Origin of the sequence: Commensalibacter intestini A911 (genome assembly GCF_000231445.1) — a bacterium.
Classification (GTDB): Bacteria; Pseudomonadota; Alphaproteobacteria; order Acetobacterales; family Acetobacteraceae; genus Commensalibacter; species Commensalibacter intestini.
This window is the reverse complement of sequence record NZ_AGFR01000009.1, coordinates 57,672-115,342: the sequence shown is the minus strand read 5'-3', so window position 1 is coordinate 115,342 and position 57,671 is coordinate 57,672. Positions and strand designations below refer to the sequence as shown.

Annotated in this window: 51 protein-coding genes and 1 pseudogene (2 of these 52 cut by a window edge); 30 read left to right on the top strand and 22 right to left on the bottom strand. The window is 36.9% G+C overall.

The window, feature by feature from the left end; translation table 11 throughout:
• The 3 genes from CIN_RS07705 to CIN_RS07695 form a co-directional block, all read left to right on the top strand.
• Nucleotides 1-1,556: the final stretch of an efflux RND transporter permease subunit gene (locus tag CIN_RS07705; RefSeq protein ID WP_040364199.1), read on the top strand. The gene continues 1,624 nt to the left of window position 1, outside the view; 1,556 of the gene's 3,180 nt are visible here — the last part of the coding sequence; its start codon lies beyond the left edge, outside the window; it ends in the stop codon at nt 1,554-1,556.
• Between the two features lie 4 nt (nt 1,557-1,560).
• A complete protein-coding gene (locus CIN_RS07700; protein WP_008854515.1) occupies nt 1,561-3,093 on the top strand; it encodes an efflux transporter outer membrane subunit in 1,533 nt (510 codons plus the stop codon).
• A gap of 314 nt (nt 3,094-3,407) precedes the next feature.
• On the top strand, nt 3,408-4,886 hold the full coding sequence (locus CIN_RS07695; RefSeq protein WP_008854514.1) for a SulP family inorganic anion transporter: 1,479 nt from the start codon (nt 3,408-3,410) through the stop codon (nt 4,884-4,886).
• Between the two features lie 57 nt (nt 4,887-4,943).
• Here the strand turns inward: CIN_RS07695 and CIN_RS07690 are convergent, their stop codons facing one another.
• Nucleotides 4,944-5,525, bottom strand: coding sequence for a hypothetical protein (locus CIN_RS07690; RefSeq protein WP_008854513.1), 582 nt, complete (start codon nt 5,523-5,525; stop codon nt 4,944-4,946).
• Between the two features lie 233 nt (nt 5,526-5,758).
• Between CIN_RS07690 and metX the strand changes: the two genes are divergently transcribed.
• From metX to CIN_RS07670, 4 genes are all read left to right on the top strand, one after another.
• The gene (metX, locus tag CIN_RS07685; protein ID WP_008854512.1) at nt 5,759-6,946 is read left to right on the top strand and encodes a homoserine O-acetyltransferase MetX; all 1,188 of its coding nucleotides are present in this window, start codon (nt 5,759-5,761) and stop codon (nt 6,944-6,946) included.
• Complete coding sequence (gene metW, locus CIN_RS07680) at nt 6,936-7,532, top strand: methionine biosynthesis protein MetW (RefSeq protein ID WP_008854511.1); 597 nt, start codon at nt 6,936-6,938, stop codon at nt 7,530-7,532. Before metX ends, metW begins: the two co-directional genes overlap by 11 nt.
• Nucleotides 7,532-7,735, top strand: a complete 204-nt coding sequence (locus tag CIN_RS07675) for a hypothetical protein (RefSeq protein WP_008854510.1) — start codon at nt 7,532-7,534, stop codon at nt 7,733-7,735. The genes metW and CIN_RS07675 overlap by 1 nt, the downstream gene beginning before the upstream one ends.
• Before the next feature lie 258 nt (nt 7,736-7,993).
• Nucleotides 7,994-8,542 carry an immunity 42 family protein gene (locus CIN_RS07670; protein ID WP_008854509.1) on the top strand — a complete coding sequence of 183 codons (549 nt, stop codon included), beginning with the start codon at nt 7,994-7,996 and terminating at the stop codon, nt 8,540-8,542.
• On the opposite strand, the gene CIN_RS11820 is transcribed toward CIN_RS07670, so the two are convergent.
• Complete coding sequence (locus CIN_RS11820; protein WP_139016984.1) at nt 8,433-8,864, bottom strand: hypothetical protein; 432 nt, start codon at nt 8,862-8,864, stop codon at nt 8,433-8,435. The genes CIN_RS07670 and CIN_RS11820 overlap by 110 nt on opposite strands.
• A gap of 82 nt (nt 8,865-8,946) precedes the next feature.
• Nucleotides 8,947-10,077 carry a type III PLP-dependent enzyme gene (locus CIN_RS07665; RefSeq protein WP_008854508.1) on the bottom strand — a complete coding sequence of 377 codons (1,131 nt, stop codon included), beginning with the start codon at nt 10,075-10,077 and terminating at the stop codon, nt 8,947-8,949.
• Nucleotides 10,078-10,441: 364 nt separating this feature from the next.
• On the opposite strand from CIN_RS07665, the gene CIN_RS07660 reads away from it, so the two are divergent.
• The gene (locus CIN_RS07660) at nt 10,442-11,395 is read left to right on the top strand and encodes a YihY/virulence factor BrkB family protein (RefSeq protein WP_008854507.1); all 954 of its coding nucleotides are present in this window, start codon (nt 10,442-10,444) and stop codon (nt 11,393-11,395) included.
• A 55-nt stretch (nt 11,396-11,450) separates the two neighbouring features.
• Here the strand turns inward: CIN_RS07660 and CIN_RS11515 are convergent, their stop codons facing one another.
• Nucleotides 11,451-12,014, bottom strand: a complete 564-nt coding sequence (locus tag CIN_RS11515; protein ID WP_050798391.1) for a septal ring lytic transglycosylase RlpA family protein — start codon at nt 12,012-12,014, stop codon at nt 11,451-11,453.
• A 375-nt stretch (nt 12,015-12,389) separates the two neighbouring features.
• Between CIN_RS11515 and aroQ the strand changes: the two genes are divergently transcribed.
• From aroQ to accC, 3 genes are read left to right on the top strand one after another with little or no spacing between them, the layout of a single operon-like run.
• The gene (gene aroQ, locus CIN_RS07650; RefSeq protein WP_040364198.1) at nt 12,390-12,842 is read left to right on the top strand and encodes a type II 3-dehydroquinate dehydratase; all 453 of its coding nucleotides are present in this window, start codon (nt 12,390-12,392) and stop codon (nt 12,840-12,842) included.
• Nucleotides 12,842-13,297: an acetyl-CoA carboxylase biotin carboxyl carrier protein gene (locus CIN_RS07645; RefSeq protein WP_008854504.1), complete on the top strand. Its 456-nt coding sequence runs from the start codon at nt 12,842-12,844 to the stop codon at nt 13,295-13,297. Before aroQ ends, CIN_RS07645 begins: the two co-directional genes overlap by 1 nt.
• 4 nt (nt 13,298-13,301) lie before the next feature.
• Nucleotides 13,302-14,651 (top strand): acetyl-CoA carboxylase biotin carboxylase subunit, encoded by a 1,350-nt coding sequence (gene accC / locus CIN_RS07640; RefSeq protein ID WP_008854503.1) that lies wholly within the window; start codon nt 13,302-13,304, stop codon nt 14,649-14,651.
• Between the two features lie 22 nt (nt 14,652-14,673).
• Here the strand turns inward: accC and CIN_RS07635 are convergent, their stop codons facing one another.
• Nucleotides 14,674-15,225 (bottom strand): adenine phosphoribosyltransferase, encoded by a 552-nt coding sequence (locus CIN_RS07635; protein ID WP_008854502.1) that lies wholly within the window; start codon nt 15,223-15,225, stop codon nt 14,674-14,676.
• 84 nt (nt 15,226-15,309) lie between these two features.
• Nucleotides 15,310-16,155 (bottom strand): SDR family NAD(P)-dependent oxidoreductase, encoded by an 846-nt coding sequence (locus CIN_RS07630; protein ID WP_008854501.1) that lies wholly within the window; start codon nt 16,153-16,155, stop codon nt 15,310-15,312.
• A 213-nt stretch (nt 16,156-16,368) separates the two neighbouring features.
• Here CIN_RS07630 and CIN_RS11815 point away from each other — a divergent pair, with 213 nt between their 5' ends.
• Nucleotides 16,369-17,082, top strand: a complete 714-nt coding sequence (locus tag CIN_RS11815) for an NAD-dependent deacylase (protein WP_008854500.1) — start codon at nt 16,369-16,371, stop codon at nt 17,080-17,082.
• 9 nt (nt 17,083-17,091) lie between these two features.
• Entirely contained in the window at nt 17,092-17,673 is a 582-nt protein-coding gene (locus CIN_RS11810; RefSeq protein ID WP_008854499.1) for a uracil-DNA glycosylase family protein, read from the top strand.
• 74 nt (nt 17,674-17,747) lie between these two features.
• Here the strand turns inward: CIN_RS11810 and CIN_RS07615 are convergent, their stop codons facing one another.
• The 4 genes from CIN_RS07615 to CIN_RS07600 form a co-directional block, all read right to left on the bottom strand.
• Nucleotides 17,748-18,470 carry a MarC family protein gene (locus CIN_RS07615; protein ID WP_008854498.1) on the bottom strand — a complete coding sequence of 241 codons (723 nt, stop codon included), beginning with the start codon at nt 18,468-18,470 and terminating at the stop codon, nt 17,748-17,750.
• A gap of 88 nt (nt 18,471-18,558) precedes the next feature.
• Entirely contained in the window at nt 18,559-21,039 is a 2,481-nt protein-coding gene (locus CIN_RS07610) for a mechanosensitive ion channel domain-containing protein (RefSeq protein ID WP_008854497.1), read from the bottom strand.
• A gap of 158 nt (nt 21,040-21,197) precedes the next feature.
• Entirely contained in the window at nt 21,198-22,439 is a 1,242-nt protein-coding gene (locus CIN_RS07605) for an MFS transporter (RefSeq protein WP_040364197.1), read from the bottom strand.
• A gap of 178 nt (nt 22,440-22,617) precedes the next feature.
• Complete coding sequence (locus CIN_RS07600) at nt 22,618-23,478, bottom strand: 3-hydroxyacyl-CoA dehydrogenase NAD-binding domain-containing protein (protein ID WP_008854495.1); 861 nt, start codon at nt 23,476-23,478, stop codon at nt 22,618-22,620.
• Nucleotides 23,479-23,709: 231 nt separating this feature from the next.
• On the opposite strand from CIN_RS07600, the gene CIN_RS07595 reads away from it, so the two are divergent.
• Both CIN_RS07595 and CIN_RS07590 read left to right on the top strand, forming a co-directional pair.
• Nucleotides 23,710-24,321, top strand: a complete 612-nt coding sequence (locus tag CIN_RS07595; RefSeq protein ID WP_008854494.1) for an IMPACT family protein — start codon at nt 23,710-23,712, stop codon at nt 24,319-24,321.
• An 86-nt stretch (nt 24,322-24,407) separates the two neighbouring features.
• Nucleotides 24,408-24,896 carry a dual specificity protein phosphatase family protein gene (locus CIN_RS07590; protein WP_008854493.1) on the top strand — a complete coding sequence of 163 codons (489 nt, stop codon included), beginning with the start codon at nt 24,408-24,410 and terminating at the stop codon, nt 24,894-24,896.
• 159 nt (nt 24,897-25,055) lie between these two features.
• Here CIN_RS07590 and tldD read toward each other — a convergent pair whose 3' ends face one another.
• Nucleotides 25,056-26,507, bottom strand: coding sequence for a metalloprotease TldD (gene tldD / locus CIN_RS07585; protein ID WP_008854492.1), 1,452 nt, complete (start codon nt 26,505-26,507; stop codon nt 25,056-25,058).
• A 39-nt stretch (nt 26,508-26,546) separates the two neighbouring features.
• Complete coding sequence (locus tag CIN_RS07580; RefSeq protein WP_040364196.1) at nt 26,547-27,590, bottom strand: COX15/CtaA family protein; 1,044 nt, start codon at nt 27,588-27,590, stop codon at nt 26,547-26,549.
• Between the two features lie 143 nt (nt 27,591-27,733).
• On the opposite strand from CIN_RS07580, the gene CIN_RS07575 reads away from it, so the two are divergent.
• From CIN_RS07575 to CIN_RS07565, 3 genes are read left to right on the top strand one after another with little or no spacing between them, the layout of a single operon-like run.
• The gene (locus tag CIN_RS07575; protein WP_050798390.1) at nt 27,734-28,414 is read left to right on the top strand and encodes a TVP38/TMEM64 family protein; all 681 of its coding nucleotides are present in this window, start codon (nt 27,734-27,736) and stop codon (nt 28,412-28,414) included.
• 48 nt (nt 28,415-28,462) lie between these two features.
• Complete coding sequence (locus CIN_RS07570; RefSeq protein WP_040364195.1) at nt 28,463-29,074, top strand: glutathione S-transferase family protein; 612 nt, start codon at nt 28,463-28,465, stop codon at nt 29,072-29,074.
• Between the two features lie 21 nt (nt 29,075-29,095).
• Complete coding sequence (locus tag CIN_RS07565; RefSeq protein ID WP_008854488.1) at nt 29,096-30,214, top strand: glycosyltransferase family 61 protein; 1,119 nt, start codon at nt 29,096-29,098, stop codon at nt 30,212-30,214.
• Nucleotides 30,215-30,221: 7 nt separating this feature from the next.
• Here CIN_RS07565 and CIN_RS07560 read toward each other — a convergent pair whose 3' ends face one another.
• Both CIN_RS07560 and CIN_RS07555 read right to left on the bottom strand, forming a co-directional pair.
• Nucleotides 30,222-31,250 (bottom strand): hypothetical protein, encoded by a 1,029-nt coding sequence (locus CIN_RS07560; protein ID WP_008854487.1) that lies wholly within the window; start codon nt 31,248-31,250, stop codon nt 30,222-30,224.
• Nucleotides 31,225-32,604, bottom strand: coding sequence for an MBOAT family O-acyltransferase (locus tag CIN_RS07555; RefSeq protein ID WP_008854486.1), 1,380 nt, complete (start codon nt 32,602-32,604; stop codon nt 31,225-31,227). Before CIN_RS07555 ends, CIN_RS07560 begins: the two co-directional genes overlap by 26 nt.
• Before the next feature lie 449 nt (nt 32,605-33,053).
• Here CIN_RS07555 and CIN_RS07550 point away from each other — a divergent pair, with 449 nt between their 5' ends.
• Entirely contained in the window at nt 33,054-33,800 is a 747-nt protein-coding gene (locus tag CIN_RS07550; protein ID WP_008854485.1) for an SDR family NAD(P)-dependent oxidoreductase, read from the top strand.
• A 116-nt stretch (nt 33,801-33,916) separates the two neighbouring features.
• The gene (locus CIN_RS07545) at nt 33,917-34,867 is read left to right on the top strand and encodes a COG2958 family protein (RefSeq protein WP_040364266.1); all 951 of its coding nucleotides are present in this window, start codon (nt 33,917-33,919) and stop codon (nt 34,865-34,867) included.
• Nucleotides 34,868-34,869: 2 nt separating this feature from the next.
• Here CIN_RS07545 and CIN_RS07540 read toward each other — a convergent pair whose 3' ends face one another.
• The 3 genes from CIN_RS07540 to CIN_RS07530 form a co-directional block, all read right to left on the bottom strand.
• On the bottom strand, nt 34,870-35,667 hold the full coding sequence (locus CIN_RS07540; protein WP_008854483.1) for a universal stress protein: 798 nt from the start codon (nt 35,665-35,667) through the stop codon (nt 34,870-34,872).
• Between the two features lie 160 nt (nt 35,668-35,827).
• Nucleotides 35,828-37,114, bottom strand: a complete 1,287-nt coding sequence (locus CIN_RS07535) for an MFS transporter (RefSeq protein WP_040364194.1) — start codon at nt 37,112-37,114, stop codon at nt 35,828-35,830.
• 97 nt (nt 37,115-37,211) lie between these two features.
• A complete protein-coding gene (locus CIN_RS07530) occupies nt 37,212-38,255 on the bottom strand; it encodes an NAD(P)-dependent alcohol dehydrogenase (RefSeq protein WP_008854481.1) in 1,044 nt (347 codons plus the stop codon).
• Between the two features lie 425 nt (nt 38,256-38,680).
• Between CIN_RS07530 and CIN_RS07525 the strand changes: the two genes are divergently transcribed.
• Nucleotides 38,681-38,986, top strand: a complete 306-nt coding sequence (locus CIN_RS07525; protein WP_008854480.1) for a DUF1971 domain-containing protein — start codon at nt 38,681-38,683, stop codon at nt 38,984-38,986.
• Nucleotides 38,987-39,050: 64 nt separating this feature from the next.
• Here the strand turns inward: CIN_RS07525 and rpiB are convergent, their stop codons facing one another.
• The gene (rpiB, locus tag CIN_RS07520; protein WP_008854479.1) at nt 39,051-39,509 is read right to left on the bottom strand and encodes a ribose 5-phosphate isomerase B; all 459 of its coding nucleotides are present in this window, start codon (nt 39,507-39,509) and stop codon (nt 39,051-39,053) included.
• A 259-nt stretch (nt 39,510-39,768) separates the two neighbouring features.
• Between rpiB and CIN_RS07515 the strand changes: the two genes are divergently transcribed.
• The 5 genes from CIN_RS07515 to dhaL all read left to right on the top strand — a co-directional run bounded on the left by CIN_RS07515 (nt 39,769) and on the right by dhaL (nt 44,707).
• The gene (locus CIN_RS07515) at nt 39,769-40,884 is read left to right on the top strand and encodes an erythritol/L-threitol dehydrogenase (RefSeq protein WP_008854478.1); all 1,116 of its coding nucleotides are present in this window, start codon (nt 39,769-39,771) and stop codon (nt 40,882-40,884) included.
• A gap of 62 nt (nt 40,885-40,946) precedes the next feature.
• Nucleotides 40,947-42,221: an MFS transporter gene (locus tag CIN_RS07510; protein WP_040364193.1), complete on the top strand. Its 1,275-nt coding sequence runs from the start codon at nt 40,947-40,949 to the stop codon at nt 42,219-42,221.
• 36 nt (nt 42,222-42,257) lie between these two features.
• Nucleotides 42,258-43,013 carry an SDR family oxidoreductase gene (locus CIN_RS07505; RefSeq protein ID WP_040364192.1) on the top strand — a complete coding sequence of 252 codons (756 nt, stop codon included), beginning with the start codon at nt 42,258-42,260 and terminating at the stop codon, nt 43,011-43,013.
• Nucleotides 43,014-43,053: 40 nt separating this feature from the next.
• Nucleotides 43,054-44,058, top strand: coding sequence for a dihydroxyacetone kinase subunit DhaK (locus CIN_RS07500; RefSeq protein ID WP_008854475.1), 1,005 nt, complete (start codon nt 43,054-43,056; stop codon nt 44,056-44,058).
• 4 nt (nt 44,059-44,062) lie between these two features.
• The gene (gene dhaL / locus CIN_RS07495; RefSeq protein ID WP_008854474.1) at nt 44,063-44,707 is read left to right on the top strand and encodes a dihydroxyacetone kinase subunit DhaL; all 645 of its coding nucleotides are present in this window, start codon (nt 44,063-44,065) and stop codon (nt 44,705-44,707) included.
• Nucleotides 44,708-45,152: 445 nt separating this feature from the next.
• Here the strand turns inward: dhaL and CIN_RS07490 are convergent, their stop codons facing one another.
• From CIN_RS07490 to CIN_RS07475, 4 genes are all read right to left on the bottom strand, one after another.
• Complete coding sequence (locus tag CIN_RS07490; protein ID WP_050798389.1) at nt 45,153-46,703, bottom strand: carbohydrate porin; 1,551 nt, start codon at nt 46,701-46,703, stop codon at nt 45,153-45,155.
• A 187-nt stretch (nt 46,704-46,890) separates the two neighbouring features.
• On the bottom strand, nt 46,891-48,444 hold the full coding sequence (locus CIN_RS07485) for a carbohydrate porin (RefSeq protein WP_050798388.1): 1,554 nt from the start codon (nt 48,442-48,444) through the stop codon (nt 46,891-46,893).
• A gap of 154 nt (nt 48,445-48,598) precedes the next feature.
• Nucleotides 48,599-49,672 carry a histidinol-phosphate transaminase gene (gene hisC, locus CIN_RS07480; protein ID WP_008854471.1) on the bottom strand — a complete coding sequence of 358 codons (1,074 nt, stop codon included), beginning with the start codon at nt 49,670-49,672 and terminating at the stop codon, nt 48,599-48,601.
• 34 nt (nt 49,673-49,706) lie between these two features.
• A complete protein-coding gene (locus CIN_RS07475) occupies nt 49,707-50,225 on the bottom strand; it encodes an ankyrin repeat domain-containing protein (RefSeq protein ID WP_008854470.1) in 519 nt (172 codons plus the stop codon).
• A 452-nt stretch (nt 50,226-50,677) separates the two neighbouring features.
• On the opposite strand from CIN_RS07475, the gene tkt reads away from it, so the two are divergent.
• The 4 genes and pseudogenes from tkt to CIN_RS07455 all read left to right on the top strand — a co-directional run.
• Nucleotides 50,678-52,741, top strand: coding sequence for a transketolase (gene tkt, locus CIN_RS07470; RefSeq protein WP_008854469.1), 2,064 nt, complete (start codon nt 50,678-50,680; stop codon nt 52,739-52,741).
• A gap of 93 nt (nt 52,742-52,834) precedes the next feature.
• Nucleotides 52,835-55,694, top strand: a pseudogene (locus tag CIN_RS07465) (bifunctional transaldolase/phosoglucose isomerase).
• A 76-nt stretch (nt 55,695-55,770) separates the two neighbouring features.
• On the top strand, nt 55,771-56,754 hold the full coding sequence (gene gnd / locus CIN_RS07460) for a phosphogluconate dehydrogenase (NAD(+)-dependent, decarboxylating) (protein ID WP_040364191.1): 984 nt from the start codon (nt 55,771-55,773) through the stop codon (nt 56,752-56,754).
• Between the two features lie 400 nt (nt 56,755-57,154).
• Nucleotides 57,155-57,671, top strand: partial view of an NAD(P)-binding protein gene (locus tag CIN_RS07455; protein WP_040364190.1) — the 5' end (the start) only. Its footprint extends 1,115 nt past the window's final position; the window shows 517 of its 1,632 coding nt (coding positions 1-517); it begins with the start codon at nt 57,155-57,157; its stop codon lies off the right edge, out of view.

Here is a 57,671-nt window from a genome sequence, read left to right as displayed (position 1 = left end):
TTGTATATGTTGGTTTTACGGTTGGCGCAGTTGCAATGTTTCTTGCATTGCCAGAAGGGTTCTTACCGGATGAAGATCAAGGGGTTGTTTATACACAAGCCTCTCTAAGTCCAGGTTCTTCTGCTGCGATGACAGCGGGTGTGAATAAGCAAATTACTGATTATTTCTTAAAACATGAAAAGAAATATATTCAATTTGTTTTTACAGCAATTGGATTTAACTTTGGTGGTCAAGCACAAAGTGCATCTTTTGGTGTTGTGCGTTTAAAAGATTTTGATCAACGAAGTGGTGACTATCAAGCTTCAGCTCAAGCGATTGCTGCTCGTGCGATGAAAGCGTTATCTTCTATTCCTGGTGCAAATGTGTTTGCGGTTATTCCTCCACCTGTTATGGATTTAGGAAGTGCAACAGGATTTGACTTTGAATTACAAAACCGTGGACATTTAGACGAAGCAACTTTTGCTAAAGCTAGAGATATGATATTAGCCAAAGCAAGGGCTGATAAACGATTGGTTGCTGTGCGTTTAAATGGTTTACCAGATGCACCTCAATATTATTTTAATATTGATCGTGACAAAGCACATACTCAAGGGGTCAGTATTGATTCCATTAACCAAACATTATCGATTGCGCTTGGATCTTCTGATGCTGGCTTGTTTAACTTGCGCGGTCGTGTAAAGCACGTTTTTGTTCAAGGGAATATTAAATCTCGTATGGCACCGGATGATTTACGTCGCTGGTTTGTTCGCAATAGTAATGGTCAAATGGTTCCATTGACTTCTTTTATTAATGGTAGTTGGAAAACAACATCACAGAAAGTAGAAACTTATAACACTTACCGTTCCTTTGAAATTATGGGACAAGGTGCTCGTGGTGTCAGTAATGGTACTGCGATGAAGTTGATGGAGCAATATACCAATGAAGTTGCTAAAGAGATTCCAGGAATTGGATTTGAATGGACTGGGATGTCTTATGAACAAGTTAAATCTTCTGGGCAAGCAGGTAAGTTGTATGCTCTGTCTATTTTAGCAGTGTTCTTATCTTTGGCAGCTCTATATGAAAGTTGGGCTATTCCTTTTGCGGTATTGTTGGTTGTTCCTTTAGGGGTTATTGGTGCGGCTTTAGCAACTTATTTCCGTGGCTTGGATAATGATATTTATTTCCAAGTTGGATTATTAACGACAGTTGGTCTTGCAGCAAAGAATGCGATTTTGATCGTTGAATTTGCAAAGGAGCATTTTGACGAGGGAAAATCACTCGTTGAATCTGCGCTTCTTGCTGCTCATGAACGTATTCGACCTATTTTGATGACTTCATTAGCGTTTGTGCTTGGGGTTGTACCTTTGGCGATTGCCACGGGTGCTGGTGCAGCAAGTCACGTAGCTATCGGAACAGCTGTGGTTGGTGGTGTGATGACAGCGACGGTATTGGCACTATACTTTGTGCCTGTTTTCTTTATCGTTGTGTTGGGACTCTTTAAAGTGAAACCGCTTATTGCTTTAAAAAAAGAAGCTGTAGCTAATGAAGCTATAACAACTGATAAAACACAGGAATAGAACAATGATCGTAAAAAATAAAAAAGCTTGGAAACGATCTTTGCAGGGGGCAGCCGTTTCATTAATGTTGGTTTCTGTTACGGCATGTAACTTGGTTCCAGATTATAAACGCCCTTCTTCTTCTGTTGCGCAGCAATGGCCGATTGGTCCAGCTTATGGTGCACCATTAACAGATGGTGCAAAGTTGCCACCTGCTTATAATGTTGGTTGGAAAGTCTTTTTTAGAGATCCTGTGTTAAGTCAGTTGATTTCTATGGCTTTGGCGAATAACCGTGATTTGCGTGAAGCGATTGAAAATATCACCGCAACGCATGCAAGTTATATTCGTCAAAGAGGCGATCTATTTCCCACGATTAATGCGAATGCAGGTGCTTCTTATCAGACTAGCCCAGGGAAAACATTTGGAACGGGAGGTTCTTCATATATTCATTCTAATTCTCTTTCTACAGGATTTGGGATTTCAAACTATGAGATCGATTTATTCGATCACGTTCGTAGTTTAACACAGGCTGCTAGAGAAGATTATTTAGCTCAACAAGACAATACCATTGCGACTCAAATTTCTTTGATTAGTGAAGTTGCGAATACGTATATGGCTTGGCTTGCAGATATGAATAGTTTGCAAACTGTTCAAGAAAGTATTCGTAACCGTCAGAAAAATTTAACGTTGATTCAAGGTATGAATCGTTATGGGCAACAAAATGCGCAAGCAGTTGCTCAGGCAGTTGAGTTGTTGCAAGAGGCGAAAAGTGAAGAGCAAACCTATTTAAAAACTGCTGCGAATGATATGAATAGCTTAACGCAGTTAGTTGGTCAGCCTATTCCACAGACTGTGTTGCAACAAGTTGGGCCTAATCCATCTTTGGATCATTTTATAGCAATGCCTGATGTTGGTGCTGGAATGCCATCTGACTTGTTAGAACGTCGTCCTGATATTCGTCAAGCAGAGCATTTATTGAAAGAGGCAAATGCAAATGTTGGCTATGCACGAGCTGCATTTTTCCCTTCTATTCAGTTAACAACACAAGGCGGAACCGCAGGATCAACGTTTGCACAAATGTTTGGTCCGTACTCTGCTGCATGGCAGTTTATGCCTAAGATTACTGTGCCGTTAATGGATGAAGGACAAAATCTTGCACAATTAAGAACGGCAAAAGCGAAAGCACGTGCTGCAGCGGCACATTATCAATCTGTTGTTCAAGTGGCATTCCAAGAAGTCTCTGATTCATTGGCAGCTAGAACCACATTAAAAGAAAAATGGCAGGTTGAATTAGAAAGTGTTAAGGCTAGTCAAAAAGATTATGATTTGTCTTTTGCACGATTTAAAAATGGTATTGATAGTTATTTATCAACCTTGGTTGCACAAAGAACTTTGCTGACAGCCCAAGTAACAGCCATTCAATCTCGCTTGCAATATATGCAAAGTCTTTCAACATTGTATAAAACGTTAGGGGGGGGCTGGAGTGCTGAAAATGCATTTGAGACACCTATTCAAACGACTCAAAATACAACACAATCCCCAGTTGTTCAGAAATAAAAACGTATCACGGGATTAAAGATAAAAAAGGCACCTTGTTACAAAGGTGCTTTTTTTATTAGTGAAGCTATTGATTTGTTCTTGATCTTTATGAATGAGGCATTTATTAATCGATTAATTGTTTTCACTTTAATGAAATAACTTATATTTACATGCGTATTACACCCCCCTGAATATCTATGATGGATGTGAATTTGGATTTCCCAAATAAATAAACCCTTTTGAGGAATCATAAGGGACGCTTGTGTTTTGTTTTAATCTCCCAAAATCAAATGGTCTGTAAAAGGCTATTCAAACTATTATAGGATTGTCATATGCTATTGTCCTCAACGCGCCAGGACTGGCTTGGTAACATTCGTGCGGATGTTCTGGCTGGGATTGTTGTTGCTCTTGCCCTTATTCCAGAATCAATTGCCTTCTCTATTTTTGCTGGGGTTGACCCAAGCGTTGGATTATATTCAGCATTTTGTATTCCTTGTGTTTTGGCACTGTTTGGCGGGAGGCCAGCAATGATTTCGTCCTCCACAGGATCAATGTCCTTACTGATGGGGGGATTAGTGCATGATCATGGATTAAATTATTTATTAGTTGCGGGGATGTTGGCTGGTGTTTTCCAAATTATTGCTGGGTATTTAAAGCTTGGGAATTTAATGCGGTTTGTCTCGCACTCTGTAGTGACAGGATTTGTGAATGCATTGGCTATCCTAATCTTTATGGCGCAGATGAGAGAAGTCATTGGTGGAGGATGGCATGTTTATGCATTAACAGTTGGTGGATTAGCAATTGTTTACTTATTTCCTTATATCACTAAAGCAATCCCTTCGCCTTTGATTTGTATTTTAATGATTACAGCCGTGGCTATGTATTTAGGGTGGCATGTGCCAACAGTCGGCAGTAAAGGTCATTTGCCCGATGGGTTGCCAGCTTTATTACTTCCGAATGTTCCTGTAAATTTAGAAACTTTATGGATTATTTTACCTTATTCGTTTGGATTGGCTGCGGTTGGGTTGTTAGAAACGATGATGACAGCAACCATTGTTGATGAATTTACTGAAACAGGCAGTGATAAAAATAGAGAATGCAAAGGCCAAGGTATTGCCAATATTGTGACCAGCTTTTTCGGTGGAATGGCTGGGTGTGCAATGATTGGACAATCTGTGATTAATATTAAATCAGGCGGCCGTGGTCGGTTATCGACGATGGTTGCAGGGGTGTTTTTATTAATTCTAGTCGTGTTTTTAAAGGACTGGGTTGCTAGTATCCCGATGGCTGCATTGGTTGCAGTCATGGTGATGGTATCAATCAGTACATTTTCTTGGAAGTCTATTTCTGATTTGCGCACGCATCCATTATCGACAAGTTTTATTATGATTTTAACCGTGGTGATTGTCGTTGCAACAGGTAATTTAGCGTATGGTGTGTTTGCTGGTGTGTTGGTTGCTTCATTAACATTTGCGAATAAGGTTTCTCATTTCATGATGGTTAAATCAGAAAAAGTAGGAGACATACGGACATATTATGTGAATGGTCAAGTTTTCTTTGCTTGTTCAAAACGCTTTATTGATAGTTTTGATTATAAAGAAACGGTAGAGAAAGTTGTGATTGATGTAACGCATGCTCATTTGTGGGATATTAGTTCCGTTGATGCGCTGGATAAAGTCGTCATTCAATTTAGAAAGGTTGGAGTTCCTGTGGATATTAAAGGAATGAATGAAGCAAGCGCAACAATTGTTGATCGCTTTGGCATTCATGATAAGCCAGAGGAGATTGAAAAGGTTATTGGAAAAGTTTAGAAGATAGAAGAGTAATTTTGGTAAAATCTTGATTGAGTTTACCAAAATTAGATGCCGTTATTTATTGTTTTCTTGATGTCTTTCAATAGACTGCTTTAGGCCTTTTAGGCTCGGCCCACCTTGTGTTTCTACATAGGTTTTTCCATTCCATACCCAGACATCAGACGCACTGACAGAAAGATCATGCATACCCTTATGAACTGTTTTTTCGACTTGTATATCTCCGGTAACAGAATCTAGAACTTTAACCCATTGGTTGTTTCTTTTAATATATCCTGTTGTGGAGCATCCTCCAGATCCACATAAGCTAGCAGATTGGATTTGTGTAAATAAAACAGTTTTTGGCTTGTTTGTGCTGGATAAATTCAGGCTACCGATGAGTAATAGGGGTTGTTCATTGCGTTGAATTGCGAAATTCATATCGCTTTGATTAAGTAACCTTGCCGTATTTTCTAGCGCGGTGCCAGGTTGGGAAGTTAGAGTGATTCTTCCAAGAGGTGCTTTTTGTAAGCGATGTTGTGTTTTTTTATGGTGATGCGTCACAGCTTGTGCATCAGGGGCGCAAAGCAATCCTGTGATTAACAATAGTGAGAGACATTGGTATAATTTAGAGGAAGGCGCATATCGATGGGATTTCATGGTATGTTGCTTTCTACAAATATCGACACTTCTTTAATAGATGAACTCACAGTAAGCTTTTATAAATATTGCAGAATATCGAAAGATTAAGGTTCAAATCTGATTTATTTTTGCTAAAGTATCTCAACCTATATATTCTATCAAGAAATAAAGATATATAGTGTCTGGTTTGAATATGCTTTATAAAAGTCATGTATCTTGACTGTTACAGGGGGGGATAATCGTTAGCATTTATGGTTATATCAGAAAAACAAGATGAGAAATGTGAAAACAACCAAGAGAATTTGGTTCAAAAGCTGGTATTTCCAGAAGGTTTACTCTTAGAAAATGGGCAAAAACTTGCTCCTTTAGAAGTGGCCTATCAAACTTATGGTCAATTATCAGAGGCCAAAGATAATGCAATTTTAATCTGTCACGCATTGACAGGCGATCAATATGTTTCAGGGATTAATCCGATTACTAAAAAATTAGGATGGTGGAGCAAAATGGTTGGGCCAGGCTTGCCCATTGATACAGATAAGTATTTTGTTATTTGTAGTAATGTATTGGGCAGCTGTATGGGAACGACTGGCCCACGTTCGGTGAGAGAGGATATTTCTACAGCTCGACGTTGGGGCGCAGAATTCCCAGAAATTACCATTAAAGACATGATTGATACTCAAAAAATGCTGGTTGATTCTTTTGGAATTGATAGGTTATTTGCGGTGATTGGTGGGTCCATGGGCGGAATGCAGGCGCTTCAATGGGCGGTTAGTTATCCAGAGCATGTATATTCAGTGATGCCAATTGCGACCTCTTCGTTTCACTCTGCACAGAATATTGCGTTTAATGAAGTCGGGCGTCAGGCTATTTTCTCGGATCCTGATTGGCGAGAGGGCGAATATTGGCGTTATGGTGTAACCCCTTATCGCGGGTTGGCTGTGGCTAGAATGATGGCTCATATTACGTATTTATCCGAAGATGCATTAAATCGTAAGTTTGGGCGTAAGTTACAAGAGAATCTAAAGGACTCTTCAGTGCCTATTTTTGGAGAGAGATTTCAAGTCGCCAGTTATTTACATTATCAAGGCTCTAACTTTGTTAGGCGTTTTGATGCGAATTCTTATGTTACCATCAGTAGAGCAATGGATTGGTTTGATTTATCGCAGATGCATGATGGGGATTTAGTCAGAGCATTTGCGAATGTACAATCTAGATTCTGTGTGATTTCTTTGTCCTCTGATTGGTTGTTTCCGACGTCTCGGTCAAGAGCGATTGTACAAGCATTAAACCGTGTCGGTGCGAGAGTTTCTTTTGTAGAAATTACAACAGATAAAGGGCATGATGCGTTTTTATTAGAAGAGCCCGATTTAGATTTAACGATTCAAGGGTTTTTATCAGGAATTGAAGAACAAAGGCGGTTAGAAAATTATGCGTCTTGATCAACGTTGTATAGTGGATATGATTAAACCACAGTCTAAAGTATTGGATATTGGTTGTGGTGATGGTTCTTTGATTGATTATTTGTGTCGATACCATCAATGCGATGCCAGAGGTATTGAGTTGGATATGTCTTGTGTAACAAAGTCTGTGGGTAAAGGCTTGCCTGTTATCCAAGGAAATGCTGATTTTGATTTGCAGCATTATCCAACAAATGGGTTTGATTATGTTGTACTGTCCAGAACGTTACAGGCTGTAAACCATCCTAAGGAGGTTTTACAACAAATGTTACGGATTGGACGGCACGCGATTGTTTCTTTTCCTAACTTTGGGCATTGGACATTAAGGGCACAATTATTGTTGAAGGGGCGTATGCCCATGACGACCGTATGGGGAAAATATTGGTATGAAACGCCAAATATTCACCCTTGTACGATGACAGATTTTGTTCAACTTTGTGAGGTTGAGGGACATCGTATCGAGAGATGGATGGCCATTGATGAGCAAGGAGAGCGTGCACCTTGGCGTCGTTATGTACGGTTGGCAAATTTCTTTGGAGAACAGGCTTTGTTTTTGTTAACGCGATAATGGAATTAGTTGAATTAAAAGATGAGCAAATAATAATTGCTTTATCTAAAGAAGAGTTGCGTATTATTCTCGCCACTGTTGGTGAGATATATGAGGGCGTTTGTGTAGATGCTCGAGAGTTTGAAATTATTCATGGTACAGATAAAAAAGAAGTGTTGCAATTAACAGAAGATATTATTGGGATATATAAACAATTAATATAACTAAAATGAATTCTAAATTATTCTGATAATAAAGTGAAAATGTAATGGAGCTTATAAAGGTTGTAGATAAGCAAGCTGATATCTCATTGTCATATGACGATTTGGTGATAGTAAATAATATTTTTAATGAAGTATGTAATGGTCTAGATGTTTTTGAGTTTGAGACTAGAATAGGTAAAACCAAAGAGTAAATTTGTTATCTACTAGAAAAAATAGGAAGTATTATTGATCAGATTGAAAGCGGTTAAGAAATCATAAATGATTATAGGCAATAAAAAAGTATTTGCTATACAATTTGAAATAGATATTGATGATTGTGGTGGTAGTTATTGGATGCTAGGTAAATTCTGCTTTTATATTAATAACCGTAGAGTTGGTGATCCTAAAATGGGAACACCTTTAAGAGACTTTAAGGAGTATATAGGAGATTTTGTATTAGATCCTCAACGTGCATATTCTCTTAAATTATTTCCTTTAGATGCTAAAAAAATTTTTAGTTTAATTTATAATTCTGGTAACGATTATGGGAAGGCTTTTTATCGATATTTAGGTAAGAAAAAAGACCCTTATGATTTTTATCTGCATATACCTGATAAATGTATGGATCCTTATATTTTTTATAAAATTGACAATAATGTGTATACTAAAATCATTTATGGAAAATATTGTCCAAATTCTATTAGAAGTAAAGATCATGTTATTCATAGTATGATGTTTCTTCGTGAACAAGTTGATACAGTTTTGAAAGATACATATACAGAGCTTCAAAGGATATATGATTTATTAAAGGCGCAAGAGACGGAGTAGGTGCTGGAGAAAATTGTAAAGAGGTGAAAGAGCAACCAAGTGTATGCCACTCATTACAGTTTTCTTCTTTGATAATCTCTAACTTCTGATTGTTTAAAATGAAAGTTACCTGACATTGATGATTTTCATCTTTTCTGGGGTCTGGGACGTCAGTGTGAATAATAAAACGATTGGCTTGGCGCTCTGTATAGCCTTTTATAAAGCCTCCACAATGCGCATCTTTGATATTGAGAATAGTATAAAGGCGATTAATAGGAACGCTTTTGATTTGTAGATATCCCAATGTTCCCGCTGTATTGGTTCCAATAAATATATTATTCATTGGTTGTGCAATTACCGTGCTAGGAATTAAGAGAAGGGTGCCCGCTATAAATATTGCATAGCGGGGTATCTGTAAGAGAATGTTAAATATAATGCTCTTCAAGAGGAGGAAAGCCATTAAAAGAGGTTGAACAATAAGTAGAAACATAAGCCCCTGTGCTTAATAATGCAACACGATCTCCTGCACTTAACTGTAAAGGGAGTTGATAGTTTGATTTTTGGTATAAAACATCAACACCATCACAAGAAGGGCCGGCAAGTATCACAGGGTCGGTATCAGAGCCATCATATTCTGTGGTAATTTGATAACGAATAGCCTCCCCTTCAGTTTCAGCCAACCCACCAAAACGACCAATATCTAAATATACCCAACGAGGCCCATTTTCTTTTCCTCGTTTGCTGGATAAAATAACTTCCGTCGAGATAACACCAGCATTGCCTACAATGGCACGTCCAGGTTCGAGGATAATTCTAGGAAAGTTATTATTGAAATGATGATGTAAGCTCTTTTGAATCTCGGTTTCAAATTCGTTGAGTTTAGGAATATCTTCACGATAATGAATCGGAAATCCCCCTCCTAAATTGATCATTTGTAAATGAATATTTTGTTCAGCAAGTGCACGAAATACCAAAGCGGCCTTTTCAATTGCAAGACTATAAGCTTTTGGGTCTGTTTGTTGGCTGCCAACATGAAAAGAAACCCCATAAGGATTTAATCCAGATTTTTGTGCCTCTAATAATAATTCAATCGCATGTTCAGTTGTGGTGCCAAACTTTCCAGATAAAGGCCAGTCTGCGCCTAGATTATCAACTGTTAAACGGCAATATACTTTTGCCCCAGGAGCATGTTTGGCAATTTTTTGCATTTCTTCGATGCTATCAAAGACATACATTTCTACATTAGCCTGAGATGCAGCTTGAATAGCCGAAACTTTTTTAACCGTATTTCCAAAAGAAATATGAGAAGGTGGTGCGCCAGCATCAAGACAAAGTTGAACTTCTTCCCAAGAAGCTGCATCAAAAAAAGCATTCATAGCCACTAGTCTTTTGAGGATAGGTAAGGCAGGATTTGCTTTGATTGCATAATAAATATCAGCAAAAGGAAGCGTTTGGGAGAGTTGTTGATAATTATGATCGACTATATCAAGATCAACAATCAGGCACGGGGTTGAAGGTTGATGTTTAGTTAAATATTGAGAGATTTTAGAATTCATAAAATTCCTACTCCTTTAATATTTATCTGTTTGATAACAGAGTAATGTGACGGAACGGTCGAACGGACCAGCGAATTAAAACGGCATTTTATTAAGCCGTTTGCCAGAGCGCTTGACGTCGTTGCGTAACCTTTTTTAAGGATCAGGGGCACGTACGTTGCTGCGTTTGTGTTGATATGATATTATCATCCATTAAAAGCAACTATAAAATAATAAAAATTTAAATTCTTACAGTTTAGTTACTGTATTTGTGTTTATAAGAGAATTGTGTTTATAAGTAACAAGCACATCAATGATTATAAATTAATTTTTAATATTTACGTTGATGAATAAATTGTAATAGAAGGTTTGGAAAATAAACGTAATGGACGATACTAATCAATCGCTTGCAGAAGAAATACTTCGAGAGAAAGGTTATTCTCCCTTGAAAATTTCTTTTCGTGGGTGGAGAACTATTATTATTAATACCATTAAAGCATTGATCGTAGGTCCATCTATGTTGGTCGCTGCTGGATGTGCTTTTTATTCGACACTTTCCTTGTTTCCGACGATCAGTAGTTTGATTTCAATTTATGGATTGGTTTTTGATCCACAAACCGTTGAGCCACAATTACAGTTCTTGCAACATTTCTTGCCACCCTCTGTGTATAATTTTTTACAGCAGATGATTCATAATATTATTGATCAAACAGACTCAACATTAACGATTCAACTGGCGGTTTCAATTGTACTAGCTATTTGGGCCTCTGCTGTGGGAACAAAAGGATTAATTACAGGGTTAAATGTGGCCTATGATACGAAAGAAGCAAGAAATTTTTTTAAATTTCAATTGTTGGCAGTGGCATTAACTTTTTTTGCTATTTTAGGAATGTCTTTGACTCTGGCAATTGTTGTGGCTTTACCTGCAATTATTAAATTACTTCCTCTGCAAGTTTTCTACGATATTATGAATTACTTTCCCAGTCTTGATGATTATTTTCCTGTATTAAATATTGCTAGAACTATCAGTAATGTTATTGTTTTAATTTTTGTTGTTTGGTCTTTTACTTTGTTCTATCGTTTTGGGCCTAGCCGTAAGTTAGTTTTTTGGCGCTGGATTTTTCCAGGAGCAATTCTATCAACAGTTTTATGGTTGTTGTCTGCTTTTGGTTTTTCTTTTTATGTTGCACATTTAGCGAACTTTACCAGTACATATGGTCCTTTAGGAACAATTGCTGCCATTATGATGTGGTTCTGGGTTTCTTGTTATGTCGTGTTATTGGGGGCTCAGTTTAATTCTAAGATCGAAGAATATGTCATTAAAAAAGCCTCAACCTAAAGAGTATTAGGTGAGGCCTTTTATAAAGTAAAATATAATCCATAATCTCTATGGATTATTCAGGAGCCATTGCAACTTCTGTATTATCAATTGGGGTAATGGTTACATGGGCAGTGCCTTGACGAACCATACCAATTTTAGAAGCAGCGGCTTTTGATAAATCAATGATACGATTTCCTTTAAAAGGACCTCGGTCATTAATGGTTACAATCACACTATTTCCACTATCTTCAGAACGAACCAGCACTTTAGTACCTAGAGGTAAAGTCGGATGTGCAGCTGTTAATTGTTTGCTGTTAAACTGGCTTCCAGCGGCAGTTCTGCGTTTATTATGACGCCCACCATACCAGCTCGCAGTACCACTTTCTGCTTGAGTATCATCGAGATGATAATTTGTATTTTGATCGTTTGATGCTGTGTTGGCATCGTCTTGGGCAATTGGTTGAAGAGAGTGGGTACGATGTGATTTTACTTTTTTTCGGGGATGCTTAACAACATTACGATAGGAGCTTTTAGTCACGTTTTTGTGTAAACTATGCGCCTGCGTCGTTTGTGTTGCCTGGAATCCAATTCCAGTTATTAAGCAAAGACCCAATAATTTTGTACAACTTCGTCGCATTTTTCTTTCTGTTTACCGTGATAAATCAAAAGGTGAGTTATCTGGTAAAGCTTTCCAAACTGTTAAATTTTATCCACTAAAGCTTTGATTATACCATAAGACTATAAAAAAGTGGCAAAAAAATGAATATTTACGGTTTACTCATACTATATGTGATAAATAAGTTGTGAAGTCATTCATTACAAGAGGTATTAATTATTTTATTTATGTATAAGAAACATGTTATTTTGATGCAACAAAAAATAATCAAATAGTGAAAAATATAGAGTTTAATCAAAGTTTGATTTAGTGTAATCTTAGCAGTTGCCTATTAAAAGAAGTAGTTATATTTAATGTAAGATATTTTTTATCTGAAAGTGTAAAGTGTAACAGGTGATGGAATTACCGCTGGTATATGTTTTGAATGGACCGAATTTGAATATGCTTGGGATGCGCCAACCTAAAATATATGGAAGTGCAACCCTTGATGACGTGGAACAAATTTGTATTCAAAATGCAGAACATCTTGAAATAGCAATTGATTTTCGTCAAACAAATGATGAAGGGGAATTGGTTTCTTGGATACAAGAATGTAGAGGTAAAGCAAAAGGCATTATTATTAATGCTGGTGCTTATAGCCATACATCTATTGCAACGTTAGATGCGTTGTTATCTGTGGATTTACCTGTTATAGAGGTACATATTTCCAATATTTATCGTCGAGAGTCTTTTCGACATCATTCTTATGTGTCGCATGCAGCAACAGGCGTTATTTGCGGATTAGGTCTGCAAGGATATGCTCTGGCTTTAGCTGCGATGGCAGATCTTATTCTAGAAGAGGACAATTAATGAGCAAGCTGCTCGTCGATGCCGAAGTTATTCGTGCTTTAGCAGATATTTTAACCGAAACCGGTTTAAGTGAAATTGAAATTGCAGAAAAGGATCAACGGATTCGTGTTGCTAGAAATCTTGGCGGCAGCACCGTAGTTGCTCCTGTTGCAGCACCTGCTGCTATTGCTGGGGAGGCAGCTGAACAAACAGCACAACAGTCTCAGGATATATCTAAACATCCTGGTGCCGTGTTAAGTCCTATGATTGGTGTTGCTTATTTAACAGCAGATCCAGCATCCCCTCCATTTGTCACTGTTGGACAAACAGTGCAGTCAGGGCAAGTAATTTTATTGATTGAAGCAATGAAGACGTTTAATCAGATTCGTGCGCATAAATCAGGTAAGATTACACGTATTCTTGTTTCAGCAGGTGATCCAGTTGAATATGGTGAAGTTCTGGCAGTAATAGAATAAAAGAATGTTTTCAAAAATTTTAATCGCCAATCGTGGTGAAATTGCACTTCGTATTTTAAGAGCCTGTCGTGAGATGGGTATTAAAACAGTAGCTGTTCATTCAACGGCTGATGCTGATGCGATGCATGTGCGTCTTGCGGATGAAAGTGTTTGTATTGGACCGCCGTCGCTTGCCGAAAGTTACTTGAATAAAGCAGCTATTTTATCAGCTGCAATGGTAACAGGTGCGGAAGCTATTCACCCAGGATATGGTTTTTTATCTGAGAATGCTGATTTTGCAGAGTTAGTTGAAGAGCATGGTCTTGTATTTATTGGCCCTTCACCAGAACATATCCGCACAATGGGCGATAAGATTCAAGCTAAAACAACGATGAATAGATTTAATGTTCCGTTGGTTCCTGGATCAGATGGTGCATTAAAGGATATTGCAGCAGCTAAAAAAGTTGCTGAGGAAATTAGTTATCCTGTGTTGATTAAAGCAACAGCTGGTGGTGGTGGACGTGGGATGAAAGTTGCCCATACTGCTGCTGAGCTTGAAGAAGCATGGCAAGTTGCTCGAACAGAAGCTAAAATGGCTTTTGGTAATGATGAAGTTTACATGGAAAAATACCTTGATAAGCCTCGTCATATTGAAATCCAAATTATGGCTGATCAACATGGTAATGTTGTATATTTGGGTGAACGTGATTGCTCATTGCAACGTCGTCATCAAAAAGTATTAGAAGAAGCCATGTCGCCTGCTTTGACAGATGAGCAACGTCAATCTATTGGTGAGATTGCATCCAATGCGATGCGTGAGCTTGGATATCGAAATGCAGGAACCTTAGAGTTCTTGTATCAAGATGGACATTTCTGCTTTATTGAAATGAATACACGTTTACAAGTTGAACATCCTGTAACAGAGTTTATTTCTGGTGTTGATCTTGTCACAGAACAGATTCGAGTAGCTGCTGGTGAAAAATTAAGCGTTACTCAAGCAGATATTAAGCTCCAAGGGCATTCAATTGAATGTCGTATTAATGCAGAAGATCCAGATACCTTTGTTCCAAATCCAGGAAAAATTCAGGTTTTTCATGCTCCAGGTGGCTTAGGAGTGCGTTTGGATAGTGCGTTATATGTTGGATATTCTATTCCACCTTATTATGACAGCATGATTGCAAAAGTGATTGTTCATGCCCCAGACCGTGCATCTGCGATTGCGCGTATGCAGCGTGCATTGGGAGAGATGGCGATTGATGGAGTGAAAACAACCATTCCATTACAGCAAAAAATTCTTGCTGATAAAGAATTCCAAAAAGGGGATTATACAATTCACTGGTTGGAAAATTTTATTGAAAAAAATAAGAAAGTATAAAATACTTTCTTATGATTTTGAGTTATTCGTAAGTAATAACAGAATGTAAAGGGACGTCGATTTTTTCGCGTCCCTTTAATTCTTTTAATTCAATCAAAGCAGCTGCACCGACAACATTTGCACCTATTTTACGTAAAAGCTCAATAGAAGCCTGTAAGGTGCCACCTGTTGCTAATAAATCATCAATAACAACAACGCGTTGACCTGGTTTGACAGCATCTTCTTGAATATGTAGGCAATTTTGTCCATATTCTAGATCATAGTTTAGAGAAATCGTCTTCCCTGGTAGTTTCCCTGGTTTACGGATCATAATCATTCCACATCCTAGAGAAGAGGCTAAAGGCGATGCGCTGACAAAACCTCTAGATTCAATTCCTGCCACTAAATCTGGATTCCATTTAGCCACCCCCTTTGCCATGCGTGCTGCTGCAATTTGCCAAGCATCTGCATTTCTCAGCAGAGTAGAAATATCATAAAATAATATTCCTTTTTTAGGGTAGTCAGGAATAGAGCGGATATATTGTTTAAGATCTATTTCGGGTGGATTAAATGATTCTGTTTGTGTAGCGTTCATTTTCAAAGGTCGTTCTTTATTAAAATAAAAAAGGGTGAAGCCTTACATGTAAAAGGTTCACCACAATAGCGCAATTAGTTTTTATTAACTCTTATCTTTTTGTGCAGAGCCAAGTTGTTGTTCTTGCCACGCTTTTAGCCCTTTTTTTCCTTGTTTCTCTAATATTGGCATTAAGAGTTTGAGAAGCCCAGGTTTTAGCATTAAAAGCTTTATTTGTATTCCACTCCATTTAGGAATGTAATACTCTAATTTTTTTTGTCGAATAGCTTTTAGAACCGTTTGACAAACAGTTTCTGTAGAAAGAGGAGGAGAGCAAAAGTTGAGAACTGAGCCTCCAGATTTCATTTCTTTATGAAGCATTGGGGTTTCAACAGCTCCAGGAAAAATAGAAGATACATAAATGCGTTTTGCTCGTAGCTCCATAGATAAAGCAAGTGCAAAGCCACGCAATCCAAATTTGCTGGCAGAATATAAAGCGCTATCTTTAAGAGGGAGTAGCCCTCCTAGAGAGTTAATAAAGATAATGGAGCTATTTCGCTTCATTAAAGAGAGTAACCCTTTGGTGATCAAAATTGCCCCAGTGAGGTTGGCGTTCATTTGATCAAGAATCATTTGATCGCTTTGGGTATCAAGAGGGCCAGGTGAAATTTTGCCAGCACTATGGACTAATACGTCAATTTGTCCAAAACGAGAACGGATGTCATTACACAGATAGGTGATTTCATTTGCATGGGAAAGATCACAAATACAGCCAGTAACGTCTTTTCCGTAATGCAAAGAGATTTGCTCTATTTGCTTTAGGCTTCTGGCAACCATTATAATTCGATATTGTTCTTTTAGTAAGCGTTTAACAAGCTCTTTTCCTAATCCACCTGTTGCTCCTGTAATCACAGCAACTTTTTTTGAACGTTTAAAAAAATGAAAGCGCATTTGATAAATCTCGGTTTCAGTAAAAGTATGGTAAAATAGTAATCGGCTTATTTGCTACCGTAATTGCTAAAAAAGTATTTTAATGTGTTTTTTAAGTATCTGTAAATGATTAAAGTATATTTATAAGTTGAAAATATAATTGTTCATAGCAGAAAAATGAATGTCGTAAGCAACATTGTAATGAAATTACATGATATTTTTATGGAGGAATGAATGAAAAAAATTGTTATTTTAACAGGTGCAGGGGTTAGTAAAGAGTCTGGTCTGGATACATTTAGAGATGCGAATGGTATTTGGGCTAAATATAGTATGGAAGAAGTATGCACTCCGGAAGGTTTTAAGAAGAATCCAGAAAAGCTACAAGAATTTTATAATAAGTTACGAAAAGACCTTCCTAAAGTTCAACCGAATGCAGCGCATATTGCTTTGGCAGCACTAGAGAAATCTATTGAACAAAAAGAAATTGATGCAGAATTATTAATTGTTACCCAAAATATTGATGATTTACATGAAAGGGCAGGAAGTCAAAATTTGTATCATATGCATGGAGAGTTATACAAATTATGGTGTACAGCTTGTGATGCAAAAATTGAATGGCATCAAGATTGCACGATTCATACGCCTTGTTCTCATTGTGGTCAGCATAAATTACGCCCAGATATCGTATGGTTTGGTGAAATGCCTTATTACATGGATGAAATTCAAGAAGCATTATTGTCTTGCGATCTCTTTGTTTCTATTGGAACTTCTGGGGTTGTTTATCCAGCGGCTGGGTTTGTGCAGCTAGCATCTTCAGCAAAGGCAAAAACAATAGAATTAAATTTAGAGCCTTCAGCAGGAACATCTCGTTTTAATGAAAGTCGTCTTGGACCAGCAACTCAATTGGTTCCAGAGTTTGTACAACAAGTATTAAAAGGTGAAATATAGAGGTGTTTAATGGAATCCTTAGACACGTTGTTAACTGAGGTTAGGGATTGTCGCTTTTGTGAGGGATTACCTTTAGGTCCTAAACCTATTTTACAAGTAGGCTCTCCTAAAGCTCGGTTATTAATTACGGGTCAAGCTCCAGGAACATTAGCGCATGAGAGTGGCATTACCTTTAATGATCCTTCGGGGGATCGATTAAGGGAGTGGTTACAAATTGATCGAGACACATTTTATAATGATTCTTTGGTCGCTATTATTCCAATGGGCTTTTGTTATCCTGGTCGATTAGAAAAAGGTGGGGATCGTCCTCCACGCAAAGAATGTGCGCCCAAATGGCGAGAAAAATTATTACAGCATTTACCTGATATAAAGTTAACCCTGTTAGTTGGCTCTTATGCGCAAAATTATGTTTTAGGTAAGGGAAAGGTGACAGATAGAGTGCGTGATTTTCAGGACTATTTACCTCAATATTTCCCATTGCCTCACCCTTCTTGGCGAACTTTGGCGTGGGTTAAAAAAAATCCATATTTTGAGGACGAGATTTTGGTAGTATTAAGAGAAAAAGTGAAACAAATATTACAAGTAAGATAATAATGCGTATGACAAAGTTGCCAGGAAACCAGAGTATATAATATTATATACTCTGTAAGAATGGTTTGTTGTTATTAATGTTGTTGGAAAATAGGGATTAAGAATCCTTGTATGCCTGTGCCGACAATTTGTACACCAATACATAATAAAATTAGAGCTGCCATTCGCGATAAAATACGGGCTCTAGATTTCCCTAAGACCTTCATGATTTTATCACAAAATGTATAAGTGATAAAAATAGTTAGACATACAACGACAACAGCTAAAATTAACCCATTATAAAAACTAAAAATTGCTGCCCCATTACCTGCTCCTGTTGGTCTAACAGAGCTTAAAGCAATTGCCACAGCAATACATCCAGGACCAATCGTGAAAGGCATAGTAAGTGGAAAGAATGCAGCATCCAAACCATTAGGCAAAGCCATTGTCCGCCCACCTTGTTCAGCTTCTTTTTGTTTTCGATCAGCATTCTGTTCTGGAGCATTAAGTAAAGTCCATGCTCGGACAGCAATCACTAAACCTCCAGCAATACGAACGGCATTAATACTAATGCCAAAGAAGCGTAGGACAAATTCACCAATAAAAATAGAAAATGCTAAAATTACAAAGGCATAGATTGCAATTTTTCTGGCTAGAAGCTTACGTTCTGCATCTTCTCGCTCTTCTGTCACTTGATAGAAAATTAGACAAGAACCAAGTGGGTCTGCAATTGGAATGAGTGCAGATAGTGCAAATAAAAAGCTGCCAGAAACGCTGGTAAAAGCGTGCAATAAAGGAAATGTTTCAGTTAAATGCATAAAATTTGCTTTTGAAAAAAATTATTATGGAAAGATACGATATACGTATCCTTCCATAATGTTTTTGAAATACGTGATTTCTTATAGATCAGTCATGTTTAGATGCAAGGATTTCTTCTGGTTTTTTACGCTCTAACATTGGTGTTGTGGTATTTTTGCTCATACCGATTAGATATTCTAATAAAATATCGCTTTTTACACCATCTCCACTACTGCTTGGATTGATATAACAAGTAATGGAAACAACTAAAGAAATTTCGGTGATACTATCTACTAAGACACTTGGTTTTGGATTCTCAACAATATCTGGATGATTATGAACAATATTGAGAATAAGTTCACGTGCTTTTTCAAGCTCTTTAGGTGTAATTACAGGGAGTTTAATAGAAATTAACCCCAGATGACGACTGCGTGTTGAGTTTTGTACAGATGAAGTAATTAGTTGAGAATTTGGAACAATTAATGTTGAATAATCACTTAGCTGTATTTCCGTTGCACGAACTTTAATACTTTTAACAGTTCCTTTAACGCCTCCTACGACTACACTGTCACCAATACGAACAGGACGTTCTGTTAATAGGATTAATCCCGATACAAAATTCTGAACAATTGCTTGCAAACCAAAACCGATACCAACGGACAGGGCACTAACGATCCATGTGATATTTTGTGTTGTTACCCCTAATGTAGATAGGACAATAACAGCGACGACAATCCAACAGCAATAATTAAAAATGGTATCAATAGAATTTCGAGTTGCGTGGTCTAATGTTGTTTTAGGAAAAAGTTTTTTATTCATCCAGTTTCGCACAAGACGAATGCAGTAGATACCAACAATAAAGATAACGAAAGCTTGTGCAATAGCTGCAAAGGAAAGGTTAACACTACCGATTTGTTGAGTTTGTAAAATATCAGATAAATGTTTGGCAAAGAGTAAAAGGTCAAAATTACCAGGGGATATACAAGATGCAATAATTAATAAGATGGTTAGAACTGTAATCGCACCCGTAATGACGGTTGCTAGTTGCTCCATACTTTGTGCTTTGACACCTAATAATCTAATTTTCTTTCCGATCCATCGATCAGGATTTAAAACTAAATTTGTAATATCGGTAAGCAACATTCTGATGAGGCTTAATGTGCTGAAAACTAGAATAACCCAGTTTAACCAAACACACATTGAGAAACCAAGATGAATGTATCCAATGAGAACGGTAATAATACACACAAGACAAAAAATAGGCAGTGCAAAACCAACAAATAAGAACGTTAATCCTGGAGCATTATTTGTATTAGAGGCCAGCTTTTCAATACCCATTTGGCGTAGTTTAATAGGGATTGCCAGACATAGAAGGGATGCAAGCAGGGTAAAGAAACCATTACATATTTGTTGTGCAATGATACTGACATCGCTGGTTGAGTTAATATATTTTAAAACACCCAATAGAAAAACAGTTAATGCATAAAGATAAGGTAAGATACTAATTGCTTTAGCGGTGGCATCGTTGATGGGGAGCAGTCTCCATTGAGGATTTTTGACGGCTAAGAAGCCACGATAGAGACCTAAAATAAAACCACAGAAAAAGAGTTGATGGATAATGTGTTCAGAAAAATCAAAAGCAGGGTGATTAATGGTATTCTGATAGCCTAAAGACGAAAAAATAACAGTGGCTGAAAATCCTGCGGTGATTGAAGATAAAATTGCAGCAAATAACGTCATTAAACTGCGTCGTAGTCGTGTTGGAGGAATGACTTTCTTGACGAGTTTTGTCATAAGTTTTTCAACAAAAGGTCGTACAAAGAAAATGATTAATAGAGCAATAACAATTCCGCCAAGCATTCTAAAGCGAGTATTACTGTCATTATCCCAGTTTTGGGTAAAGAGAAGAATAAAATCGGATGATATTTTACCAAGGCGAGCTTGATCACTGACATGATAGGCATCAACCTGATTCCAAAATTCACTGCTCAGAGGGGAAGGAAAATGTGTGAATAATTGAATTTGTTGAATATTTGCCAAAGATTGTTGAATTTGAACAGAGAGGCTGTTGCTTTCTAATTGAATAATCGTAGCTTGTTGAATTTTTGTTTGGATATCTCGACGATTATTTATCAAAGATTGTTGGTATTTACTAACCTCATTACTCGTGCTGTTACTATTAGCGGGGCTATTTTTGTCAGTTGTTTTATCCGAGGTGCTATCTGTTGTAGAAGCAAGTAATTTAAGTGCCTGATTATATCCAGTTAATCGAGGTTGTAAAAGTTTGATCATACGCTCAGCATCACTAGAAATCTCCTGAGTGTTTTCTAAAAGGTTTTTAAAAAGGGTACGATTTTCAGAGTTGGAATTTGTTAAACTCTGCAAGCTTTTATTGATTGCTTTAAGTTGCTTGGCCATACTGTCAAGCTGAGGCTGTGTCGTTGTATCTGGCAGATTAATTAAAATAGGCGTTGCTTCAGTAGGTGCAGCAGCTGTGCCAGCCGAGGCATCTTGACCAAAGCTTGGGCTAATATTGTTTATACCCAGACATATAAAAATGAAAAAAAACGAACGTATAATCAGTTTCATGGATAGGTTCCTGATCGGAAAATATAAATTGGGATTCGTATAATTGATAAATAAATATCGAATAAAATATTTTTTATTGTACAGATTATGAAATCTTTCTTACAGAAACCATAGTTTATCTAAAGAAAAAATCAAGATAATTATCGATATAAAAGATGTTATTGATCTGGTTTTAGATGATTTAGCTGATCAACTTTACGCAACGATGGGAATAAGTACATCCATAAAAAAGCAATAATGATCGTGCCAATACCGCCAAGAACGACACTATTAATAGGGCCTAAAGCTTCGGCTAACATGCCGCTTTCAAACTCCCCAAGTTGATTGGATGAGCCAATAAAGACCATATTCACAGCAGAAACTCGTCCTAACATTTCATTAGGGGTTAGGAGTTGAATTAACGTACTGCGTACAACAACACTAATGACATCTGCACCACCTAAAATAGCGAGACAGACAACGGATAAGGCGATGTTTGTTGATAATCCAAAAATAATAGTTGCAGCCCCAAAGATCAAAACTGATACAAACATTTTTTTACCAGCATTATGTTTGATAGGATGTTTAGTCAAATAGGTTGCAACTAGCAGAGCACCAACCGCAGAAGCTCCTTTTAAAACACCTAATCCAATAGGGCCACAATGGAGAATATCTTTGGCATAAATAGGAAGCATAGCTGTTGCCCCTCCTAGAAGAACGGCAAAAAGATCTAAAGAAATTGCGCCTAATATTCTTGGCCTAGAAAAGATAAAATGAATGCCACCCAGCAAATTTTCGATGGATAAAGGCATTGGTGTTTTTTGTGTGGGTTTAAACTGAATAGTAAAAGTTGCAATCGCTGCTAAAAAAAAACTGATCGTGCAAACAATATAGGTTAAATCTGCTCCAAACCCATATAAAATCCCCCCAACAGCTGGGCCAAGCATAGAAGATGTTTGAAATAAAGAGGATGATAGGGCGGTGGCTTGTGGAAAGTAATGCGTTGGCACAATATTGACGAGGAACGTTTTTTGGCAAGGCATTTCAAAACAACGCGCACATCCAAATAACACTAATATTGTATAAATTAGGGAGGGTGTTAATTGATGATGTAAAGATTCCCATGCTAGAATAATGCCACAGAAGGCTTCGATAATCAGGCAGACCACAACGATATTCTTACGATTAAATCGGTCGGACATATGCCCTGTGGGTAAAACCAAAATGAGCAAGGGGAAAAACATAGCTAACCCAACAAATCCAAGGGAGGCTGCGCTATGGGTCAGATCATAAATCTGCCATCCAATAGCAACTGATAGTGTTTGTAAGGCCAATGAGGATAAAGTGCGTCCAAAGAGTGCCGCAAGAAGTCCAGGATATTGAATCAGTTCTTTAAAAGTAGGTGTTGTTATTGGGGACATTATATAAAAGAGATCAAATAAAAAAATAATATCGTTTAAGTTTAGAAATTGATACTTTAAAATGCTTAAACGTATAGATTTTTATTTTTAATGATCTTCTTTTTTATTTATTTTAAAATAAGAGAAACTGTTGGAACTCTTATTAAAATAAATAAAGTTGGTTGGATTTTTAGTAATATTATTTTGTTTGTCTACGTAATTTTAGAATTTCTTCTGTTAATTGATCACGTTTTTCTGAACGTTTTTTCCAATTTTCTTCGCCAACGCCATAAGCTTTCTCTGTTTGTTCGATTAAGATATGTGCTTTTGTAGGGTCTGGTGTTCCTAATTGAAAATTCATATTGCTTCCAACGCCAGAAAGTAGATGGCTAATCCCTTGAGCTCCACCGCCTAGGTGTTCTCCTTCAAAAGGACCTACAGTAGACCAACGCAATCCCAATGAATTTAGAACAAGTTTATCAAGATCAGCAGCGTCAATAATACCTTGTTCGACGAGATAGTAACATTCGTTTAAAAATGCAATTTGTAGACGATTGGCGACAAAACCGGCAATTTCTTTTTGAATTAATGCAGGTTCGTACCCTAATTCAGAATAGATCTGCATTGCAGTATTAACTGTATCTTTACTCGTTTTAGGATTGGGAACAACTTCAACCAAAGGCATAATATTTGCAGGATTAAAAGGATGACCAATTAAAATACGATCTGCTGCTGGATTATTTTCTGCGATTTCAGAAGAGACAATGCTAGAGCTTGATGAAGCAAAAATAGCATGTGTAGGTGCATGTTGTGCTAATATTTTAAAAATATCTTGTTTGATAGGTAGTCGTTCAGGGCCACACTCTTGCACATAATCAGCATCTTTAACAGATTCAGCTAAATCATGGAAAAATTTTACTTTTCCGTTAAATTCTTTCTCTATAAAAGCGCTGATGTCTTGAGAATCATTGAGATGAACGTTCCATCCTTTTTCTAAAAACTTTCTAGTCCAAGCTAGACCAATGACGCCTCCGCCAATAATGGTTACATTTTTACTCATTTATAATACCTTAATAATATGTGTTATTTAATATAATTTACGATATGTGTTTATGAAATATATTCATCTCACATAACATCAAATTATGTGGTTCGTGGTAAGACAAATCAACAAAGAGTGTGTAAAAGGGATTAATGCTTTAGGTTGTTCTATCTATTAGGGGTATATTTATGTTACTTTACACCGTATGAAACGTTTATATTTTTAAGTAAGAACAATAGTTTATTGTAGATGAGTGACAGCAGTATTATTTATCGATTAGTTGAACATTATCAGTATGAGCAAGAGATTAAAAAAAGTATTTTTTTAGCTCATGCGGTTCCTGTGACATCTGAAGATCAAGTGCATGAATGGTTGGAAAAGTTAAGAGTGCTAGAAGCAAGGCATAATTGTTGGGCTTATCGTATTGGGCAAAAATACCGTAGTGATGATGATGGCGAGCCCTCAGGAACGGCAGGTCGTCCAATTTTACAAGTCATTGAAAAACAAAATTTTGATCAAGTATTGATTCTGGTTGTTCGATGGTTTGGTGGAATTAAACTGGGCGCGGGTGGTTTAATCCGAGCTTATGGTGGCACTGCAGCAGAGTGTTTGCGACAAGCACCATGTGCGGAATATATTCCACAAAAAACAGTGAGTATTTTATGCGCTTTTTCAGATCATGCTTTATTAAAGGCACGGATAGCAGAATATGATGCTCAAATTATTGGTGAAGAATTTGGTGCAGAAGTTGAGATGAAAATTACTGTCCCAAAAAATGCTTATACGGCATTATATGACCGCGTATTAGACCTTACACGGGGACAGGCTGCGATTATAGATACGGAAGAGGCAGAAAATTAAGTTAATGTAGTTATCCATATATTTTAACCTCTGGTGGTTTATGTATATAAGAAGGATTCTATTTTTAATAGTAAAGAGGTTGTAAAATGCAAAAAATTGGAAATTGGAATATATATGTAGGAACTAAAGATGAACATAAAATTGCTACTAGTGAAGGAATGAAAATTGTATGTGCTCTCAATCGAGCAAAAGGATACGTTACTCATCAATCTGTTGTTGGGTGGTCAGGTCGGGGGTGTAACAAAGACAGTCCTTATTATTTATTTAAACAAACTGATGATGCTATCTACTTAAATATGATTGATGGTGATAATCCTGAATACATACATGATAATATGATTAATTCAGCGCTTAATTTTATAAAAATAGCATTAAATAACAATGATAAGGTTTTTATATATTGTAGTTTAGGTGAGTCAAGAAGCCCTTCAATTGCATTAATGTATTTACTAGAGAATGGTTTGATTGAAAAAGAAAATGCGATAGCTAAGTTTCAAGCAGACTACTATAACAAATATTCACCTAAATCTGGAAATTTGGAATACATTCAAAACCGTTGGTTAAAAAACGCTTAAAAAGCAATTATTGATTTTTTGAAGAATTATAAAAACTTACCATTATTCTTTTTCTGTTTAGGCGTTACCATCACAATAATACTATTAATACTTTACCGAATAATAAAAGAATATATTGGAAATTATTTTATTAATAGTATTATTGTATTTTAATAATAATTAAAGATCTGTTCCACCAACGGTTAAGCCAGACATTTTAAGTGCTGGTTGTCCAACACCTACAGGAACGCCTTGCCCTGCTTTTCCACAAGTGCCAACCCCTCTATCGAGCTCCATTTTATTACCGATCATAGTGATCTTGGTTAAAGCATCAGGGCCATTACCAATCAAAGTCGCACCTTTTACAGGGTGAGTAACTTTACCATTCTCGATCATATAAGCTTCTGAGGTGGAGAACACAAATTTACCAGACGTAATATCGACTTGCCCACCACCAAAGTTTACTGCATAAATTCCACGTTTTGTATTGGCAATCATATCTTTCAGAGTATCTTTACCTTCCATCATGAACGTATTGGTCATGCGAGGAATAGGCGTATAAGCAAAAGATTGACGACGTCCATTTCCTGTAGAATTTTTATTCATTAAGCGTGCGTTTAAACGGTCATAAATAAAGCCTGTTAAGATACCATCTTTGATTAAAGTTGTGCGTTGCGTTGGAGTACCTTCATCATCGATACTTAGGCTTCCACGGCGATTAGCAATGGTGCCATCATCAACAACAGTCACTCCAGGCGCTGCAATACGTTGACCCATTAGGTTTGAGAAAGCAGACGTTCCTTTGCGGTTAAAGTCTCCTTCCAATCCATGACCAATGGCTTCATGCAGTAAAATACCAGGCCAACCAGAACCTAAGACAACATCCATTTCACCAGCAGGGGCAGGTTTGCTTTGTTGGTTGACTAAGGATTGGCGTAAAGCCTCATCAACAGCTGCTTTCCAAAGATGCTCTTGGGTAATTTCATCATATCCATAACGCCCACCGCATCCATAAGAGCCAACTTCCCGACGTCCATCTTCTTCTGTAATGACAGAGACATTTAGGCGAACCAAAGGACGAATATCCGCTACTCTGAATTGATTGGAACGGATAATTTGAATGGCTTGCCACTCTCCAGAAACAGAAGCACTGACTTGCACAACACGTTTATCTTTGCTGCGTGCATAAGCATCAATTTCATGTAATAAATGTGCTCTGGCGGAAAAACTGCCTTGTTGCAAAGGGTTTTCGGGATGATAAAGACGTTGATTGGTTGCAATGGGATTTTCAGACATCGTGCCGCTACGTCCCATTTTAAGCTGGCTTACGGTTTCACTTGCACGTTTTAATGCTTGATCGTTAAGTTCATTTGAGTGTGCAAAGCCTGTTTCTGTATCTAAAACAGAGCGCAATCCAAAACCAGAAGTAATATCGGTTGTTGCGGTGCGGATTGTACCATCATCAATAGAGATCATCTCACTTTCACAATATTCAAGGAAAAGCTCTCCATCATCCATGCCAGTTAAGGTATCATGAATGGATTTCTCAGTTTTATTGCGATCCAGTTGACTTGAGGCAGAGTTAAAGAAAAGATCATCTGTCATTGCAAGAGCATTAATGGGATCCGTCATGAGGTATAACTTTCTTGATGTGATAATAGGCGTTAGAAATTAAATTGATGTTGTATGGATTGTTCGAGAACGATGTAAAGCAATAATTAAAGTGGTTAATAAGACAACAGCAAAGGCTTGGTGAACGGTTCCAGCCCATACAGGAACGACTAATAATAATGTAGTGATCCCTAACGCATATTGAATAAGCACAGCCCACCCCATTAACATTAATCCATCTTTGACGTGTTTGGTTACTGTTGATTTTAATCCGACAAAGAGTGTGATGAAGACCATAATTACGGTTAAGGTTGCTAAGAGACGATGGTTAAATTGAATGGTTGCAATATTATCGATAAAATTTGCTATAAAAGGAGAAAGAGATCCGTAATTTTCTGGAATTAAATGACCATTCATTAATGGAAAACTATTAAAAGAATGTCCTGCATGAGTACCAGCTGTAAACCCACCAGCAATGATTGTAATACATAGTAAAACAATATCGATCCATAATAAAGTGCGTACAGGTTTAACTGTATTTTTTGCAAGAGAAAGGTCTGGTTGAGGGGTTCTTACAGAAAGACCTGTCCATAATATAGCAATATATAAGGCAATAGCACAAGATAAATGCAAGACTAAACGAACAGGTTCAACAGCAGTACTGTCAGGGCGAAAGCCTGAATGAACCATGAACCAACCAATGCCACCTTGTAAGCCACCGAGAATAAAAAATACAAAAAGTAGAATAGCTAATTTTTTAGTAATGGCGCCTTTAATAATGAAATAGATCAAAGGTAACAGGACCACAAATCCGATAAGACGTCCCAAAAAGCGATGGCTCCACTCTGCCCAGAATATTTGTTTAAATCCATCTAAACCAAACCCGTTATTAATAATTTGATATTGAGGAATGGTTTTATATAAATCAAATTCTCGAACCCATTCAGCATGACTTAAAGGAGGGATAATTCCAGTAATTGGTTTCCAATCCATAATGGACAGGCCTGATCCAGTAAGGCGAGTATATCCACCAAGGGCAATCATGCATAAAAGCATGAAACAAATAAAGAATAACCAGTTTGATACGGATTTATTATGCTGCATGGCTAGAGAATTATCTTCATAAGGGTTATAAGGGGTCGTTTATACGAAAAAAATATATTCTTATTTGATTTTTAGCCTTATAAACAGCTTTTAGCAAGTCGCACTTTTAAATACTGATTAAAAGATAGATCATGGATAATATAATGAACTCGTCCAGTTTAGCTTCTGTTTTCAAGCAGTTTTACAAACCATTATTAATGGTATTGGGAATTGTTCTTGTCGCATTTTTAGCTAGATATTTTCATGGGTTAGATTTATTTTTAAGCGATCATCATTTGTTAAAAAGAGGGATTGAAGGTCAAGCTATTTTCTTGTTGGTTGCAATTTTAATGTGCGCAATTGGCTTTCCAAGGCAAGTTGTTTGTTTAACTGCTGGGGTTGTCTATGGATTTTGGCTAGGATTTCTGTATGCGACCATTGCAACGATTGTTGGCGCTGTGATTACCTATAGTTGGGCGTTATGGTTAGGAAAAGATTGGGGTAAAAAATATTTAGCGCATTCAAAATTAAAGAAAATCAATCGTTTTATTCAGGACAATCCTTTTAATGCAGTTTTAATGTGCCGTTTAATGCCTATAGGATCTTCGGTTGTTTTAAATACGACTGCTGGAGTAGTTGGGATTGGTTGGCTACCTTTTTTAGGAGCAACTTTTTTAGGAAGTATGCCTCAGACAATTGTCTTTGTTTTATTAGGTGGTGGGGTGCGTATTGGTCATACAGGCCAAATTATTTTAAGTGCAGTTTTATTTGTTATGTCTGCGGGGCTTGGGATATTCTTAATGAAACGTTCTTTTTCAAAGAAAAATGACTTGTTATTGCCTTAAATTCCTTTTTATAGTGGTTGAATGATTTTATCAAAAGGAATGATTAAAATGAAATTATATACAAAACCAGGAGCATGCTCTACGGCAGATCATATTGCACTTTGTTGGTGTGATGTACAATTTGAAACACAAAATGTAACGCCAGAACTTTTGAAAGATCCTAAATTCCTAGAGTTAAATCCTATGGGACAAATTCCAGTATTGGTTGATGGAGATTTTGTATTAACGCAAAATGTTGCCATTTTAACGTATATTGCTGAATCTTTTCCAAAAGCTAAGTTGCTAGGAGATGGAAGTTTACAACATAAAGCAGAAGCTTTGCGCTGGTTGTCTTTTGTTAATGCTGACGTGCACCCAGCTTTCTCTTTGATTTTTGGTGGAAAGAAATATAGTTCTGATCCTGTCATTGTCGAAGCTTTGGCTAAAGGTGCTGCAGAGCGTCTTCATAAACTCTTTGCGCAAGCAAATGATCAATTGAATGATAAAGAATGGATTGCAGGCTTTCGTAGCGTTGCAGATCCTTATTTATTTATGACGTTAACATGGGCAAAACGCATAGGTTTAGATTTATCTGGCTTTGCTAATTTACAAAAATACTTTACAAAAATGGAACAAGATCCTGGTGTGAAAGCAGCCTTTAAAGCTGAGGGACTCATTTAGTTTTTAAGTTTGGACGACGATATGACTGACTATTTACCTTTTGCGCCTGTATATCGAATATTTTCACCTACTTCTGGGGCTGAGGTAAAAGAGTTAAGAGCGTTAGTAGATGATAAAGCTTGGGTTAAACCTGACTTTTCATCTTCGTATCGTCGTCTTCAAAGCCGTTCATTGCAAGATGAGTGGGATACATTCCCACCACAAAAGCATGTTGCTTATAATTTATTATTTGAAAATGTGACGATTAGTTCAGAAAGTGGTCTTGTTCGAACACAGAGTGGTCATATGATTGGAGATACCTTTGATCATTCACAGGCTGTTGTTGATTTATATAAACAATCTGATGCCGGCGAAATTTCTATTCCTAAACCCAAAGAAAAATTAGTGGGATGTTGGCTTTCTTTATTATTTCCTAATCAAGATAACTATTATCATTGTCTTGTGATGAATATAGGACGATTGTTTCAAATTAATGATTCTGAAGTTCAAATGATTCAAGGGGTGTTAGTGCCTTATCATTTAACAGCTGTTCAATATAGAACAATTGAAATTGCATTAAAATTGATTTTTTGCGATCGTGAAATAGAGATTAAAAAAATTGAATGGGGCCAGTCTGTTGAGGTGGATAAAATATTTTATCCATGGAATGCAGTTAGTTTAGCTTTAGGGTATACGCACTCAGGGGTTATTTCATTTTTTCGTAGAGTTGCTTCATCGTTAAAATTTTTAGATGTTTCATTTCCAAAGCGTTTTTATATTGATCGCAGGACTGCTTCTAATCGTGTATTACATAATGAAGATGAATTAGTTGAGGTATTAGAGCAAAGAGGTTTCGCTATTGTTCAATTGGAGTATTTAACATTAGATGAACAAGCTGGTTTATTTTCTAATGCAGAATATATTATTGGTGCTCATGGGGCAGGGCTAGCAAATATGGTTTTTTGCCAGCCAGAAACAAAAATTATAGAGTTGATGCCACATACTTTGCTGCGGTGGTGTTATCGGCAAATTGCTATGGTTGCGGACTTGCCCTATCAATGTGTGATTACAGAAAGTTATTCCGAGAGTGAGGGCATTCCTCCAGCTTGGGCTTCGCATAGTATTTCTATTCCAGATATATTAGATGCTTTGAAAGATTAATGATTGTTTATTTTAAGATTTGGCTTTCATTATTAGGTAGGTTTTGTTGATGTAAAACTGCTTTGATAATACCATCCATTATTATTTTTGCTACAAACGGACGGAAATGAATAGGATCCCAAAAACTATTTCTTTGTTGCGTGAGATGATTAGAAAGTGCAAAGTCAATGGCTGTTGTATTTGGTATTGTTTGTGCAAGGTGAGCTAAATTAGCTTTGCAGGCTTTCCAACTCATATCTGTCCATCTACCAGAATCGCCATAAAATTCTGCTGAAAAAGGTGGAATAATAATAATTTTAAGTGTGTTTTTGGGAAGTTTATTAACTATACGTTGTAATCTAGATAGAGTAGGTTGCGTATGAATGCGTCCATTCATCGCAGAATTATCTGCTTTAGGCCATTCAGCGAAAACATGATTAACTTTTTGGGGGTCGTAGATGAATGAGGCTGGTAATAATGGCGTATAGCCATCAGATCCATAACGTTGTTTCTTTAAACCAATGAGCCATAAAAATTGATTGACTGCTTCTTGGAGGGCATATTGATTTGCCATTTTTAAATAACCAACCCATGGAGACCCTTCATACATCCATAAAGGAATAGGCCTACTGCCTTGTTTGGGGTCATGAAAGCACCAAATATTATCAGTATTAAAAATAATGACTTTAGGATGAGGATGATGCTGTAAGAAAAGATTAAAGATCTTTTCTTGCTCCCAAGGAGTAGAGGAGTTCATCGATAAATTAACGAAATGTGCATTTAAAGGTTTGTTTAGAATCCTTGGTTGTAAAGGACGACTGGTTGAGGTTCCTATAATTGCGGAATCAAATTGCTGATTAATTGCCAATGCAGGGAAACTATATCTTGCATTGGTCGAAATGGGAATGCGATGGAATGGAGGGGATAGAGGTAACATGCCCCATGGATCAACGATGACAATAAATAACCAAATTAAGAAGATAGCTCCCCCAGTAATTCCAAGGAAGATCAATGCAAATTTGCGCCAAGGACTAGAAGCGGAAGTAAATGAAGGCATCAGGAATACGCCCTCCAATTAAAAGAATGAAATAAGCAGCAGTAGTGCCTCCGACAACAGCTATCCATTTAGAAGGGCGTAGATATTTATTGAGTAGGTTTTGGCTAGAAGGACAGAATAAAACTAATAAAATAGCAAGATAAAAAATGATATTATGACGGATTTTATAAGTTCCTAACCCGTTGATTCCAAGCATTGATTGCCAGATATGAGCAGCTGTTGAAAAATTTTCTGCTCGAAAAATAACCCAGCTGAAAATCAAGAATAATAAAGTAATCATCCAAGCAATAGGTTTAGGGAAAGTGAATGGGGAGATCTTTTTCCAAGCATGATTGATCGTTAATCCAACGCCATGCATTCCACCCCATGCTACAAAGCTCCATCCTGCGCCATGCCATAATCCCGCAAGGAGCATGGTGGTGATTAGATTTGTGCTTTGTCGAATAGGGCCACATCTGTTTCCACCTAAAGGGATATAAAGGTAGTCTCTTAGAAAGCGAGAGAGTGTCATATGCCAACGTCGCCAAAATTCTTGCAAATTATGAGATTGATAAGGGGCATTAAAATTATATGGCAGTTGTAAACCAAATAATAAAGCAATACCAATAGCCATATCTGAATAGCCAGAAAAATCAAAAAAGATTTGTAAACTATAAGCAATGGCAGCGACCCAAGCTTCTGTTATATTGAGGAGTTGCCCTTGAGCAGCTTGATCAAATAACGGATTACAAGTCATAGCAATGCTTTCGGCAAAGCCAACCTTTTTAATTAACCCAATGAGGATTAAGCATAATCCTTTGCTGATATTTTCCCAGAGTTGAGGGTTAACAGGGTTTTTCTCAAACTGTGGAATAATTTCATTGTGACGAACAATGGGGCCTGCAATGAGCTGGGGAAAGAACGTTACAAATTCAAAAAAATCTACAAGGCTATAGATGTGTTTCTCACCACGTTTTAGGTCAATTAAATATGAAATTTTTTGAAAGATAAAAAAGGAAATTCCCAATGGCATAATGATATTCCAAGGAGTGTGGTGCATTCCGAATATATCGTCTACATTTTCAGCAAAGAAGTTGGTATATTTAAAAAAGCCAAGCATTGCTATATTGAGAATAATGCCACCTGTTAGCCATGCTTTATGATGGCTTTTACCGTATTGGCACGCGATGATCCAGTTTATAAAGGTGAGTAAGATTAATGAAGGAACAAAATGCCAACTCCATAATCCATAAAAGATTAAAGAGGCTGATATAATCACCAATTGTCTCAGAATTCGAACTTGAACACAGCTATAAAAAGCAATGAGTACAAGAGGAAGGAAAAGAATTAGAAATCCTTGCGTACTGAATAACATGGGATTGCTTTGTTACGTTTCAGAAAGCCAGTTGAATATTGGCATGGTGGATAAGTTATTCTTCATTTAAAAGATAAAGCGCATCAAGTAAAGTAATTTGTAAACTGCCTGTATCTTTGGTAGATTGCATAGTAATATTACCAGTAGTGCGAATTGAAGTTATTGCATAGTTTCTTCGCGTGAGGAATATCGATTATCTCCAGGTTGATTATCAATGTTTTAGTTTGTTGGACAAACTCTTTAGTGGCTTTCTAGCCATTAATTGTTATGGAGAGTGTTTTTAAAGCTAATTATATATTTGCTGTGAATTGGGTCACAACCATATTGGTAATATTATGGATTAGTGGGTTACTTGGATGGATTGTATACAAAGTGTGTGCGACGTGATTGGCTGTAGACATTGGTAAAAGTTGTGCATTTACGATTTGAAATAAATACGGAGTTATAAAATGGATCTCGGTTTAAGGAATAAAAAAGTAGTTATTAGTGGGGGATCTAAAGGGATTGGTTTTGCGATTGCTCAACAATTTATTGCAGAAGGTGCAGAAGTATTTATTTGTGCGCGTCAACAAAAAGGGATTGATGAAGCGGTTGCACAATTAGGAAGTAAAGCGAGAGGCAGTGTTGTCGATATGGCTGATCCTAAACAAATTGAAAAATGGATTCATCATGCTCATAAAGAAATGGGCGGAATAGATATTCTTGTTTCTAACGTCAGTGCGTTGGCTTCTGGTTCAGATTTAGAAACATGGAAAAAAGCAGCTGATATTGATTTGTTTGGGAATATTGCTTTGATGAATGCAGCAGTTCCTTATTTTACAAAACAACAAAGCGGTAATATCGTGATTATTTCTACGGTTTCTGCTGTTGAAATTGATGGGTTTGCAGAGCCTTATGGTGCTTTAAAAGCAGCGTTAAATCACTATGGTAAGTCTTTATCTTTAAAATTAGCTGATAAAAATGTACGTGTGAATTTAGTTTCTCCAGGAAATGTATATTTCAAAGGAGGGATTTGGAATAAAATTGAAACAGAAACGCCTGAAGTTTTCCAAGAGTGTCTAAAGAAAAATCCAATGGGTAAAATGGTGACTGCGGAAGGGGTTGCTTCTAGTGTGCTTTTTTTAGCAAGTGAACAAGCTGAGTTTATTACAGGAACGAATTTGGTGATTGATGGTGGCTTAACCAAAAGAGTGTGATTTTTAAAGAGCGTAAGTGAAATATTTTGTTGGTAACATAGGTTTTGATCTATTTATCAACAAAGTATAATGTATAATTATTATTTAATAGATAGATTGTGGAGCTTGTTTTAAAAATGCAGAATACCTCTCAAGTTAATAAAATTATTGCATTTTTAAAAACACATCCAGATCAGCGTTATACATCACGAGAGATTGCAGAGGCGCTAATCGCTTTATACCCTGAATTTTATGCACAAAAACGTCAAAATAGTAACCAAGAATTTGCGTCTGATGCAGCTTTTGTTAATCAAGTTGTATCTGAGATTGGTGCACGTGCTACTATAATAATTAAAAAACATCCTGCCATTGAAATACAAGATCAACCACGCCCACGTAAATATTGGTTTTCTTCTAAGAAAAGAGACACTGTATCAGATGTGCTTGAAGAAAATATTGCAGAGGTGGATTCTTCGATAGAGTTAGAAACAAAATCAAAACCTGAAATCCATTTAGAAAAAGAAATGTATCCTCTATTGCAGCAATATTTAAAAGAAATAGGATTGATTTCAAAACGGTTGGATGAAAAGAAATCAAAGAATAGTAAGGGTAGAAATGGTAATGAGTGGTTACATCCTGATATTGTAGCGATGCAAGCCATTCCACATCAATGGAATCATATTGTGCAAACTTGTGTTCAAGCAGGTGGAGGGGACATGGTGCATCTTTGGTCGTTTGAAGTAAAAAAGAAGATCACAATGTCTTCCGTTAGAGAGAGTTTTTTTCAAACAGTTAGTAACTCTAGTTGGGCTAATTATGGATATTTAGTCTGTGCAAGTATTGAAGGAGATGACACACAAGAAGAGTTACGTATGTTATCTGCATTACATGGAATTGGGGTGATGATTTTAAATACAGAAAACCTTTCAGAAAGTAATATTCTTATTCCTGCGAAATTTCGTGAAAAGCCAGATTGGCGTTCAATTAATCGCCTTGTTGTAGAAAATAAAGATATGGCAGACTTTATTCAATATGTTGCAAGTTATTATAAAAGTGGTTGGTTATCTAAACCTCAATATAATCTTTAAATTTAGTGCAAATGTAAAATCGGAATATTGAGATAGCGCAATAAGTCTACCGTTTTACTGCCGAAAATTAGATTATATAAAGAGTTATTTTCAAACGCACTCATAAACAAAATATCAATACATTGTTCTTGTACAGTTCGGATAATTGTATCCTCGATTGTTCCCCCACCTAAAATAAACGAGGAAATTACGTTATATCCAGCATTTTCCAAAATTTGGTGCGCCCAGTCTAACTCTTTCTGACGTTCGTTTGTTGGTTTTCCTGACATCACGAGATATAAAGGAATAGACAAACAATATTTTTCTTGTGCTAAGTGTTTTACAAGTCGTTTAGAGATCTCACTACCACTAAATGCGAGCATACTATTCTGCGGCGTTTTAAACTCTTCTGCAACGGTCAGAACGGGTTTATGAAGTACACGAAGAATCTTCTGAATACTTTTTCCAATCGCATCTTGATGTTTCTTCTCTGTATTTTCGCCACGTCGCCCCATGACTAATAGGTCAATATTATCTTCATACCGAATGACTTTTTCTTTAAAGGACCCATACTCTTCGTGGATTTGTAATAAAGAAGGATCAACGCCTTTTTCTAAAGCGCGCTCATAATAGATATTTAAAAGCTTTCGACGAGGCGTTTTTTGTGCTGTATCCGTTGGAGCATTTATTGGAGGGCAGTCTCCAATATGGAATAACTCCAAAGGCTTATGAATGGAATTGGTAATCCAAGCAGCATAATCGGTTACATAAGCAGAGTAAGTGGATTGATCAATGCAAGCAACTACTTTAGTATTTTCCATAAGATGATCCTTACCCGTTATTACAAGCTTATTGTTACCTATAATTTATAGAAGAATCAAATAGAATAAATGATCACCGGATAAAACTCTTGAGAGGTTATTTTTCAAGAGAAAATAGTATTCTTCATATTTGTATATCAATATGAAGAATACGTTGCTTTTAAGCTATTTTATAATCAACGCCTGGTTGTTTAAGTTTGATAAAATAAGTTAATACTGCGGCGATATAGTATAAAACACCATAAATAATAAAGACGCCATAATTACCAAAACCGATAAAGTAAATAACGGAAACTAAAGCATTTCCTAAGAATTGGCTGAGGCCTCCACCAAGATTTTGAATGGATACAGCAGCGCCTTTACGCTCTGGTGCTAGCATTGGAAAAATGGCACCCATAGGAACAAAAGAGGTAATTGTTAATGCGAAAAAGAGCATTGCGGCAATGCTTGCATAAACGTTTCCTGGGAAGATAGTTGGAACATAGTATAATAAGATTGTCGCGGTTCCACAGCCCACAAATCCAACCCATCGCATTTGTTTTAACCAACCAATACGATCGCCAATAATTCCCCATAACACATTGGTAAAAGGTTGAATAGGATAGATGAAGATACTGATTAATTGCCATTGATGTAATGTAAATTGTCCACCATCATTAGATGTCATAAAATTTGGTAAAACAACAGTTAAAACGCCGAAAAGAGAGAAATTACAAATCGCTCTGATAACTAGGGCAATAGCTAAATCTTTACTACGAAAGACCAGTGTTAAGTCACTGAGAATCTCAGACATTCTGTGTCCAAAAGAATGGTTTTCTTTAATTGTTTTTTCTGTTTTTGTTTCTTGTGGTGTTTTGAGTAAGAATATAGTAATCGCAGCTCCAGCCATTGCCCAAATTAATGCTTGCCACAAGGTAAATTCAGATCCGAGCTTTTCAACAAAGAAGTAGGGAATGCAATATCCAATAATACCATATCCAATGGTAAACATAGACCAAATCCAACCAACAGCAGAAGCAAGCTGATTGTCCGGGGTTTCTTTGACGACCCAGTAAAAGAAACCATAGAAGAATAAGGGATAAGCGAACCCTCTTAGTCCATAAAAGATAAAGATTGCGTAGTAGTTATGCGGTACAATGCCGAATTGCATAAAGGCAGCATGCAAGACAATCCACATTACTACTCCAATAACCATGATTCTTTTTGCACCAAAGGTTTCTGCAAAAACGCCTGATAACCAACTGGAAATAGCAGCAGTTAATCCATAAATAGAAAAGATTAAACTTCCTTTATCTTCAGGAATTCCTAAGTCGTGGTGAATGTAGTGGGCTAAGAAACTTTGTTCAAAGCCATCTCCAGCCATAAAAAGGGCAACGGCAATATATCCCCAAAATAGGGAAACAGGCATACCGATAACCATACGAGATTTAGTGACACTGTTGCTCATTTTGTGATGTCCACAAGAGTAAAAATAGGGAAAAAGAGGCAAAAAAACCCGTCATAATCGGTATCATGACGGGTTTTTGTTTGGAAAATAACGTAAGTTATTCAATAAGTTGAATTTGTAACTTTACGTCATCTGGTTTGGCGGAAGCAGCACGTTCGAAAGCTTCAATGGCTTTTTCAAACGGATAAATACCAGAAATTAATGGTTTAAGATTTACTTTGCCTGATGCAATTAAACTAACAGCACGGTCATACACATTTGCATAACGGAAAACAGTTTCCATACGTAATTCTTTACTTTGTGCGGTTACAAAATCAAAAGGAACTTTATCAACAGGCATACCAACAAATACGATAGTGCCACCTGGTCTAACAGACGCTAAAAGAGGATCATAAGATGAAGGGTGTCCTGATGCTTCGAAAGCCACATCAACGCCCCAGTCTTTTCCACATTCAGCTTTTACTTTTTCGACTAAAGAGTCTTTGGCAACATTAACAGGAATAAGACCTTCATATTGGCCTGCAATGGCAAGTTTGGGTGCAGCAACATCAGAGATAAATACTTTGCTGGCACCAGAAGCCAAAGCAGCCAATGCAGTTAAAATACCAATTGGGCCACAACCAGCAACTAAACAAATATCACCAGGTTTAATTTTGCCTTTAACACAAGCATGAACACCCGTTGCAAAAGGTTCTACAAAAGCACCTTCGGCAAAAGAAACGTTGTCAGGAAGTTTAAAAGTATAAGCAGCAGGATGAACAACGCTTTCTGTTAAACATCCATGGATAGGAGGGGTTGCCCAAAAACGAACATCTGGGTCTACGTTATAGATTCCAAGTTGAGTTGCTTTTGAATGTAAGTTTGGAACACCAGGTTCCATACAAACCCTGTCACCGACTTTTAGATTTTTAACATCTTTACCGACTTCTACAACAGTTCCAGAGGCTTCATGTCCAAGAACCATTGGTTCATTTACAACAAAAGGTCCAATTTTTCCGTGGGTATAATAGTGAACATCACTGCCACAAACACCAACATTATGGATTTTGATTTTGACATCATTTGCACCTACATGACTAGGTAGGTCGATATCACGAATGCTTAATTTTCCTTTGCATTCCAAAACAAGCGCTTTTGCCATAACAATATCCTTATAAACTTTTAAATATACGAATGACCTAGCGATAACATTAATTTACATCAATTGAACAATCACAAAGCAGTGAATTATTGTGAGAAAAAAAATTCTTCTCTTTAAGCTTCCCAAGTGAGGAGAAGATTGAGTAAAAATTGTTTGTTTGCCAATATAGGTTTAAGGCACAACAAGGCTGTACTAATTGCAAAAATCTTTAATTTGCTTTTTAATCTTAGAATATACAATGCAGCCTCCTATAATAAGAGGTGTTTACGTAGCAAAAAGTAAATATCTGGGGTATCCTGAAAACGACTATAGCATTTTGGAATGTAAGGGCAATTTTTTCTATCTAAAGTTTTGGTCAAAAGAAAGTGATAAAAACCTAATCGGTTTTAGTTGTTAGTGTTTGTGTATAATGTGAGGAGATAGTGATGGAGTGTGATGAAGATTTGGAGTGTTATAAAACGCTTTCTGTGTGGACAGAAATGACATTGCCAGAAGCATTTAAGAGTCGCCATAATACAAAAGCAGGAACTTGGGCAAAATTGCAGATTTTATCGGGTCATGTGACGATGGAGTTTATGACAGAAGATGGCGTGGTTACAGGAAAAGCAGAATACTCTGTTGAAAATCAACCGCCTTTGATTGAACCAAAACAATATCATCGGATTGCTGCGTGGAGTCATGACTTGAGTTGTCAGTTATCATTCTATTGTAAAAAATTTTCAGAATCTTGAAATAAAAAAACCATTCCTAATGGTTGTTATGAATGGTTTTTTATCTGTTTATTTCGATTGGTAATTATGAAGAAAGTGCTTTTTTCTCATAATATTTAATGCGATCTACTTTTGGTGCAGAGTTACCACCAGAGAATTCAGAATCTAACCATGTTTTAATAATTGTTTTTGCAAGTTCTGGTCCAATGACTCTTTCACCTAATGTGATGATTTGAGCATCATTACTTTTTCTAGCGCGTTCTGCTGAAAAAGTATCATGACATTGTGCTGCACGAATTCCAGGAATTTTATTAGCAGTGATTGCCATGCCAATGCCTGTTCCACAAACCAAGATTCCTCTTTCATGTTTGCCTTCTTTGATTGCCTGTCCAACAGACCATGCAATATCAGGATAAAAGTTTGATTCACGATTGGCATCAGTGCTGTAATCAACAACTTTAATACCAAGAGATTCTAGAAATTCAACTAATGTATTTTTTAAGCTAACAGCAGCATCATCACAGCCAATTGCAATTGGTAACATTGATTTTTTCCTTAAATTTTAAATGGTTAGGAATTAAATTTGTTCTTTTAGTAATTATCACGAAAAATTTAATTATAAAACAAAGAAAAATTAAGATTATTTCGTTAAAAATACAAAAAATTAAATAAAAATCCTCTTATTCTCCTTTGTTGTTCCAAATTCTATAGAAGTCAACTCACAAGTATTTTATTTGTCTTTTAAGTAAATTTATTCAAATATGCTGAAATATAATTATTTCAATTAATGAAAGTTTAAACCAATGGCAGAAAGCAAAGCTGGTCCTGTAGCTAAATTGGATAATATTCCTAAAACAATGCGCGCAATTGTGGCGTATGCACCTCATGATTATCGTTTTGAACAGGTGCCTGTCCCTGAAATTGGTCCTAATGAAATTTTGCTTAAAGTTGAAGCATGCGGTATTTGCGCAGGTGATGTGAAGTCTTTTGAAGGTGCTCCTAGTTTTTGGGGTGATGATAAACAACCTGCTTATATTAAAGCTCCAATGATTCCAGGCCATGAATTTATTGGTCATGTCGTTGCATATGGCGAAGGGGTCAAAGATTTTAAATTAAATGATCGTATTACATCTGAACAAATTGTTCCTTGTTGGGATTGCCGTTTTTGTAATCGTGGTGAATATTGGATGTGTGAAAAACACGATTTATACGGTTTCCAAAATAATGTAAACGGCGGTATGGCTGAATATATAAAAATTCCCAAAGAGGGAATTAATCACCATGTTCCAGACGATCTTCCAATGAATAAAGCTATTTTGATCGAACCTTATGCTTGTTCATTACATGCTGTTCAACGTGCCAGTGTTAAACTGGGTGATTTTGTTGTTCTTTCTGGTGCAGGAACCCTTGGTTTGGGAATGATCGGTGCAATTAAGAAGTCAGGTCCAGAGAAATTGGTTGTTCTTGATCTTAGTGAAGAACGTTTGGCATTAGCTAAACATTTTGGTGCTGATATTGTGATGAACCCAGCTAAAGAAGATGTTGTCACAAAAATCAAAGAAATGACTGAAGGTTATGGCTGTGATATTTATATTGAAGCAACAGGTGCTGGTAAGTCAGTTGAACAAGGGTTAGCAATGATCCGTAAATTGGGTCGTTTTGTTGAATTCTCAGTGTTCAAAGATCCAGTTGCAGTGGATTGGAGTATCATCAGTGATCGTAAAGAATTGGATGTATTAGGGTCTCACCTTGGTCCATATTGTTACCCAATGACCATCAAAGGAATTCAAAATGGTGATTTCCCAACTGAAGGCGTTGTAACACATGTATTTCCACTAGAAAAATACAAGGAAGCATTCGACATCATGAAAAAAGGCGTCGGTTCTTTAAAAGTTGTCTTAGATCCAAACATGAAATAGCATTTTTTTGATTGAAAGCTTGGTTTTTATACCAAGCTTTTATCAAGATTAAGGAAGAATGTATGTCCAATTTAATTAACAAAATTTTTGTCTCACCTAAATTAATGCTCGGCTATTTTGGGGTGATGATTTTTATGGCTGGTGAAGGTTTAGAGTTAAACTGGTTGCCAGAATATTTGCAGCAATCTGGTCATATGACACAGGCTCAAACTGGTTTGATTTATACAATTTATGGATTGATGGTTGCCATTTCATCATGGTTCTCTGGTGTTTTAGCCGAGATCTATGGTGTCAGACGCGTGATGTTTATTGGACTGATTTTGTTTTATGTTGGTTCATTCTTCTTCCTAACTTTTGGAATGCCTACGCATAATTTATATTGGATTATTCCTACTTATGCGATCAGAGGATTGGCTTATCCATTATTTGCTTATGGTTTTTTGGTTTGGGTTGCTTATGAAGCACCAGCTGAAAAATTAGGGTCAGCAGTGGGTATTTTTTGGTTTATGTATTCTGGTGGGGTTGCCGTTATTGGTACTGGATACTCTAATGTTATGTTAAACTATTACCATATTTCACATTTACATGTTCTATGGACTGCATTGATTTTTGTTACTGTTGGTGCTGTGGTTGCCTTAGCATTAAGTGGTGGTGATAAAAATAGTGACAACAAAAAAACTGAAAAAGCTTCTTTTTCTTATTTATTGAATGGATTAACAATTTTAACCAAAAAACCAAAAGTTGCGATGGGTGGTATTGTTCGTATGATTAATACCAGTGCAGCCTACGGTTTTCCAGTATTTATTCCTGCATTATTGATTGCCGAACATTATGATAAAGATGTGTGGTTATCAGTAGTAACTTGGCTTTGGATGGTGAATGTTATTTTTAATTTATTGTGGGGTATTATTGGCGATAAATTGGGATGGCGTAACGTTGTGATGTGGTTCGGCTGTGTAGGTTGTGCGATTACTACTTTCTTGTTCTATTATGCAATTGAAGCGCATGCTTCAGTGTTAACAATTACATTGATCGCTAGTGTATATGGTTGTTTCCTTGCGGCGTTTGTTCCATTGTCTGCGATTATGCCAATGTTGGCACCTAAAGATAAAGGTGCAGCAATGTCTATCCTAAACTTTGGTGCAGGGATGAGTTATTTCTTTGGATATTTTATCGTAACTCTATTTATTGCTTCAGTTGGTAATGCAGGCGTTATTTATATCTATACAGCTTTATATATCGTTGCAGCTTGCTTGATGATCTTTGTGAATGTTGGTCAACCTACAAGTGATAGTGTTGAGCACGAAGTTGGTGTCGCTGTTAAAGAAGCATTGTAGTCTATTTTATAGTTAATTATTTAAGGAGTATCTTTGATGTCTAAGAAAGAAATGTTTGATTTAGCTGGTAAAGTTGCTGTTGTTACAGGTGGTGGCGCAGGAATTGGTAATGAAATTGCTCATGCTTATCTTGCTAAAGGTGTAAAAGTTGCTCTATTAGATCGTGCAGACAACATTGCAGATATCGCTAAAGAGCTAGGTGCTGATAAAGCAATTGGTATTCAGCTTGATGTCACCAGTAAAGATCAAATTACGAAAGCAGTAAAAGCGGTTGTTGATCATTATGGTCGTATTGATGTTTTGGTAAACTGTGCTGGTGTTGCGTTGTTAGATGCTGCTGAAAATATTAGCGAAGATATGTGGAATGCAACAATTAACATTAATTTAACAGGTACATTCTTAGTCTGCCAAGCAGTGGGTAATGTGATGTTAAAACAAGGACATGGTTCTATTATTAATCTTGCTTCTCAAGCAGGTGTAGTTGCATTGCCGAATCATGTTGCTTATTGTGCAAGTAAAGCTGGTGTGATCGGTCTTACTCAAGTATTATCATTGGAATGGGGGCCCTCCAATATTAATGTAAACTCTATTTCCCCTACGGTTGTTTTAACTGAGCTTGGTAAAAAAGCATGGGCAGGTAAAGTCGGTGAAGAATTTAAAGCAAAAATTCCATCACGCCGTTTTGCTGAACCTGAACAAATTGCCGCTGCTGCTGTTTACTTGGCCAGTAGCGAAGCATCCATTATTAATGGTGCTAATTTAGTTATCGATGGTGGTTTTACAGTCCAGTAATATCACAGTGGTATTTCTCTAATTTTAAAGTGAATGAATTATGAAATTAAACAGAATTATTAACGATCCTGATCTTGTCGTCGAAGATGCAATTGAAGGTTATGTTGCTGCTCATCCAGAGCTTTTCGCAAAAACAGATCACGAAAGAGTATTGAAATACCCTGCCATTCCTCAAAAAGGAAAAGTTGGGATTGTAACAGGTGGTGGCTCAGGTCACGAACCAGCATTCTTGGGCTATGTTGGTAAAAACATGGTTGATGCTGTTGCTATTGGTGAAATCTTTTCTTCACCAACAGCAGGTGCGTTCCTTGATGCAATGAAAGCGTCTGATGGTGGTGCTGGTGTTGCATGTCTTTACGGAAACTATGCTGGCGATAACATGAATGTTAAAATGGCAGTTAAAAAAGCTGCTGCTGCTGGTATCACAGTGAAAACTGTTGTTGCAAATGATGATGTTGCTTCTGCTCCGATTACGGAAAGAGAAAAACGTCGTGGTGTTGCTGGTGAAATCCTAATGTGGAAAGTAGGCGGTGCAGCTGCTGCAGCTGGATATGATCTTGATGGTGTTATTGGTGCGGCACAAAAAGCAATTGATAACTGTCGTTCTATTGGCGTTGGTTTAAGTTCTTGTATTATTCCTGCTGTGGGTCATCCCAACTTCAATATTGATAATGGTATGATGGAAGTTGGTATTGGACATCATGGTGAACCAGGAATTAATGTTGTTCCATTGCAACCAGCTAATGAAATGGCTTATACAATGTTAGAACCAATTTTAAAAGAAGGTATCTTTGAAGCTGGTTCTGAAGTTGTTGTTTTAGTTTCTGGTTTGGGTGCAACCCCAACAATGGAACTTTATATTTATTATGCTGAAGTTGATCGTATTTTGAAAGAAAAAGGCGTAAAAGTGCATCGTAGCTATGTTGGAAATTATTTCACCTCTCTTGAAATGATGGGTGTTACATTGACTATGATGAAATTAGACGACGAGTTGAAAAAGCTTGTTGATGCTCCTGTTCATTCTCTTGGTATGGTTCAAGGTTAATAAAATGTCTGAAGTTGTTGTTATTAAAAATGGTGTTGATGTTGTTGATGATTTGATCAATGTAATCGTTAGCAATCGTGATTACTTAAGTGAGATCGATGGTGCTATCGGGGATGGAGATCATGGTATTAACATGGCTAAAGGATTCAATATTTGTAAAAAACGTATTGATGGTAAGCAATTAACATTATCAGAAGCTTTAGCTGAACTTAGTGATTCCTTGATGGAAGGAATTGGTGGTTCTATGGGGCCTTTATATGGCTGCATTTTCACAGGTTGGTCAGATAGCGTTCAAGGTAAAACTGAACTAACCAAAGAAGATGTACAAGCAATGTTGGCGAATGGGATGAGCGAATTACAAGATATTAGCCCAGCTCAAAAAGGTGATAAATGTTTGGTAGATACATTATTTCCTGCCACAGATAGTTTTGCACAAGCTGTAAAAGATGGAAAAACCTTTAAAGAAGCATTGAACATTATGAAAGATGCTGCTGCAAAAGGTCGTGATTCTACAAAAGATTTAGTGGCTAAAATTGGTCGTGCAAGCCGTCTTGGTGAACGTTCAAGAGGTGTATTGGATGCTGGTGCAACATCATGTTGTTTATTGGTTACCCAGCTTGCAGATAGTATTGAAGCAAGAATGAACTAATTCTTATTATTAAGAATTAATATGGTTTTAAAAGCCGTGTTTTCCTTGGTGGAAGCACGGCTTTTTTGATTGGAATGAGGTTCATTAAGAATGAAAAATTTAATTACTATCATTGTGTGTCGCGAGAGTGTTTGTATGGGCGATGACGTTGATGCACCACATGAAAGGTAATATTTACTTAGTTCAGAGATGAATTTAGAGGAATTGTTAATATTATTATTTGGTGCAAATTCAAGGAGGAAAATTATATATTTTAATTATTTAACACAGGAAGATCCAGTGTTGAATTTTGAAAAGATTATGTAAGATTACTATGAAGGGATGAGGTGGGATAATTTACAGTGGGATAGTCTATATGCTCATTAATATGAAAGAGTAAGTCTTTATTAAGATTTACTCTTTCATATTGATATTTATTAAAACTGTATAGAGAGGTTAATAGAGTTTAGAAATTAACGGTTGATCTAAATCCAAAAACAGCTTCATTTTGAATGCGCTTATGAGAGCCATCTTCTAAATTGAGACCACCACCAGGATTGAAGATATATTGAAAGTCAGGTTTTAGTTCCCACCAAGGTGTTGCTTGGATTTGCCATGCAAGCTCAAGATGATGTTCTGTTTTACGAATGCGCCAGTTGGAATCTGCATAATAACGATAATCACGATCATATTGACGTGCACGATTGCTAAAGCTACCAAATCCCCAGCCTAAACCAATGGAATCATCTTCTCTGCCAAAAAGTCCTTTATAAACAAGCCCTGCATCTCCACCCCAATTAACTGGACTGCGATCTCCTGGAGAGGTTTGTATACGTCCAAATATGCCCATTGATTCTTTTGTATCTTGAGTGCGCCAAATCATTTGATCGGCAATTGCATAAACAGACCAGCTATGACGGCGTTTTAACATGGTTTGCGCATTATCAGGATTACCTAATAATTGGCCTTGTGCGTTATAGCGTTGATCAGGGAAGCCAGCACTATCAAAATAGCCACCAAGTCTATATGTTCCAGGATATCCAGCCTTAGCATTCTTATCTTTATCGTCATCAGGAGCAGGGTTTAGGTGATATTGTAATTCATTAATAACAAAGACACCGGTATTAAAGTTAAAATGAGTTCCTGAGCGGTGTCTTTCTTGAGGATCACAAGCAAAAGCTCCAGATGGGTTACAAAAAGATCCTCCGTTTGGATTATCATCTGTTACGGCGAATAAATTTGTCCAATTTGCATTGGGTTGGAATGCAAAACGGATCCCAGGCGCTGCCAAAGGATAATCAACCCCACCACTGTAAGTATCAACAGAACTGACCATTGACCAACCAAAGGAGGAGTTAATAAACATTGTGGCATAATCACTGATATTGAACTCCTGATCTAGGCTGAGTTTACCAATGCGAACTGTCAATTTATCATCCCAGAAGCCTTGTTGGTACCATAGCTCCCATAATCTTGTTGAACGGTCAGCTTCGATACCACTGATATTATTTAAATCACTTAAATTTTCACCAGTAAATTGACGACCTCTGATTTGTAATGCACTGATATTAAATAATCCATGTTTAATACCCAGAACTTTTTCAGGATCCCAGTTTAAGGTGAGGGTAGTCATTCCCTCATAAGCGGCACCTTGTTTGGTACCACCATAGGGATTTCCCCAGACTTCATTAATATCAACAGCGGTGAATGTAATCCCATATTGAGCCAACCAAGGACGGACACCCCACATATCTTTTAGTAACATGTCTTGATCTTCTGGATGTTGCCCCGTGTCTGGATCTAATACTTTTGCTGGAGGAGGTGTTTTTTTTGTCGGATTAGCACTACTATTATTCGTCGATGGCGATGCGTCTTGGCTGACTAATGCAGATGATTGTGCTGCATATGCCTGAGAAGCAGATGCGACCATCATAAGGGCAATATAAGTTGAAAATTGTGTTAATTTTTTTGAATATACGAGATGAGTATATAAAAATTGATTAAATATTGTCAGCATGCGCATATCTCGTATAAAATTATGAGATTGATAATTATTATTAACAATAAATAATTATATTGATTTATTGTCAATTTATATATGCGTAAAATTAACAAAATTATATACAGATAGTGATATTTTTACCTTCTGTCATTTTGTAGTCACACAACAGAAGGTAAAAGGATTGGTCGTAATTAAATGTGCTTTAGAAATTAACCGTTGATCTTAATGCAAAAACAGCCTCGTTTTGCACGCGTTTATAAGAACCTTCTTCTAAATTTAAACCGCCACCAGGATTAAAAATATATTGAAAATCAGGTGTCAGTTGCATCCAAGGAGTGACCTCAAATTGGCTAACTAATTCAATACGGTGTTCTGTATTCCGAACACGCCAGTTTGGGTCTGCATAATAACGATAGTCCCGATCATATTGGCGTGCGCGATTGCCAAAAGTGCCAAAGCCCCAAGCAAATCCAATAGAATCATTTTCGTTATTGAATAACCCTTTATAAACAATGCCAGCATTTCCAGCTAATGTAATTGAAGTTCTATCCCCAGGAGAGGTTTGTAATGTTCCAAACATACCAACAGAATGGCTTTTTTCTTGTTTAGATCGCCAAATCATTTGATCTACAATGCCATAAACTGACCAAGTGTGACGATGATTCCCCATTGTTTGAGGATTATCTGGATTTCCTAGTAATTGTTCGTCAGCATTATAGCGTTGATCAGGAAATTTGGCGCTATCAAAATAAGCGCCTAGCTTATAAGTGCCAGGATAGCCAAGGTTGGCATTATCTTCTTTTGAATCTTCAGGAGCAGGATTTAAATGATATTGTAGTTCATTAATAACAAAGACACCTGTGGTGAAATTGAAATGTGTGCCGCTGACATGCTTGGGTGAGGCATCACAGGTAAAGGCTCCAGAAGGATTACAAAAAGCAACATTGCTGGGATTGTCATCGGTGATGGCTAGAAGGTTTGTCCAATTTTCATTAGGAGAAAATTTAAAGCGTATCCCTGGTGCAGAGAAGGGATATTCAACCCCTGTATTATAGGTATCAACAGTATTAATTAAAGACCATCCAAAGGAAGAGTTTAAGAAAAGAAGCCCGTAATCACTGACGCTGAATTCTGGATCTAAAGCAATTTTACCAAATTTGATGCTAAGTTTATCATCAAAGAAACCTTGTTGGTACCATAACTCCCATAATCGTGTGGAGCGATCGGCATCCATATTATCAACACTATTGAGGTCACCTAGATTATCGGCGGTAAGGCTGCGTCCTCTGATTTGTAATGCGCTGATATTAAATAAACCATTTTTAATCCCAAGAACTTTTTCAGGATCCCAGTTTAACGTGAGAGTGGTGACGCCCCAATAAGCAGGGCCTTGTTTGTATCCACCAGAGGTATTGCCAAAGAGGTCATTGATATCAACGGCGGTAAAGGTAACGCCATATTGAGCCATCCATGGACGAAGACCAAATATAGGGCCGAATAACATACTATCATCTTCGGGATGTTGCCCTGTATCGGCATCTAGTTTTTTTGCTGGAGGAGAAGTGGGTTGTGCAGGATTGCCTGCGGTTGTATTGGAAACTGGGGCTGCATCTTGGCTGATTAATGCAGAATCCCTCGCATAGCCTGTATTGCTCACACCGAACAGAATTAAAGAAATCTGTGAACATCTTGTAAATAGTTTTTTAAAGGAAGCAGAATTTTTAAAACAGAAAAGATGATGGGGTGTGGTTTGCATAGGCACATCCTAACATTGAAACTGATGGAAAGAATTAAGAAGACCAAAATGGTATCGTTTCAACGTTATAATGTGCAAATATGCGCTGTCAAATTATATGTGTAGTCTATGAAAGAAATATTAAAGTTGTGTAAAATTTCATCACACATGGTTATTAGGTATTAAAATTATAAATATTTTGAATTTCACGAATTAAAACTTTGCATTCCTCTTCATTTCCAACCGTGATACGTAACCACTCTTTAATTCGATCTGTGCTGAAGTGGCGGATCAAAATATTCTTTTCTCTGAGTTTAGAAGCAAGTTCTTCGCCAGCAATTTTGGGATGAGAAACAAAAATAAAATTCGATTTAGAATCTAATACTTTAAATCCAAAATTTTGTAGAGATTTTGTTAAATAATCTCTGTTTGCAATGATACGGTTGGCGTTATCAATTGACCACTGAATATCTTTGACGGCTGCCGTTGCAGCCGTTTGTGCTAAACGATCCAAAGGATAAGAGTTAAAGCTATCTTTAACACGTCTAATCCCTTCGATAAGGTCAGGATTACCGACAGCGTATCCTACTCTTAATCCAGCCAACCCATAGAATTTAGAGAAAGTCCGAACAACGAGTAGATTAGGAAATTCATTAATTAAAGAAACAACAGACTCTGCACCAAAATCAATATAAGCTTCATCAACAATAATGACTTGTTTAGGGTGTTCTTTTAAGTATTTTTGGATGAGTTGAGGGTTAAGTAATATGCCTGTTGGTGCATTTGGATTGGTAATTACAATTCCAGCACAATCTTCTTTTTCATAATCGTTTAAATTAATTTCGAAGTTATCTGTTAAAGGAATTGTTTTGTAATTAATATTAAATAAATTACAATAAACAGGATAAAAGCTATAGGTAATATCAGGAAATAATACAGGTTTTTCGTGTTTTAATAGTGCAAAAAAAGCAAATCCAAGCACTTCATCAGATCCATTGCCAACAAAAACACTTTTAGGGTCAACATTGTGTAGTTTCCCGAGCTCTGTGCAGAGTTGCAGGGAGGTTGGATCTGGATAGAGTTTTAAATGATCATCAATGGCACCTTTAAGGGCATTTAAAACTTTTGGAGAAACACCATAAGCATTTTCATTGGTATTTAATTTAATAAGATTAGTGACTTTGGGTTGTTCCCCAGGAGTATAAGGGACAATTTCGTTAACAAAAGGACTCCAAAAAGGGTTATTCATAATCGTTTCCTGAAATGAGAAATTTTAAATAAGATTAATTTTGTTTTTGTAATAGCTGGATCAGTTCGGCGTCACCTTGATTTTCTGCGAGTTGCAGTGGGGTAAGACCTTCGCCGTCTGTATGGTTTGGATTGGCACCAGCTTGGAGTAAGAACTTAACCATTTCATTACGTCCGAATAAAATAGCAAACATTAAAGCCGTACGTCTGAGATTATTTTCAGAATCAACATTCGCACCTGCTTTAATTAAGCGTTCAGCAATAGGAATATATCCTTTAAAAGCAACACCTGTTAATGCAGCAGCACCTTTATTATCAATAATATTAGGGTCAGCCCCTTTTTCTAATAATAATTCAACGGCAGAAAGTTGATTATGATAGCTCGCCAAAATAAGAGCTGTATGCCCTTCGTTATTTTGATGGTTGATGTCCATTCCAGCCCTGATAAATTCAGCGAGTAACTCTATTTCTCCCTGACGCGCTGTATTAAAATATAAAGCTTCGATTTCTTCTGGGGTAAAGGTGGGCTTAAGTGTGTCTGAGTTGGACGTCATGATCATGTCCTTGTGGTGTAAATATTTAATTCAATTTTTTTGATTTTATCGAGATAATGCAAAAAGGGGAAGAGGAACTTAAAAGGGAGACTATTTTGTAGTAAAAGATATAATATTTACACTCGTAGCGTCTTTTATTTTGTCATGTTTTTTATAAAGTAAAATTTTAGTTATAATACTCAATAAGTTTCTCTGAGTAATGTCCCGCCTTCTTTGTAGCACAAGATGTTTTTTGTGGTTTTTAGCATCTATTTGTGCTAATAATGACACGTAAATAAAAGAATATTAATAACTTTTTTGTAATGAATACCTACTTTTTTGTATTAATAAAAAGTAAGTAATTTTATTTTATAAAGATTTTTTGTTTTCTTTTTTAAAATGGGTATTAAGATCGTAAGACAAGTATCCTTATTATTTAAAATTAGGAAAAGACTTTTTTAGGAGAGACTTGAATGAATATTGATGAACTTTGTATTAATACTATTCGTGGTTTAGCAATCGACCAAGTGCAAGCTGCTAATTCTGGACATCCAGGAACACCAATGGATTTGGCACCAGCAGCTTATGCTTTGTGGAACAACGTTTTAAATTACGATCCAGCAGATCCATTATGGCCAGCACGTGATCGTTTTGTGCTTTCTGGTGGTCACGCATCTGCATTATTATATTCAATGATTCATTTGGCTGGCATTCATCATGTAACTCATGATGGTAAAGTTGAAAAACAACCAGCATTGACTTTAAAAGATTTAGAACAATTCAGACAGTTTAATTCAAAAACTCCTGGCCATCCAGAGTATCGTCATACAACAGGCGTTGAAACCACAACGGGTCCTTTGGGACAAGGTTTAGCGACTTCTGTTGGGATGGCAATTGCTCAAAAATGGTTGGCTGCACGTTATAATCAACAAGGTTTCCCTTTGTTTGACTATCACGTTTATACCTTCTGTGGTGATGGCGATTTGATGGAAGGGATTTCTTATGAAGCTGCTTCTGTTGCGGGTCATTTAAAATTAGGAAATCTTGTTTGGGTTTATGACCGTAACCGCATTTCAATTGAAGGTAATATTAATATTGCGTTTACTGAAAATGTAGAAAGCCGTTTCAAAGCTGCTGGTTGGCATATTCATGAAGTAAAAGATGCAAATAATATTGCAGACTTCCAAGCTAAGTTAAATGAAGCACGTAAAGCAAGTGATGCACCAAGCTTAATCGTTTTAGATAGTATCATTGGTTTTGGTTCTCCTAACAAAGCTGGAACACATGGTGTTCACGGTGAACCTTTGGGACCAGATGAAGTTAAGGCTACTAAAAAAGTTTATGGTATGCCTGAAGATAAAACATTCTATGTTGCTGATGGTGTTACAGAACATTTTGCGGCTGGCATTGGTAAACGTGGTGCGGAAGCAAGTAAAAAATGGCATGCATTATTTGCTGAATATAAAACCAAATATCCAGAACTTGCTCAAGAAATCGAAGATATTATTCATAACCGTCTTCCAAAAGGATGGGATAAAGATATTCCGGTATTTGCAGCTGATGCAAAAGGGGTTGCTTCTCGTGCAAGCTCAGGAAAAGTATTGAATGGAATTGCGAAAAATATTCCATGGATGATTGGTGGATCTGCTGATCTTGCACCTTCAAACAAAAGCTGGTTAGAATTTGATGGCGCTGGTGTTTTCCAAAGCCCAGATTATCCAGAAAAAAATGGAACTTTTGCTGGTCGTAACATTCATTATGGTGTTCGTGAACATGCGATGGGTGCGATTGCTAATGGTATTGCATTAAGCGGTCTTAGAACATATGCAGCTGGGTTCTTTATTTTCTCTGATTACATGAAAAACCCAATTCGTTTGGCTTCTTTAATGCAATTGCCGATCGTTTATATCTTTACACATGACAGTATCGGTGTGGGTGAAGATGGTCCAACACATCAACCTATTGAACAATTGGTTCATCTTCGTGCAACTCCTGGTGTCCGTGTTATTCGCCCTGCGGATGCAAACGAAGTGGTTGAAGCATGGAAAATGACAATGGAGAAGGCTTCTCATCCAACCGTATTGGCATTAAGCCGTCAAAACTTACCAACAATTGATCGTTCAAAATATGCTTCTGCTGCTGGTTTACGTAAAGGTGGTTATGTTGTTGCATGTTGTGGTGAAACCCCAGAATTGATCTTGGTTGCAACAGGTAGTGAAGTTGGCTTGGCAATGGAAGCTTACGAAGTATTGATCAAGGAAGGTCAAAAAGTTCGTGTTGTTTCTATTCCTTCATGGGAAATCTTCGAAGAACAACCTCAATCTTATCGTGATGAAGTATTACCTCCTCACGTTACAGCACGTGTTGCGATTGAACAAGCATCTCCAATTGGTTGGGATCGTTATGCAGGCCCAACAGGAACGATTATTGCAATGCGCGGATTTGGCGCTTCTGCACCGTATGAAAAACTACGTGAGCATTTCGGCTTTACTTTAGAAAATGTTCTGGCTGCGGCTAAAGCTCAGCTTAAAAAATAAAAATAAGTAAAAGCCTTCTTTAAAACATGAAAGAAGGCTTTTATCTTTATATAAGTTTTATATTTTTATTAATTTTAGAAAGAAGATCATTCAATGTCTCAAAATCCTCTCGTTCAACTTGAAAAATATGGTCAATCTCCTTGGTTAGACTTTATTCAACGCTCATTTACTGCAAATGGTAGTCTGAAAAAATTAGTTGATGAAGATAACCTTAAAGGGGTTACCTCTAATCCTGCTATTTTTGAAAAAGCGATGGGTCATGGAACTGAATATGATCCACAATTTAAAGAACTTATTGCATCTGGTGTGACAGACGTTCCAACATTATACGAAACCGCTGCGATTGATGATATTCGTGCAACTTGTCATGTTATGTTTCCTGTGTGGGAAAAAACTAAAGGTGTAGATGGATATGTTAGCCTTGAAGTTTCTCCTTACATTGCGATGGATGGTGAAAAAACAATTGAGGAAGCACGTCGTTTATGGAAGCAAGTTGCTGAAAAGAATTTGATGATTAAAATTCCAGCAACGAAACCTTGTGTTCCTGCGATTGAAACAGCAATTTCTGAAGGAATTAATGTAAATGTTACATTATTATTCTCTTTAGAAGCTTATAAGAATGTTCTAGAAGCTTATATGACTGGGTTGGAAAAACACTTAGCTAAAGGGCATCATATTGCTCATATTTCCAGCGTTGCTTCTTTCTTTGTAAGCCGTATTGATGCAGCGATTGATAAAGAAATTGATGGTCGTGTTGCTGCTGGGGATAAAGAAAGTGCAGCATTAAAAGCTGTACGTGGTAAAGTTGCTTTAGCAAACGCGAAAATGGCTTATCAGTATTACCTTGAAGTGATGAAAAGCGACCGTTGGAAAAAATTAGAAGCAGCGGGTGCGAAACCACAACGTCTATTATGGGCAAGTACTGGATGTAAGGATAAAGCTTTCCCAGATACTATTTATGTCGATGAATTAATCGGACAAGACACTGTCAATACTATTCCTCCTGCAACAATGGATGCTTTCCGTGATCATGGAACAGCTTCTGATACATTGGAAAAAGACATCGTAGGTGCTAAGAAAACATTATCAGAAGCACAACGTTTAGGTCTTAATTTGCACGGTGTGACAGACAAATTATTGGCAGATGGTGTTGCTCAGTTTGCAACGGCGTTTGATCAACTTTTAGGCTCTGTAAAAGAAAAATTACAAACGTTACAAGGTAAATAATATCATGCAGGACGGACAAGTCATTCACATGCAGTCTGCATTATCTGCAGATCATGAAAAAGCCGTACAAGAAGGCTTAAATTCTTGGGATAAAGACGGTAAAGTTAAAAAAGTCTGGGCACGTGACGCTTCTGTTTGGACGGGTAATGACGAAGGTAAATGGCTGGGTTGGTTAGATATCGTTGACGAACAAGTTGGTGATCTTGCTCAACTCGAAGCATTCCAAAATGAAGTTAAAGCACGTGGTTTCACTGATATTCTTTTATTAGGAATGGGTGGTTCTAGTCTTGGGCCGGAAGTATTAGCAGAAGTTTTTGGACATCAAGCGGGCTTTCCAACACTTCATGTGTTAGATAGTACTGACCCACAACAAGTCTTTACTTTTCAACAAAAAGTAGATTTAGGAAAAACACTCTTTATTGTTTCTTCTAAATCAGGTGGAACATTAGAACCAAATATTTTAAAAGCTTATTTCTATAATGAAGCTAAAAAAGTTGTTGGGGATAAAGTTGGAAGTCACTTTGTAACTGTAACAGATCCAGGTTCTCATATGGAAGCTGTTGCAAAGCAAGATAATTTCTGGAAAATATTCTACGGTAAAAAAGATATTGGTGGACGTTATTCTGTTCTGTCTAATTTCGGTATCGTTCCAGCAGCCGCAGCAGGTTTATCTTTAAAAGCGTTGTTGCACTCTGCACAGAAAATGGAACAAGCATGTTCTGCTGATGTATCTCCATCTCAAAACCTTGGCGTTCAGTTGGGTGCTATATGGGGAACGGCTGTTTCACAATTGAAACGCGATAAATTTACAATCATTGCATCACCTGAAATTAACTCTTTGGGTGCATGGTTAGAGCAATTATTGGCAGAATCAACAGGTAAAATCGGAAAAGGTATTATTCCAATTGATGAAGAAACCTTGAATGCGCCAGAATTTTATGGAAATGATCGCTTATTCATTTATTTACGTTTAAATGGTAATGTTGATGCAGCACAAGAAAAAGCATTAGATGCTTTAAAAGCAGCTGGTCATCCTGTGGTTACGTTAAATCTGCATGATAAAACTCAGATTGTGCAAGCTTTCTATCAAACTGAATTTGCCACGGCAGTCGCTGGTTCTTTCATTGGAATTGATCCATTTGATCAACCTGATGTTGAAGCAAGTAAGATTGAAACGAAGAAAATTACCACAGCTTATAATGAGCATGGTGCATTACCAGAAATTACGCCGATTGTTCGTGATGGTAATTTTGAAGTTTATGCAAGTAAGGTTGAAGTTGAAAAACTAGAAAATGTTTCTACTTTGAATGATGCATTGAAAACTTTATTCTCGCAAGTTCAAGCTGGTGATTATGTTGGCGTATTAGCTTATGTTGAACGTGATTTAGCAACACGCGCATGGATTCAAAAATTGCGTTTGGCTATTCGTGATAAAAAGAAAGTTGCAACAGCTGCTGAATTTGGTCCTCGTTTCTTGCACTCAACAGGTCAGGCTTATAAAGGCGGGCCAAAAACAGGTGTGTTTTTACAAATTACGGCTGATGATGCAAGTGATTTACCAGTTCCAGATGAAAAATATACATTTGGTATTGTGAAAGAAGCGCAAGCTCGTGGTGATTTTGACGTTTTATCCGTGCGTGACAGAAGAGCCCTTCGTATCCACGTTAAAGGCGATATGAAGAGCGGCTTAGAAGCATTAAGTAAAGCAATTTTAAACGTTTTATAATTTAAGAGATTAGTGTATCTTGTCTTTCAAGAGATAAGATACATTTCTTTTAGAATAAATTTGGAGAAAATATATTATGAAATTAGGTATGTATGGCTTAGGCAGAATGGGCGGCAATATGGCTGTTCGTTTGGCTCGTCATGGTCATGAAGTTGTTTTGTTAAACCGTACACGTGCGGTTAGTGAAAAAATTCATGCAGAAGCTTCTAAAAGTTCTGTTGTTGGTGATTTAGAAGAGTTGGTTGCATCACTTCCTTCTCCAAAAATTATTTGGGTGATGTTACCATCTGGTGATGTTACTGAAAAAGCGATTGAAACACTTGGCAATATGCTAAGCAAAGGTGATATCGTTATTGATGGCGGTAATACATGTTATAAAGACGATGTTCGTCGTGCAAAAATCTTACATGCTAAAGGTATTCATTACGTAGACGTAGGAACCTCTGGTGGGGTTTGGGGTCTAGAACGCGGTTATTGTATGATGTACGGTGGAAATCAAGAAGCTGTTGATCATATTGACCCAATCTTAGAATCATTAGCACCTGGTGTTGGTGATATTGCTCCTACCGCTGGTCGTGGCCCTAACCTTAACCCTCGTGCGGAGAAAGGTTATTTACATTGTGGTCCAGCAGGTTCTGGTCACTTTGTGAAAATGGTTCATAACGGTATCGAATATGGTATGATGCAAGCATACGCAGAAGGATTTGATATTATGCGTATGAAAGGATCAGATCGTTTACCAGAAGATCAACGTTTTGACTTGAATATGGCTGATATTGCTGAAGTATGGCGTCGTGGTAGTGTTATTCCTTCATGGTTGCTTGATCTTTGTGCTGATGCACTGGCAAAAGACGGTGATCTTGCACAATTCCAAGGGGATGTTGCAGATACAGGTGAAGGTCGTTGGACCATTGAAGCAGCAATCGAAGAAGCTGTTCCTGCTCCAGTTATTACAGCAGCATTATTCACACGTTTCCGTTCTCGTTCTGGAAACACATATGCTGAAAAAATGTTGTCAGCTATGCGCTTTGGATTTGGCGGACACGTCGAAAAAAAATAAAACTATTATAAGTTTTATCGTAATAAAAGCTTTAACTGTAAAGGTTAAGGCTTTTTTTTATTCTATTAATTTCATTTTTAATTAAAAAAATATAATTTTATAACTATTTTTGATTTTTTAATTTTTTTTGTAAAAAAGTAACCTATTTGTTATATAGTCTCTCGAATATTCTGTTATAGAATACGTGCAGAAAGACCAATTAGTTAGGATTTAAAGGTGAAGAATTTATGAGTAATTAATCATATTTTCTTAATACAAGTATAAAGCATAATTATACTGTGTGATTAGGTATTTATCATACCTTAATTATAAAAAATTAGTCAATTTATCATTCAAGAAACGAAATAAATGGGTAGGACATTATTGCTAGATGTCTGGCCTTTACAAGGAGGTCATGTAAATGACAATCAAACAACAGGACATGAGTCCTCAAATAAATATGGAAAAAAAGGACTTCGCAGGTCCAGTTCGAACTGTATTACCTGTTTATAATCAACATTTACCTCCTTGTAATAATGCTTGTCCCGCTGGTGAAGATATTCAAGGGTGGCTTGCGTTGGCACAGGCTGGAAAATTTCAAGAGGCTTGGGAACATATTCTGATGAATAACCCAATGCCAGCAGTACATGGTCGCGCTTGCTATCATCCTTGTGAAGATTCATGTAACCGTGGTGATTTAGATGGTTCAGTTAGTATTCACGCTGTTGAGCGTTTTTTAGGTGACATGGCAAATGCTAGTGGTTGGAAAGTTCCTGTTGCTGAGAATAAAAACAGCAAACGTATTTTGATTATTGGTGCGGGTCCTGGTGGATTATCAGCAGCTTATCATTTGCGCCGTATGGGACATGAAGTTGAAATCAGAGAAGCATATTCTATTCCTGGTGGAATGATGCAATATGGTATTCCAGCTTATCGTT

Coding starts and splice junctions, on each gene's coding strand:
- CIN_RS07700 (WP_008854515.1), top strand. CDS start 1,561: ATGATCGTAAAAAATAAAAAAGCTTGGAAACGATCTTTGCAGGGGGCA.
- CIN_RS07695 (WP_008854514.1), top strand. CDS start 3,408: ATGCTATTGTCCTCAACGCGCCAGGACTGGCTTGGTAACATTCGTGCG.
- CIN_RS07690 (WP_008854513.1), bottom strand. CDS start 5,525: ATGAAATCCCATCGATATGCGCCTTCCTCTAAATTATACCAATGTCTC.
- metX (WP_008854512.1), top strand. CDS start 5,759: ATGGTTATATCAGAAAAACAAGATGAGAAATGTGAAAACAACCAAGAG.
- metW (WP_008854511.1), top strand. CDS start 6,936: ATGCGTCTTGATCAACGTTGTATAGTGGATATGATTAAACCACAGTCT.
- CIN_RS07675 (WP_008854510.1), top strand. CDS start 7,532: ATGGAATTAGTTGAATTAAAAGATGAGCAAATAATAATTGCTTTATCT.
- CIN_RS07670 (WP_008854509.1), top strand. CDS start 7,994: ATGATTATAGGCAATAAAAAAGTATTTGCTATACAATTTGAAATAGAT.
- CIN_RS11820 (WP_139016984.1), bottom strand. CDS start 8,864: ATGAATAATATATTTATTGGAACCAATACAGCGGGAACATTGGGATAT.
- CIN_RS07665 (WP_008854508.1), bottom strand. CDS start 10,077: ATGAATTCTAAAATCTCTCAATATTTAACTAAACATCAACCTTCAACC.
- CIN_RS07660 (WP_008854507.1), top strand. CDS start 10,442: ATGGACGATACTAATCAATCGCTTGCAGAAGAAATACTTCGAGAGAAA.
- CIN_RS11515 (WP_050798391.1), bottom strand. CDS start 12,014: ATGCGACGAAGTTGTACAAAATTATTGGGTCTTTGCTTAATAACTGGA.
- aroQ (WP_040364198.1), top strand. CDS start 12,390: ATGGAATTACCGCTGGTATATGTTTTGAATGGACCGAATTTGAATATG.
- CIN_RS07645 (WP_008854504.1), top strand. CDS start 12,842: ATGAGCAAGCTGCTCGTCGATGCCGAAGTTATTCGTGCTTTAGCAGAT.
- accC (WP_008854503.1), top strand. CDS start 13,302: ATGTTTTCAAAAATTTTAATCGCCAATCGTGGTGAAATTGCACTTCGT.
- CIN_RS07635 (WP_008854502.1), bottom strand. CDS start 15,225: ATGAACGCTACACAAACAGAATCATTTAATCCACCCGAAATAGATCTT.
- CIN_RS07630 (WP_008854501.1), bottom strand. CDS start 16,155: ATGCGCTTTCATTTTTTTAAACGTTCAAAAAAAGTTGCTGTGATTACA.
- CIN_RS11815 (WP_008854500.1), top strand. CDS start 16,369: ATGAAAAAAATTGTTATTTTAACAGGTGCAGGGGTTAGTAAAGAGTCT.
- CIN_RS11810 (WP_008854499.1), top strand. CDS start 17,092: ATGGAATCCTTAGACACGTTGTTAACTGAGGTTAGGGATTGTCGCTTT.
- CIN_RS07615 (WP_008854498.1), bottom strand. CDS start 18,470: ATGCATTTAACTGAAACATTTCCTTTATTGCACGCTTTTACCAGCGTT.
- CIN_RS07610 (WP_008854497.1), bottom strand. CDS start 21,039: ATGAAACTGATTATACGTTCGTTTTTTTTCATTTTTATATGTCTGGGT.
- CIN_RS07605 (WP_040364197.1), bottom strand. CDS start 22,439: ATGTCCCCAATAACAACACCTACTTTTAAAGAACTGATTCAATATCCT.
- CIN_RS07600 (WP_008854495.1), bottom strand. CDS start 23,478: ATGAGTAAAAATGTAACCATTATTGGCGGAGGCGTCATTGGTCTAGCT.
- CIN_RS07595 (WP_008854494.1), top strand. CDS start 23,710: ATGAGTGACAGCAGTATTATTTATCGATTAGTTGAACATTATCAGTAT.
- CIN_RS07590 (WP_008854493.1), top strand. CDS start 24,408: ATGCAAAAAATTGGAAATTGGAATATATATGTAGGAACTAAAGATGAA.
- tldD (WP_008854492.1), bottom strand. CDS start 26,507: ATGACGGATCCCATTAATGCTCTTGCAATGACAGATGATCTTTTCTTT.
- CIN_RS07580 (WP_040364196.1), bottom strand. CDS start 27,590: ATGCAGCATAATAAATCCGTATCAAACTGGTTATTCTTTATTTGTTTC.
- CIN_RS07575 (WP_050798390.1), top strand. CDS start 27,734: ATGAACTCGTCCAGTTTAGCTTCTGTTTTCAAGCAGTTTTACAAACCA.
- CIN_RS07570 (WP_040364195.1), top strand. CDS start 28,463: ATGAAATTATATACAAAACCAGGAGCATGCTCTACGGCAGATCATATT.
- CIN_RS07565 (WP_008854488.1), top strand. CDS start 29,096: ATGACTGACTATTTACCTTTTGCGCCTGTATATCGAATATTTTCACCT.
- CIN_RS07560 (WP_008854487.1), bottom strand. CDS start 31,250: ATGCCTTCATTTACTTCCGCTTCTAGTCCTTGGCGCAAATTTGCATTG.
- CIN_RS07555 (WP_008854486.1), bottom strand. CDS start 32,604: ATGTTATTCAGTACGCAAGGATTTCTAATTCTTTTCCTTCCTCTTGTA.
- CIN_RS07550 (WP_008854485.1), top strand. CDS start 33,054: ATGGATCTCGGTTTAAGGAATAAAAAAGTAGTTATTAGTGGGGGATCT.
- CIN_RS07545 (WP_040364266.1), top strand. CDS start 33,917: ATGCAGAATACCTCTCAAGTTAATAAAATTATTGCATTTTTAAAAACA.
- CIN_RS07540 (WP_008854483.1), bottom strand. CDS start 35,667: ATGGAAAATACTAAAGTAGTTGCTTGCATTGATCAATCCACTTACTCT.
- CIN_RS07535 (WP_040364194.1), bottom strand. CDS start 37,114: ATGAGCAACAGTGTCACTAAATCTCGTATGGTTATCGGTATGCCTGTT.
- CIN_RS07530 (WP_008854481.1), bottom strand. CDS start 38,255: ATGGCAAAAGCGCTTGTTTTGGAATGCAAAGGAAAATTAAGCATTCGT.
- CIN_RS07525 (WP_008854480.1), top strand. CDS start 38,681: ATGGAGTGTGATGAAGATTTGGAGTGTTATAAAACGCTTTCTGTGTGG.
- rpiB (WP_008854479.1), bottom strand. CDS start 39,509: ATGTTACCAATTGCAATTGGCTGTGATGATGCTGCTGTTAGCTTAAAA.
- CIN_RS07515 (WP_008854478.1), top strand. CDS start 39,769: ATGGCAGAAAGCAAAGCTGGTCCTGTAGCTAAATTGGATAATATTCCT.
- CIN_RS07510 (WP_040364193.1), top strand. CDS start 40,947: ATGTCCAATTTAATTAACAAAATTTTTGTCTCACCTAAATTAATGCTC.
- CIN_RS07505 (WP_040364192.1), top strand. CDS start 42,258: ATGTCTAAGAAAGAAATGTTTGATTTAGCTGGTAAAGTTGCTGTTGTT.
- CIN_RS07500 (WP_008854475.1), top strand. CDS start 43,054: ATGAAATTAAACAGAATTATTAACGATCCTGATCTTGTCGTCGAAGAT.
- dhaL (WP_008854474.1), top strand. CDS start 44,063: ATGTCTGAAGTTGTTGTTATTAAAAATGGTGTTGATGTTGTTGATGAT.
- CIN_RS07490 (WP_050798389.1), bottom strand. CDS start 46,703: ATGCTGACAATATTTAATCAATTTTTATATACTCATCTCGTATATTCA.
- CIN_RS07485 (WP_050798388.1), bottom strand. CDS start 48,444: ATGCAAACCACACCCCATCATCTTTTCTGTTTTAAAAATTCTGCTTCC.
- hisC (WP_008854471.1), bottom strand. CDS start 49,672: ATGAATAACCCTTTTTGGAGTCCTTTTGTTAACGAAATTGTCCCTTAT.
- CIN_RS07475 (WP_008854470.1), bottom strand. CDS start 50,225: ATGACGTCCAACTCAGACACACTTAAGCCCACCTTTACCCCAGAAGAA.
- tkt (WP_008854469.1), top strand. CDS start 50,678: ATGAATATTGATGAACTTTGTATTAATACTATTCGTGGTTTAGCAATC.
- gnd (WP_040364191.1), top strand. CDS start 55,771: ATGAAATTAGGTATGTATGGCTTAGGCAGAATGGGCGGCAATATGGCT.